General features: G+C 64.2%; 58 protein-coding genes (2 of these 58 only partly in view). 37 read left to right on the top strand and 21 right to left on the bottom strand.

Annotated features, from left to right (window positions below; translation table 11 throughout):
* The 5 genes from rfbH to BAU06_RS24790 all read right to left on the bottom strand — a co-directional run.
* A protein-coding gene (gene rfbH / locus BAU06_RS24810) for a lipopolysaccharide biosynthesis protein RfbH (RefSeq protein ID WP_066356968.1) crosses the window boundary here: on the bottom strand, positions 1-612 show its 5' end (the start). It extends 705 nt beyond the left edge of the window; the window shows 612 of its 1,317 coding nt (coding positions 1-612); the start codon lies at positions 610-612; its stop codon lies off the left edge, out of view.
* Complete coding sequence (gene rfbG, locus BAU06_RS24805; RefSeq protein ID WP_066356967.1) at positions 609-1,712, bottom strand: CDP-glucose 4,6-dehydratase; 1,104 nt, start codon at positions 1,710-1,712, stop codon at positions 609-611. The genes rfbH and rfbG overlap by 4 nt, the downstream gene beginning before the upstream one ends.
* On the bottom strand, positions 1,709-2,482 hold the full coding sequence (rfbF, locus tag BAU06_RS24800) for a glucose-1-phosphate cytidylyltransferase (protein ID WP_066356964.1): 774 nt from the start codon (positions 2,480-2,482) through the stop codon (positions 1,709-1,711). Before rfbF ends, rfbG begins: the two co-directional genes overlap by 4 nt.
* Positions 2,479-3,888 carry a hypothetical protein gene (locus BAU06_RS24795; protein ID WP_156770331.1) on the bottom strand — a complete coding sequence of 470 codons (1,410 nt, stop codon included), beginning with the start codon at positions 3,886-3,888 and terminating at the stop codon, positions 2,479-2,481. Before BAU06_RS24795 ends, rfbF begins: the two co-directional genes overlap by 4 nt.
* Before the next feature lie 82 nt (positions 3,889-3,970).
* A complete protein-coding gene (locus BAU06_RS24790) occupies positions 3,971-4,513 on the bottom strand; it encodes an acyltransferase (RefSeq protein WP_066356961.1) in 543 nt (180 codons plus the stop codon).
* 54 nt (positions 4,514-4,567) lie between these two features.
* On the opposite strand from BAU06_RS24790, the gene BAU06_RS26405 reads away from it, so the two are divergent.
* The 12 genes from BAU06_RS26405 (at position 4,568) to BAU06_RS24730 (ending at position 17,606) form a co-directional block, all read left to right on the top strand.
* Positions 4,568-6,319, top strand: a complete 1,752-nt coding sequence (locus BAU06_RS26405; RefSeq protein WP_082988465.1) for a glycosyltransferase family 61 protein — start codon at positions 4,568-4,570, stop codon at positions 6,317-6,319.
* A gap of 252 nt (positions 6,320-6,571) precedes the next feature.
* Entirely contained in the window at positions 6,572-7,126 is a 555-nt protein-coding gene (gene rfbC, locus BAU06_RS24780; RefSeq protein WP_066356958.1) for a dTDP-4-dehydrorhamnose 3,5-epimerase, read from the top strand.
* Positions 7,113-8,156, top strand: coding sequence for a glycosyltransferase family 2 protein (locus BAU06_RS24775; RefSeq protein ID WP_231933959.1), 1,044 nt, complete (start codon positions 7,113-7,115; stop codon positions 8,154-8,156). The genes rfbC and BAU06_RS24775 overlap by 14 nt, the downstream gene beginning before the upstream one ends.
* Before the next feature lie 2 nt (positions 8,157-8,158).
* Positions 8,159-9,409, top strand: coding sequence for a glycosyltransferase family 4 protein (locus tag BAU06_RS24770; protein ID WP_066356956.1), 1,251 nt, complete (start codon positions 8,159-8,161; stop codon positions 9,407-9,409).
* Between the two features lie 11 nt (positions 9,410-9,420).
* Entirely contained in the window at positions 9,421-10,380 is a 960-nt protein-coding gene (locus tag BAU06_RS24765) for an NAD-dependent epimerase/dehydratase family protein (protein WP_066356955.1), read from the top strand.
* Positions 10,373-11,443: a rhamnan synthesis F family protein gene (locus BAU06_RS24760; RefSeq protein ID WP_066356952.1), complete on the top strand. Its 1,071-nt coding sequence runs from the start codon at positions 10,373-10,375 to the stop codon at positions 11,441-11,443. Before BAU06_RS24765 ends, BAU06_RS24760 begins: the two co-directional genes overlap by 8 nt.
* A gap of 24 nt (positions 11,444-11,467) precedes the next feature.
* On the top strand, positions 11,468-12,268 hold the full coding sequence (locus BAU06_RS24755) for an ABC transporter permease (RefSeq protein WP_066356950.1): 801 nt from the start codon (positions 11,468-11,470) through the stop codon (positions 12,266-12,268).
* Between the two features lie 21 nt (positions 12,269-12,289).
* Positions 12,290-13,033: an ABC transporter ATP-binding protein gene (locus tag BAU06_RS24750; protein ID WP_066356947.1), complete on the top strand. Its 744-nt coding sequence runs from the start codon at positions 12,290-12,292 to the stop codon at positions 13,031-13,033.
* A gap of 119 nt (positions 13,034-13,152) precedes the next feature.
* On the top strand, positions 13,153-15,042 hold the full coding sequence (locus BAU06_RS26400; RefSeq protein WP_082988463.1) for a glycosyltransferase family 61 protein: 1,890 nt from the start codon (positions 13,153-13,155) through the stop codon (positions 15,040-15,042).
* Between the two features lie 23 nt (positions 15,043-15,065).
* Positions 15,066-15,506 (top strand): sugar 3,4-ketoisomerase, encoded by a 441-nt coding sequence (locus BAU06_RS24740; RefSeq protein WP_066356944.1) that lies wholly within the window; start codon positions 15,066-15,068, stop codon positions 15,504-15,506.
* Entirely contained in the window at positions 15,503-16,603 is a 1,101-nt protein-coding gene (locus tag BAU06_RS24735) for a DegT/DnrJ/EryC1/StrS family aminotransferase (RefSeq protein WP_066356942.1), read from the top strand. The genes BAU06_RS24740 and BAU06_RS24735 overlap by 4 nt, the downstream gene beginning before the upstream one ends.
* Before the next feature lie 4 nt (positions 16,604-16,607).
* A complete protein-coding gene (locus BAU06_RS24730) occupies positions 16,608-17,606 on the top strand; it encodes a glycosyltransferase family 2 protein (RefSeq protein WP_066356940.1) in 999 nt (332 codons plus the stop codon).
* Between the two features lie 27 nt (positions 17,607-17,633).
* Here BAU06_RS24730 and BAU06_RS24725 read toward each other — a convergent pair whose 3' ends face one another.
* A complete protein-coding gene (locus BAU06_RS24725) occupies positions 17,634-18,425 on the bottom strand; it encodes a class I SAM-dependent methyltransferase (RefSeq protein WP_066356936.1) in 792 nt (263 codons plus the stop codon).
* Between the two features lie 359 nt (positions 18,426-18,784).
* Here BAU06_RS24725 and BAU06_RS24720 point away from each other — a divergent pair, with 359 nt between their 5' ends.
* From BAU06_RS24720 to BAU06_RS24680, 9 genes are all read left to right on the top strand, one after another.
* The gene (locus tag BAU06_RS24720; protein ID WP_156770330.1) at positions 18,785-20,185 is read left to right on the top strand and encodes a CDP-glycerol glycerophosphotransferase family protein; all 1,401 of its coding nucleotides are present in this window, start codon (positions 18,785-18,787) and stop codon (positions 20,183-20,185) included.
* A gap of 45 nt (positions 20,186-20,230) precedes the next feature.
* Complete coding sequence (locus tag BAU06_RS24715; protein WP_066356930.1) at positions 20,231-20,749, top strand: adenylyl-sulfate kinase; 519 nt, start codon at positions 20,231-20,233, stop codon at positions 20,747-20,749.
* On the top strand, positions 20,746-21,315 hold the full coding sequence (locus BAU06_RS24710) for a hypothetical protein (RefSeq protein ID WP_066356927.1): 570 nt from the start codon (positions 20,746-20,748) through the stop codon (positions 21,313-21,315). The genes BAU06_RS24715 and BAU06_RS24710 overlap by 4 nt, the downstream gene beginning before the upstream one ends.
* Entirely contained in the window at positions 21,312-22,037 is a 726-nt protein-coding gene (locus BAU06_RS24705; protein WP_066356922.1) for a formyltransferase family protein, read from the top strand. Before BAU06_RS24710 ends, BAU06_RS24705 begins: the two co-directional genes overlap by 4 nt.
* 17 nt (positions 22,038-22,054) lie before the next feature.
* Positions 22,055-24,463 carry a PEP/pyruvate-binding domain-containing protein gene (locus tag BAU06_RS24700; RefSeq protein ID WP_066356921.1) on the top strand — a complete coding sequence of 803 codons (2,409 nt, stop codon included), beginning with the start codon at positions 22,055-22,057 and terminating at the stop codon, positions 24,461-24,463.
* A 22-nt stretch (positions 24,464-24,485) separates the two neighbouring features.
* Complete coding sequence (locus BAU06_RS24695; RefSeq protein WP_066356918.1) at positions 24,486-25,055, top strand: gamma-glutamyl-gamma-aminobutyrate hydrolase family protein; 570 nt, start codon at positions 24,486-24,488, stop codon at positions 25,053-25,055.
* A 35-nt stretch (positions 25,056-25,090) separates the two neighbouring features.
* Entirely contained in the window at positions 25,091-25,810 is a 720-nt protein-coding gene (locus BAU06_RS24690) for a phosphocholine cytidylyltransferase family protein (RefSeq protein ID WP_197509379.1), read from the top strand.
* Between the two features lie 75 nt (positions 25,811-25,885).
* Positions 25,886-26,875 carry a lipopolysaccharide heptosyltransferase I gene (waaC, locus tag BAU06_RS24685; RefSeq protein WP_066356913.1) on the top strand — a complete coding sequence of 330 codons (990 nt, stop codon included), beginning with the start codon at positions 25,886-25,888 and terminating at the stop codon, positions 26,873-26,875.
* 38 nt (positions 26,876-26,913) lie between these two features.
* Positions 26,914-28,233 carry a 3-deoxy-D-manno-octulosonic acid transferase gene (locus BAU06_RS24680; protein ID WP_066356912.1) on the top strand — a complete coding sequence of 440 codons (1,320 nt, stop codon included), beginning with the start codon at positions 26,914-26,916 and terminating at the stop codon, positions 28,231-28,233.
* A gap of 13 nt (positions 28,234-28,246) precedes the next feature.
* Here BAU06_RS24680 and BAU06_RS26950 read toward each other — a convergent pair whose 3' ends face one another.
* The 3 genes from BAU06_RS26950 to BAU06_RS24670 are packed head-to-tail and all read right to left on the bottom strand — an operon-like array spanning position 28,247 to position 30,260.
* On the bottom strand, positions 28,247-28,399 hold the full coding sequence (locus BAU06_RS26950) for a hypothetical protein (protein ID WP_197509377.1): 153 nt from the start codon (positions 28,397-28,399) through the stop codon (positions 28,247-28,249).
* Positions 28,399-29,415: a type III pantothenate kinase gene (locus BAU06_RS24675; RefSeq protein WP_066356908.1), complete on the bottom strand. Its 1,017-nt coding sequence runs from the start codon at positions 29,413-29,415 to the stop codon at positions 28,399-28,401. Before BAU06_RS24675 ends, BAU06_RS26950 begins: the two co-directional genes overlap by 1 nt.
* Complete coding sequence (locus BAU06_RS24670) at positions 29,412-30,260, bottom strand: biotin--[acetyl-CoA-carboxylase] ligase (RefSeq protein WP_066356907.1); 849 nt, start codon at positions 30,258-30,260, stop codon at positions 29,412-29,414. Before BAU06_RS24670 ends, BAU06_RS24675 begins: the two co-directional genes overlap by 4 nt.
* Positions 30,261-30,453: 193 nt before the next feature.
* Here BAU06_RS24670 and BAU06_RS24665 point away from each other — a divergent pair, with 193 nt between their 5' ends.
* The 5 genes from BAU06_RS24665 to BAU06_RS24645 are packed head-to-tail and all read left to right on the top strand — an operon-like array spanning position 30,454 to position 34,803.
* The gene (locus BAU06_RS24665; RefSeq protein WP_066356903.1) at positions 30,454-31,590 is read left to right on the top strand and encodes an MlaE family ABC transporter permease; all 1,137 of its coding nucleotides are present in this window, start codon (positions 30,454-30,456) and stop codon (positions 31,588-31,590) included.
* Complete coding sequence (locus BAU06_RS24660) at positions 31,587-32,432, top strand: ABC transporter ATP-binding protein (protein ID WP_066356902.1); 846 nt, start codon at positions 31,587-31,589, stop codon at positions 32,430-32,432. Before BAU06_RS24665 ends, BAU06_RS24660 begins: the two co-directional genes overlap by 4 nt.
* Complete coding sequence (locus tag BAU06_RS24655; RefSeq protein WP_066356901.1) at positions 32,419-33,375, top strand: MlaD family protein; 957 nt, start codon at positions 32,419-32,421, stop codon at positions 33,373-33,375. Before BAU06_RS24660 ends, BAU06_RS24655 begins: the two co-directional genes overlap by 14 nt.
* Complete coding sequence (locus BAU06_RS24650; RefSeq protein ID WP_231933958.1) at positions 33,372-34,124, top strand: ABC-type transport auxiliary lipoprotein family protein; 753 nt, start codon at positions 33,372-33,374, stop codon at positions 34,122-34,124. The genes BAU06_RS24655 and BAU06_RS24650 overlap by 4 nt, the downstream gene beginning before the upstream one ends.
* A 13-nt stretch (positions 34,125-34,137) precedes the next feature.
* Positions 34,138-34,803, top strand: coding sequence for an alpha/beta hydrolase (locus BAU06_RS24645; protein ID WP_066356900.1), 666 nt, complete (start codon positions 34,138-34,140; stop codon positions 34,801-34,803).
* 104 nt (positions 34,804-34,907) lie between these two features.
* Here the strand turns inward: BAU06_RS24645 and BAU06_RS24640 are convergent, their stop codons facing one another.
* Both BAU06_RS24640 and BAU06_RS24635 read right to left on the bottom strand, forming a co-directional pair.
* Entirely contained in the window at positions 34,908-36,287 is a 1,380-nt protein-coding gene (locus tag BAU06_RS24640; protein ID WP_066356899.1) for an aminotransferase class III-fold pyridoxal phosphate-dependent enzyme, read from the bottom strand.
* A gap of 175 nt (positions 36,288-36,462) precedes the next feature.
* Positions 36,463-37,986 (bottom strand): putative bifunctional diguanylate cyclase/phosphodiesterase, encoded by a 1,524-nt coding sequence (locus tag BAU06_RS24635; RefSeq protein WP_066356897.1) that lies wholly within the window; start codon positions 37,984-37,986, stop codon positions 36,463-36,465.
* A 335-nt stretch (positions 37,987-38,321) separates the two neighbouring features.
* On the opposite strand from BAU06_RS24635, the gene BAU06_RS24630 reads away from it, so the two are divergent.
* The 6 genes from BAU06_RS24630 to BAU06_RS24605 all read left to right on the top strand — a co-directional run bounded on the left by BAU06_RS24630 (position 38,322) and on the right by BAU06_RS24605 (position 43,621).
* Positions 38,322-39,647: a D-alanyl-D-alanine carboxypeptidase family protein gene (locus BAU06_RS24630; RefSeq protein WP_156770329.1), complete on the top strand. Its 1,326-nt coding sequence runs from the start codon at positions 38,322-38,324 to the stop codon at positions 39,645-39,647.
* 160 nt (positions 39,648-39,807) lie between these two features.
* Positions 39,808-40,701, top strand: a complete 894-nt coding sequence (locus tag BAU06_RS24625; RefSeq protein WP_066356891.1) for a D-amino acid aminotransferase — start codon at positions 39,808-39,810, stop codon at positions 40,699-40,701.
* A 5-nt stretch (positions 40,702-40,706) separates the two neighbouring features.
* Positions 40,707-40,982: a YbeD family protein gene (locus BAU06_RS24620; protein ID WP_066356890.1), complete on the top strand. Its 276-nt coding sequence runs from the start codon at positions 40,707-40,709 to the stop codon at positions 40,980-40,982.
* A gap of 39 nt (positions 40,983-41,021) precedes the next feature.
* Positions 41,022-41,651, top strand: coding sequence for a lipoyl(octanoyl) transferase LipB (gene lipB, locus BAU06_RS24615; RefSeq protein ID WP_066356888.1), 630 nt, complete (start codon positions 41,022-41,024; stop codon positions 41,649-41,651).
* A 137-nt stretch (positions 41,652-41,788) separates the two neighbouring features.
* Positions 41,789-42,826 carry a lipoyl synthase gene (lipA, locus tag BAU06_RS24610; protein ID WP_066356887.1) on the top strand — a complete coding sequence of 346 codons (1,038 nt, stop codon included), beginning with the start codon at positions 41,789-41,791 and terminating at the stop codon, positions 42,824-42,826.
* Between the two features lie 54 nt (positions 42,827-42,880).
* Positions 42,881-43,621 carry a YoaK family protein gene (locus tag BAU06_RS24605; RefSeq protein WP_082993811.1) on the top strand — a complete coding sequence of 247 codons (741 nt, stop codon included), beginning with the start codon at positions 42,881-42,883 and terminating at the stop codon, positions 43,619-43,621.
* A gap of 74 nt (positions 43,622-43,695) precedes the next feature.
* On the opposite strand, the gene BAU06_RS24600 is transcribed toward BAU06_RS24605, so the two are convergent.
* From BAU06_RS24600 to BAU06_RS24590, 3 genes are all read right to left on the bottom strand, one after another.
* Positions 43,696-44,298, bottom strand: a complete 603-nt coding sequence (locus tag BAU06_RS24600; protein ID WP_066356882.1) for a DUF4142 domain-containing protein — start codon at positions 44,296-44,298, stop codon at positions 43,696-43,698.
* Between the two features lie 75 nt (positions 44,299-44,373).
* Complete coding sequence (locus BAU06_RS24595; RefSeq protein WP_066356876.1) at positions 44,374-44,937, bottom strand: cob(I)yrinic acid a,c-diamide adenosyltransferase; 564 nt, start codon at positions 44,935-44,937, stop codon at positions 44,374-44,376.
* Positions 44,930-45,403 (bottom strand): GNAT family N-acetyltransferase, encoded by a 474-nt coding sequence (locus BAU06_RS24590; protein ID WP_156770439.1) that lies wholly within the window; start codon positions 45,401-45,403, stop codon positions 44,930-44,932. The genes BAU06_RS24595 and BAU06_RS24590 overlap by 8 nt, the downstream gene beginning before the upstream one ends.
* 136 nt (positions 45,404-45,539) lie before the next feature.
* On the opposite strand from BAU06_RS24590, the gene BAU06_RS27345 reads away from it, so the two are divergent.
* Positions 45,540-45,983 carry a copper-binding protein gene (locus BAU06_RS27345; protein WP_415834841.1) on the top strand — a complete coding sequence of 148 codons (444 nt, stop codon included), beginning with the start codon at positions 45,540-45,542 and terminating at the stop codon, positions 45,981-45,983.
* A gap of 160 nt (positions 45,984-46,143) precedes the next feature.
* Here BAU06_RS27345 and hslU read toward each other — a convergent pair whose 3' ends face one another.
* The 5 genes from hslU to BAU06_RS24560 all read right to left on the bottom strand — a co-directional run bounded on the left by hslU (position 46,144) and on the right by BAU06_RS24560 (position 50,785).
* On the bottom strand, positions 46,144-47,478 hold the full coding sequence (gene hslU / locus BAU06_RS24580) for an ATP-dependent protease ATPase subunit HslU (RefSeq protein WP_066356872.1): 1,335 nt from the start codon (positions 47,476-47,478) through the stop codon (positions 46,144-46,146).
* 25 nt (positions 47,479-47,503) lie between these two features.
* Positions 47,504-48,043, bottom strand: coding sequence for an ATP-dependent protease subunit HslV (gene hslV / locus BAU06_RS24575; protein WP_066356866.1), 540 nt, complete (start codon positions 48,041-48,043; stop codon positions 47,504-47,506).
* 172 nt (positions 48,044-48,215) lie between these two features.
* The gene (gene dksA, locus BAU06_RS24570; protein ID WP_066356861.1) at positions 48,216-48,680 is read right to left on the bottom strand and encodes an RNA polymerase-binding protein DksA; all 465 of its coding nucleotides are present in this window, start codon (positions 48,678-48,680) and stop codon (positions 48,216-48,218) included.
* Positions 48,681-48,728: 48 nt separating this feature from the next.
* Positions 48,729-49,832, bottom strand: a complete 1,104-nt coding sequence (locus BAU06_RS24565) for a CobW family GTP-binding protein (protein WP_066356855.1) — start codon at positions 49,830-49,832, stop codon at positions 48,729-48,731.
* A 410-nt stretch (positions 49,833-50,242) separates the two neighbouring features.
* Entirely contained in the window at positions 50,243-50,785 is a 543-nt protein-coding gene (locus BAU06_RS24560) for a Fur family transcriptional regulator (protein ID WP_066356853.1), read from the bottom strand.
* A 131-nt stretch (positions 50,786-50,916) separates the two neighbouring features.
* Between BAU06_RS24560 and BAU06_RS24555 the strand changes: the two genes are divergently transcribed.
* Genes BAU06_RS24555 through BAU06_RS24540 form a run of 4 tightly spaced genes read left to right on the top strand, consistent with a single transcriptional unit; the run spans position 50,917 to position 53,902 of the window.
* Positions 50,917-51,135: a hypothetical protein gene (locus BAU06_RS24555; protein WP_066356851.1), complete on the top strand. Its 219-nt coding sequence runs from the start codon at positions 50,917-50,919 to the stop codon at positions 51,133-51,135.
* A complete protein-coding gene (locus BAU06_RS24550; protein WP_066356842.1) occupies positions 51,114-51,860 on the top strand; it encodes a metal ABC transporter ATP-binding protein in 747 nt (248 codons plus the stop codon). The genes BAU06_RS24555 and BAU06_RS24550 overlap by 22 nt, the downstream gene beginning before the upstream one ends.
* Before the next feature lie 49 nt (positions 51,861-51,909).
* Positions 51,910-52,782: a metal ABC transporter permease gene (locus BAU06_RS24545; RefSeq protein WP_066356840.1), complete on the top strand. Its 873-nt coding sequence runs from the start codon at positions 51,910-51,912 to the stop codon at positions 52,780-52,782.
* Between the two features lie 19 nt (positions 52,783-52,801).
* Positions 52,802-53,902, top strand: a complete 1,101-nt coding sequence (locus tag BAU06_RS24540) for a metal ABC transporter substrate-binding protein (protein ID WP_082988457.1) — start codon at positions 52,802-52,804, stop codon at positions 53,900-53,902.
* Between the two features lie 73 nt (positions 53,903-53,975).
* Here BAU06_RS24540 and xerC read toward each other — a convergent pair whose 3' ends face one another.
* Together xerC and BAU06_RS24530 are read right to left on the bottom strand one after the other, a co-directional pair.
* The gene (xerC, locus tag BAU06_RS24535; RefSeq protein ID WP_066356839.1) at positions 53,976-54,929 is read right to left on the bottom strand and encodes a tyrosine recombinase XerC; all 954 of its coding nucleotides are present in this window, start codon (positions 54,927-54,929) and stop codon (positions 53,976-53,978) included.
* Between the two features lie 14 nt (positions 54,930-54,943).
* On the bottom strand, positions 54,944-55,101 hold the final stretch of the coding sequence (locus BAU06_RS24530; RefSeq protein ID WP_066356836.1) for a DUF484 family protein. 502 nt of this gene lie beyond the right edge of the window; only the last 158 of its 660 coding nucleotides appear in the window; the start codon falls outside the window, past its right edge — the gene reads right to left on this strand; it ends in the stop codon at positions 54,944-54,946.

Below are 55,101 nucleotides of genomic sequence, written 5' to 3'. Positions count from 1 at the left end.
AAGGCGGCCATCATAGGTGGATCCCAGGGCATCACAACAGTCTTCGATGAGCCAAAGTCCGTGCTTGCGCGCCAGCGCGGTCACCACTTCGAGGTTGTACGGATTCCCCAGGGTATGCGCCAGCATGATGGCTTTGGTTTTTCCGGTAATCGCGGCTTCAATGCGTTGGGGGTCGATGTTGTAGGTGGGGATATCGACATCGACGAATACCGGAACCGCGCCGAACTGGAGTATGGGATTGACGGTCGTCGGGAATCCCGCGGCGACGCCGATGACCTCGTCACCGGGCCGGATCGCCCGCTCTCCCAGCCGCGGGGACGTAAGCGTCGAAAAGGCGATGAGATTGGCCGAAGAGCCTGAGTTCACCGTAATGAGATGGTTGACGCCCAGGAAGCGCGCCAGGCGTTTCTCGAATTCATCATTGAAACGCCCGGTCGTCAGCCATGCGTCCAGCGAGGCCTCGACCATCAATTGCATTTCGGCCGTGCCCACCACCTTGCCCGATGCCGGGATGGGGGTGCTGCCGCCAACGAAGGGGACAGGGGCACCGGCGAGCGCGCCGTATTGAGCGACCAGCGCCGATATCTGTTGGCGAAGTTCCTGTTGGTTCACGAAATATCCTTGCTATGTTGAGTCGTGTCGTGGTCGGCGTCGTAGCGTTCGATTTGCGCCAGCGTGACGGCTCGCATGTCATGGCCCGCTCGCCATTCTCGATGCCAATCAACGATGCGGGTGAGTGCGGTGTCCAATGTCCAGCGGGGATGCCAATGGAGCCTGGTCTTCGCCTTCGCGCAATCGAGCTTCAGATAAGTCGCCTCATGGGGATGATTCGCCGTATCGCGCGTCCAGCTGGCCCCCGACCCCCACTTCCGTACCATGGCATCGGCAATCCAGGAAACCGGCCGTGCATCCGACTCATCGGGACCGAAATTCCAGGCCTCGCCGAATTCCGGGCCGCGCTCGAACAGCCGTTGTGCCAGAAGCAGATAGCCGCTGATGGGTTCGAGGACGTGTTGCCAGGGCCTTATGGATGCTGGATAGCGAATCTGTACGGGCTGGCCGCTATCGATGGCGCGCAATATGTCCGGAACCAGTCTGTCGCTAGCCCAGTCGCCCCCGCCAATGACGTTGCCCGCGCGCGCGGATGCGACGGCCACGCCGTGCTTGTCGTGGGCATGGGGGGCGAAGAAAGAATTGCGATACGCCGCCGTAATCAATTCCGCACAGCCTTTGCTGCTGCTGTACGGATCGTGGCCGCCCATGGGTTCGTTCTCGCGGTAGCCCCACACCCATTCCCGGTTCTCGTAGCATTTGTCGCTCGTGACATTGACGAACGCCCTCACGCTTGGCGTGTTGCGCACCGCTTCCAGCACATGCACCAGTCCCATTACGTTGGTGGCATAGGTTCCAACCGGATCCGCATACGACTGGCGCACCAGCGCCTGGGCTGCCATATGGATAACGATGTCAGGAGATGCCCGCTGCATCGTGGCGCTTACGTGGGCTGCGTCCGCGATATCGCCGATGACGGATTGCATTCCGTCGGCAACGTGCGCCACTTCGAACAGGCTAGGACGGGTGGCGGGCTCCAGCGCGAACCCGGTGACGATGGCGCCCGCGCGTTGCAGGCACAGGCTGGCCCAGCTTCCCTTGAACCCGGTGTGGCCGGTAAGGAAGACCCGTTTCCCTTTCCAGAATGCCGCGTCTATCATGGCCAGGTCTTCCAGGGGGCCTTATTTTCGGTCCATAGTGTTTCCAGCATGTTCCTGTCGCGGAGCGTGTCCATGGGCTGCCAGAAACCTTCGTGAAAGTAGGCCCGGAGTTGCCCGTCGGCGGCGATCCGTTCGAGCGGCTCGCGTTCCCAGATGGTAGCGTCGTCGGAAATAAGATCGATGACCTTGGGGGATAGCACGAAGAAGCCGCCATTGATCCACCCGCCGTCCCCCTGCGGCTTCTCCTTGAAGCCGGTGATGGCGTTGCCGTCCAGGCTCAATGCCCCGAAGCGTCCGGGCGGCTGTACCGCGGTCAATGTCGCGAGCTTGCCATGCTCGCGGTGATATGCGACAAGGTTGCCGATGTCGACGTCGCTCAGGCCATCTCCGTAGGTAAAGCAAAAGGCGTCTTGGTCGGCAAGAAACGACCGTACTCGTTTCAGCCGCCCCCCGGTTTGCGTGCTCTCTCCCGTATCCACCAACGTGACACGCCAGGGTTCGCCCTGCCGGCGATGGACCTCCATCGTGTTGTGCTCGATGTCGAGCGTCACGTCCGACGTGTGGAGGAAGTAGTTGGCGAAGTATTCCTTGATGATATAGCCCTTATAGCCACAGCACACGACGAAGTCGCGGATTCCATGTTCGGAATACCCCTTCATGATGTGCCACAGGATCGGTTTACCTCCGATCTCTACCATGGGCTTCGGCTTTACCGTTGTCTCTTCGCTCAGTCGCGTGCCGAGGCCGCCGGCAAGAATTACCGCTTTCATTTTGTTTCATCCAGGCTGGGGGCCGCGTTCAATGAGATCCGCCGCACGGCCGAACGCGACATTTTACACGCCACTGCCAGAAGGACCACGAACGTGACAGTGGAAAAGAATTTTATTAGATAGAAATACCGGGCCTCGAACTGAACAAAGGTCACTATACAGAAAAAGCAGGCATAAAACGCAGATTGCAGCCAGTACATTGCCGGCGCGCCATTCCAGCGGCGTATAAACACCAGCAGTGGTACTGTCAGCGCCAATATAAGCAGATTGATTCCGCTGTATATGATGTCCACCGTGGTGTTGGGATAAATTAGCCGCCCCAGGTTCTCCGGCGATGAGAACCAGTAGCGCCCAATAAGCTGCGCCTTGGCGTGATACCACGGGATAATGTTCTTGAAGAACGCTTTGTAGAAAAGCGACGGCTCGGTCTTGCCGCAATATTCCGGTTCAAAACGGCAGGCGAGGTCGCCTCCACCCTCCATAACGAACCATGCGTTCATCTTGGTCAGCTCTTCCTGCGTGGCCAGGGCATTTCGGATGACCAATTGCTGGGTGTGTACCCAGCTTGTGCTGCCGCTATCCAGGTAGTTGTGGACCCGCCACGGTGCCATTAATACGTGGGCAGCGATCAAAGAGACTGCCATTGCCTTTATTGCTGAATTCTTCCCTGGAGCATGGGCCCGGCCGTCCTGCGCGGATCTCCTTGTGCGGAGCCAATACCATATTCCGAAAGGAATGGCGGCCGCTGTCAGAAAAGAGATCAGCAGCTCGTACTGGGAACGAAAGTAGGCCGACGCGGCCAGCAACGCACCAGCCCATACCGCCTTTCTCAGCCTATAGTTCTGGCTGCACGACAACAGCAGGACCGCACCCATGACGAAGAAGGCGATTGCGAAACCCTCACCAAGGACGAGGCCCGCTGGTTCCAGGAGAAAGACCCGGGCAAAGGGAAAAGCGAACGGTATCAGCGGAAGTGCAAATGCGGCGAAGCTGTTCGTGAACTGCAGCAATAAACGTCGCGTCAGCACCAGCATCGCCGTGTAGGCGAGGCAGGCGAATACCAGCAGCACCCCGATAAAGGGTATGGAATCGCCGCCCAGCCGCAGGATCCATCCTTCTAGAAGCATAAAACCCGGCGGCCACAGGCGCACCACCCACATATTTCCGGGAGCCACCCAACCCGTGTTGGCGATATCGCGTGCCGCGATAAGGAACGAGCCGGGGTCGGTAACGCGATCGAATTCCTTCAGCGCTTGCGGAAAATCCGCTAAGCGTGTCAGAAGTGCTGGCTGCAAAGCGATATCGCGCACGAGGACACCGATCGCCAGCATCAGGGCAAAATAAAGCAGCGCCGGAAGTACTTCACTGCTCAATAGCGCCGGTCGGGCGCAGCGGTTCTCGGTCACGTCCTGGCTACCATATGCTGATCGTCACGGGAATGGAACGCGCTTTGCGCGCCGGTGTGTTCCCGGGTAATACTGAGGGAATTCAGGCCGGGGGTGCCGATCCTGTCGCGTCGGGGGTATGCATCTCCCCGCTCTCCGCATGGCCGAGGGCAAGGCGACGACGAATCGTCGCGGGGTTGCCGGCAACCAACGTATGTTCGGGTACGTCCCGAGTTACAACAGCGCCCGCGGCGACCATGGCGCCGCAGCCGATTGTTATGCCGGGAGTGAGGATGGCACCCGCACCGAGGGACGCCCCGCGCTTCACGATGGTGTGTAGAAACTGCTCGGGGTACACCTTGGAGCGTGGATATTTGTCATTAGTGAACCGTACGCCCGGCCCTACGAAAACGTCGTCCTCGAGTCGTACGCCATCCCAAAGGTATACGCCGGATTTGATCGTCACGTTGTTGCCAACTATGACATCATTTTCGATGAAACAGTGCGCGGAAACGTTACAATTCTCGCCTATCTGCGCTCCGGCTAGCACTACATTGAACTGCCAGATCGTCGTGCGAGCCCCGATTTTCGTGGATTGTACGTCAGCGAGCGGGTGTACGTAGAAGGACGTCGGATCGGCTGGCATGTGGGCAATGGCTGAGTACGTTTCCCCGCAGGGAAGTGAAAAGAGAGAGGTGGCATGAGCTCAGTGAGGCGCCGACTCGGCGGATTTTATTTTAACGGCCAGTATTATCTCGATCGTTATCCCGACGTCCGCTCGGCGGGGGTAGATGCTCTTGCCCATTATATTGAATATGGCAGGAAAGAGGGGCGCTATCCGAACCGTGTGGCAGAGCACGCCGCGAGTCTGCGCCGCCGTTTTGTCGCCGCTATTCTAGCAACATTCTTTCTGAACAAGACGTACTACCTGCGTACATACCCGGACGTCGCCCACAGCGGGTTGGACCCTCGCGTACATTTCCGGCGATACGGGTACGACGAAGGCCGCCAGTGGCGCAACCCGGGGCGGCGGTGGGCTCGATATGCATCCACGCGGCAGCTGTGGAACGCCGCGCGCCTTAGTCGTGAGACCAATGAAGAGCAACTGGCGTATGAGCGAACCGTCGTATTCGGCGCGGCAGCCCGTGGCGCCCGTTTGTGGCTGGTCATGTGGGCCTACGGATGCGAGAGGGCGCGCACCAAGTTCGGGCGCCGGGTCCTTGGCGGGATATACCGGGTAACGCCCCCACAGCATTTGAACCATCGCGACTGCCAACTGCGTCATATCTCGCCGCCACGGCCTATGAGCTTTCCTGAACCGCGCATTTCGGCGAGCAGGGAAACGCCAGTCGTGCGCACGGTGACCGTACCGGCCCAGTGGATATGTACGGCCAAGGACGCGCTGGTCATTGGCGGGTTCCAGGTGCTGCTCGGGAAGGACTTCTTGCTTTATGAGCCCGCCGCCGATCCTAACGCGGGATTCGTGGCGGGGATCTGGCAATATGTCGCCGGTGTTCGGGGCACGCGAAACCAGGTGGTGGTGAAGTTCGACTATGAGGAAAGGCAGAGCGTTGGAGAAGCAATATTATTGAGCGGCCGGTGCAGCCCGAATTATTACCACTGGCTGATCGAGTATCTCGGGAAGGCGAGGCTGATAGCGGGTGCGCCGGATCTGCAGGGCGTTCCCCTGATCGTGGACGCCGACATGCCGGCCGCGGAATTCGAATCCCTGGCGCTGGTACTGCCGGGGTGGCCGCTAATCCGCGTATCGCGGACGACTTTGTTGCAAGTGGGCAAGCTGCATATTCCGTCGGTGGGGACCCATCTTCCCGACAACCTGAAGGACGCCGGATGGAAGGGGGGAGCCCTGTGCTTCGGAATGCTTGGATTCCTGCGCGAGCGGGTGTTCTCTGCGCTCGGTATTTCCGAGGCGGACCCCTATCCCCGACGAATCGTATTCCTGGTGCGTCCATGGGGCCGCAATATCACCAACGCCGCGCAGGTGGAAGAGGTCGCAAGGCAGTTCGGCGCCGAGATCGTTGACCCTTCAGTCCTATCCTTCGCTGACCAGGTCCGCCTGTTCCACGATTCGGAGTTGGTGATAGGAGCGATGGGCGCCAGTTTTACCAATCTTATATTCTGCCGGCCTGGGACGCGGGCGCTGGCCCTTTCTTCCCCCTACACGCAGAATTTCTGCGTTCACAGCAATTTGGCTTTGTTTGCCGGTGTGCATTATTCGATTATTGTCGGCGAGCATCCGCAATATCGGGATGGCGACGAAAAGACCAACCGCGACGTCAACCTGTATCTGGACAGTTATAGCGTCGCTCCCGAAAAGCTCGGATGCGCCTTGGCGGCGTGGCGGGCGGAGTCGACTTTAGAGGTGCGCTTGCCCGACTCTCCGGGCGGGCGCGGCAGGGGCGCTTTGCCGCATGACCGTATAAGTATGTAACTTTCATCGCGGCTTGTAAGGCGGTGGCCCGCCCGGCTTCCCCCTGCGGGGGTGGGGTACAATCCCCTACCCCCAGGCGCTCCCCCGGAGCCGCGCAATGCTGCCCGTTGAAGCCTGTCGATATCCTGTCCCCCTAGCGACACCCATGTATCGACCCCGTTGGGACGACCCGTTTGCGTGCTTCGCGGGCCGGCTCCGGCGGAATTTCAAGGCGCCTTGTGTTCTTCGAATCGCCAGAGAGGTGGCACCGCAATGAACGTCATCCCCACGTCAATTCCGGACGTACTGATTATCGAGCCGAAGGTGTTCGGTGATTCGCGGGGTTTTTTCTACGAAAGCTTCAATCAGGCGGCCTTTGAGAAAGCGACTGGTACGCATGCGACGTTCGTGCAGGATAACCATTCACGGTCGAGCAAGGGGGTGCTGCGCGGTCTGCATTATCAGATCCAGCAGGCGCAAGGCAAACTCGTACGCGCAACCTCGGGCACCGTTTTCGACGTTGCCGTGGACATCCGGCGTGGCTCCCCTACGTTCGGTAAATGGGTGGGCGTGGAGCTATCCGAGGAGAATCGGCGACAGCTATGGATCCCTCCGGGTTTCGCGCATGGGTTCTGCGTAACAAGCGACAGCGCGGATTTCCTTTATAAAACGACCGATTATTACGCGCCCCAGCACGAGCGCTGCATAGCCTGGGACGATCCATATCTCGCCATTGATTGGCCGAAGGGCATCGAACCCCGCCTTTCCCAGAAAGATGCGAACGGCACTTCATGGTCCGACGCAGAGTTCTTCGATGCCGGACTGTGACGCGCCCCTTCCCATCGAAGGGGTGGAGCGGCGGCAGCAGATGAAGGTCTCGGTAGTTATCCCGACGAAGAACCCGGGCCTCATCTTCCGTTCAGTGCTACCGGCGGTCCTCGCACAGAAGACGTCGTTCCCGTTCGACGTGCTGGTGGTGGACTCGGGTTCGACCGACGGTACGGTGGAATACGTCAACGCGTGCACGAATCATCGATTGCGGCTGCATCGCATACCGCCGACTGCCTTCGGCCATGGCCGCACGCGGAATCTCGCCGTCTCGATGACCGATGGCGAGTACGTCGCGATGATCACCCATGATGCTTTGCCGGAGAATGAACACTGGTTGACCCGGCTGGTGGAAGTCGCCGACAGCGATCCCGCCATTGCCGGGGTCTTCGGGCGTCATATTGCGTATCCGGAAGCCGATCCATACACCAAACGGGATCTGGCCCGCCATTTCCAGAACTTCGCCCATGAGCCTATCGTCCATTTGGCGGACGTCGCCAGGTTCAAGGCCGACGCGGGCTATCGCCAGTATTTGCATTTTTTCTCGGACAATAATGCGTTGATCCGACGCAGCGTTTGGGCCAGCTTGCCCTATCCAGATGTGGATTTCGCCGAAGACCAGCTATGGGCCCAACGGGTCATTGAGGCGGGCTGGAAAAAAGCCTATGCGCATGATGCATGCGTTTTCCATTCCCACGACTTTCACGCCATGGAGCTCTTGAGGCGTAGCTTCGACGAGTCGCACGCGCTGTACCGCCTGTTCGGTTATGTCTTGGTGCCCTCGCTCAAACACCTGATCGGCACGTGGCTGAGATGCAGTTGGGCGGACCTTCGCTACGGCTGGCGATGTAATGTATGGAAGCAAGATATCAGAGCGATTCTCGTCCGCCCTGTCGATAATCTGCTGCGATCCTGCGGGCACTTTCTCGGGTCGCGGCCCCATCGTATCTCGCCCAAGATGCGTCTTTGGCTGTCCAGAGACAAGCGCCTGATGGGGGCGCTGAATCAATCGGATCGCACAGAGGGGTGACGATGAGCTACCAAGTTTGGGTAGGCCGCGCGAAGCGCGCGCTACGTTTTCGCAAGGAGCATGGCTTCCTCGAATTGACGCGCCGCGCGGCTCTCGTGGCGTTGAATCCCAATGTACTGAAGAAGATCCCGGTGGCGGAGTCGCTGGAATTCACCCGCCTGCGGCCGTTTGGCGCCCCGGTAACCGTCAGTGACGTTGACGCGAACACGATCAACTGGTTCATTCCGCGCCCGGGGCGAGGATCCGGCGGGCACTTGAATATATTCCGCTTCATTCGGAACCTTGAGGAACTGGGGTTTGAATGCAGGATCATTTCGTCGACCGCCAATCTGGCGTCTATCGATGCCGCCCAGATGGAAAAGGATATCGCTGAATGGTTTTTTCCGCTTCGGGCGAAAGTCTACATCGGTGCGGAGAGCGCTCCGCCAGCCGCAATTTCGGTCGCCACGGGCTGGCATACCGCATACGACGTCCGGAATTTCCGGTCTACATTGCACAAGTGTTATTTCGTGCAGGATTTCGAGCCGTTTTTTTATGCTGCCGGTACGGAGTATGCTTTGGCGGAAGAAACCTACAGGTTCGGGTTCATCGGGCTTACTGCAGGGAACTGGTTGGCCGACAAACTGCGCGCGGAATATGGCATGGAAACGCACCCGGTGGGTTTCTCCTATGATCGGGAATTCTACAAGCCCCAGCCATCGCGACCCAGGTCCGGGAAGGCGGTCTTCTTCTACGCGCGGCCATTGACGCCCCGACGCGGCTTCGAGCTCGGTGTGGCCGTCCTCGCTGAAGTCGTCCGCCGCATTCCCGATGTCTCCGTCATCATGGCTGGAGGCCGGCTTAGCGGCTTCGAGATCCCCTTTGCCTACGAAGACGTGGGCATTGTCGACCTGGATAAGCTGGCCGAGCTGTACGGGCGCTGCGATGTGAGCTTGGTGCTATCGTTTTCCAATCTTTCCCTGCTGCCGCTGGAGCTCATGGCGTGCGGCGTACCCGTCGTGAGCAATCGCGCTCCCTGCACGGAGTGGCTGCTGAATGACAGTAATTGCCGCCTGGAGGGACCGTCGATCGATGCGCTGGCAAGCGCGATTTGTGACGTGTTGGAAAATCCTGCGGAGGCGGAGCGCCTGCGCCTGGCCGGCCTGGAGACCGCACACGGAACGGATTGGGCCGTGGAAGGGCGGCGGATGGCGGCCGTGTTCAGCGCCCTGACCCAGGATACGGGGCGCAAGTTGCCCGGTGCCCAGGCGTAAGGGTCCTCATCATGCGTATTGAAGAATCACGTTGTCTGGTTTTAGGAGCTGGTGGCTTTCTGGGGACCAACCTCTGCAACTCCTTGTATGGCCGGGCCAAGGCGGTCAAAGGTTTCGGCCGTCGCGGCCTGTTTCGTTGCGATGCAGCGGTGGAATGGGTAGGAGAAGAGTTCCTCGACGGCGCGCAACTGCAGGCCGCGGTGGAGCACTGTGATGTGGTTTTCCACTTGCTGGGAACCACCACGCCGTCGAGTGCCGATGCTGATAAGCTCGCCGATCTGTCGCACAACGTCGGAGGTACGCTGCAGCTGCTGGAATTCTGCCGCCAAGCAGGTGTCCGTCGCGTCATCTTCGTTTCTTCCGGAGGTACGGTGTATGGAAGGCCGACGATCGTCCCCACGCCCGAAAGTGCGTTGCCGCAGCCCATCTCGGCCTACGGCATATCAAAACTATCCATAGAACGGTATCTGGCGCTGTACGAACATTGCTACGGGCTGGAACAGCGTGTCCTGAGGGTGGCCAACCCTTATGGACCTTACCAATGGGCGCAGCGCAACCAGGGCGCCATCGCCATGTTCATGAGACGTGCGCTGGCGCACCGCCCTGTACACATATGGGGCGACGGCTCTACCGTACGCGACTATCTATACGTTGAAGATGTCGTGTCCGCCCTTATCGCCTCCATCGCTCACGAGGGGCCGAGCCGGGTGTTCAATATCGGCAGCGGTGTTGGGCGCTCGCTGATCGAAATCGTCGCGGCGATAGAGCGGGTTTCCGGTGTGCCTCTACCCATCGAATTCGAGAATGATCGGCCCATAGATGTGCCGACCAACGTCCTGGATATTGGCCTGGCTGCTACCGAGATGGGATGGGCTCCAACAACCCCGTTCGTGGAAGGACTGCAGCGCACGTGGGATTGGTTGCGAGGTGCCCAAGCGCAATTGTCGGAGGATCTTCCGCGCCATGTTTAGCAACGTCAGTCGTGCATTGAAGACGATTGCCGGCTTTGCCTTTTTTAATGGCGGCTTGTTGGCAATTCCCGGGAAGATCGTCCGTATGTATCGCCGGGAAGGCGTGGCCGGTTTCCGGCGCCTGTACCGGGCTGCGTACTCGGGCGACGCGGTATCTCGACCCGGACCCAACCGGCCCCGTGACCGGGATGACTACGCCTTCGAGGTTCCGTTCCGCTACGTCGTCCGCCAGCCGCAGGTAAATTGCTGCGCTGTCATCCATGTCTTCTATCCCGACATGGCCGGCCTTATACGAAAGTACCTGGAAAACGTTCCCACCGGCCTCGATGTATACATATCGACAACGAGCGAAGAAAAGAAAGCCAGCATCGCTGCGCAGTTCGCGGGGTATGGCAAGGGGCGTGTCGAGTTGCGGGTGTTTCACAACCGTGGTCGGGATATCGCGCCCAAGTTGGTCGGCTTCGCCGATGTCTATGAGCGGTATGACTACGTCCTGAGCCTGCATACGAAAAAATCGCCACATGGGGGCGATATGTTGGCCCCTTGGCGCGATTACCTCTACGAGCATTTGCTGGGTTCGCCGGAAATCGTTAAATCGATATTTGAGCTCCTGCGCCACGACGGCGTCGGGATGGTGTTTCCGCAACATTTCTTCCCGCTGCGTAATCACCTGAAGTGGGGGGAGAATTACGACCGGACTCGAGCGCTACTGGCGCGTATGGGGACCGACCTGCGCGACGACGTGTTCCTGGAATTGCCTTCGGGGTCGATGTTCTGGGCGCGGACCGAGGCGCTTCGCCCTTTGCTGGACTTGCAGCTTGGTTTCGATGACTTCGACGAAGAGCAGGGCCAGATCGATGGCACGCTCGCCCACGCCGTTGAAAGGGCGTTCCTCTATGCCCTGGAGGGCGCGGGCTACACGTGGGCGAAGGTGGTGCTCCCCCACCTTTATCCCCTGCCGCAAACCATCATCCCTGTAAACAGCCCCGAGACCATACAATCCGAGTTTTCCCGCGTTCACCGCCTTATGCTGGCGAGGCCATATCGTCGGTCGGGCGCCTAACGCATCATCCCTCGCACATTCCTCATGGTTACAAAACTGATATCTGGGACGGCGTCCGACCTGGGCGGCGCGGTGCGTCGTTACCACCTCGCCGGGACGCTGGGCTGGCAAGACGTACGGCAACGCTATCGGCGCTCTTCTGTCGGCGCGTTTTGGCTGACCATCAGCATGGGCGTCGTGATTGGTACGATCGGCATCGTGTTCGGCCAGATCTTCAATTCGCCCATGGATCAGTTTCTGCCATTCTTGTCTATCGGGCTGATCATCTGGGGGTTCATTTCTACCGCCATTACGGAAGGTTGCACGGGGTTCATCGCGGCAGAAGCCGTCATCAAGCAACTCCCGATCCCACTGCCAGTGCATATTTTCCGGATGTTGTGGCGGAACATGATAATCCTGGCCCACAACATCGTCATATTCCCGCTTGTATTGGTGGTGGTCGGAAAACCATTGGGCTGGGTCGCCCTGGTCAGCGTGCCTGGGTTTCTGCTGCTTATGGTCAACTTGTTGTGGGTCTGCATCTGCCTCGCCACCATTTGCGCCAGGTATCGGGATATTCCGCAGATCGTCACGAGCGGATTGCAGATCGTTTTCTATCTGACACCGATTATGTGGCTGCCGCATCTGCTTCCAGGCCGCGCAAGTGCCTACATAATCGACGCCAACCCCTTTTTCCACCTGATCGAGATAGTCAGGGCACCTCTGCTGGGTCAACTGCCGTCTACGGAGAACTGGGTGGTTTCGCTCGTCATGGCCGTGGTGGGATGGGTGGTAACTTTGCTGTTTTATGGCAAGTTCCGTCGTCGCATCGCATACTGGCTATAAAAATTAACGGTATAACTCGCTATGGCATCTGTCGATTTCGATCAGGTCAGTGTAGATTTTCCCATTTATAACGCCAGCGCCAGGTCCTTGAAGAAGAGGCTGTTCCAGGTTGCGACCGGTGGCCAACTCGGCGCGGACGAGCATGGCCGGGTGACAGTGCGTGCGCTGGATAACCTGACGCTGCAGCTACGCGACGGCGATCGGGTGGGCCTCGTCGGGCATAACGGCGCTGGTAAAAGTACCTTGCTTCGGCTATTGAGCGGGGTGTATGAGCCGTCCAGCGGACGAGCCAGTATCAAAGGCGAGATCGGCTCCCTTATCGATATCTCATTCGGCATCGACCCCGAAGCGACCGGCCGGGAAAATATCTTCCTGCGGGGTGCGCTGCTGGGCCTGGACCGGATGGAGATCAAGGAGCGGATGGACGAGATCGCGGAATTCTCAGAGCTGGGCGATTTCATCGATATGCCGGTCCGTACGTATTCTTCCGGCATGCACCTCCGTCTTGCATTTTCCGTGTCAACGGTAATCCGCCCGGAGATTCTGCTCATGGACGAGTGGTTGTCCGTCGGGGACGAGGGTTTCCGGCATAAGGCGGAGCAGCGTCTCTCGGAATTGGTCGCGGCGACGAATATCCTCGTGATCGCGAGCCATTCTCGCGAGCTGGTCATGAACACCTGCAACCGCGTTATATGGCTGGAGCACGGGAAAATAAGGATGGAAGGGCCACCCCAGGATGTCGTGCCCGTCTATTTCGGGGTGTAGGCCGTGTGTGCTCACCTCTCGCTGCATGAACCGGAAGCTCCAATGGGTCCGCGCCGCTGCGTCGTGCGGCAGGTGAAGGCGTCATTCGGCATACTCCTCCTCACTGTACGCATAGGCCAATGACACCGATTCATCGATTTACCACTCTGGTCAAGGGCGTGAGGCGCGCGATGCGCCGCTACCGCACGGCCTGGGAACAGGGATGGCGTGCCACGCGTGTGGCGGACTTCGATGTTCTTTTCAACGCGAAGTGGTACGCGACTACCGGTGTCGGCAGACTGGGAAGATATTTTCCTTGGCTGCATTATCTTTTCGTCGGTGCATTCCGGGGGCGTAAGCCGTGTCCCTTGTTCGACGGCAACTGGTATCTCGCGAGGTATCCCGACGTTAACGCTGCGGGAATCAACCCGCTGGTTCATTACCTTACCCGCGGGGCAGGGGAGGGCCGGGACCCCAATCCGTACTTCGACTCGGCATGGTATCTGGCACGCTATCCGGACGTCGCGGCAGGCGGAATGAATCCACTGGTCCATTACCTGCGATACGGCGCCGGAGAGGGACGGGATCCCAATCCGGTATTTTCCACCGAGTGGTATGTCACGCAGCATGAAGACACTTGCCGCGAGCAGACGAATCCGCTGGAATACTTTGTAGAGTTCGGCCAACCGCGCGGTGATCTACCCGGGCCGCTGTTCGACCCGGCATGGTATGCCTTCGAGAATCCCGATGTCGTCGCCGCGGGGCAAGATCCACTGGTCCATTACCTGCAGTATGGCCGACACGAAGGACGGCGTCCGGCCGCAGGTCCGAATCATTTCGCGTCCATAGCGACACTCAATGGACGTCTGAGCGGTTTGCCGCTGAGCCTGGAAGCCGCTCCGGCGTCCGCCATACTCAGGATCGCATCGGTCGAGAAGGCCCTCAGTGACGCTGGCGCTGGTGTCCGAGGCCGGTTGATTTATCGTGCCGCAGGCACGGCCGAGGGCGTCCTGGAGTCACAACCGTACCCGCGGGAAGTATCGGTCGCAGAACTGCGGGACGTGCATGTGTTGGCCGGCACGCGTTACGTATTAGGCGGGGCGCAAACCCTAATCCACGATGAGGAAGATTTTTTCTTCGACGAGCCGGGGGCGTGGGTAAAATACGGCCGGGCTCGTCGGACGGAATCATCGAAGTTCTACATCGGGTTCGGGCTTCGGCAGCTTGCCCGGCTGACCTCCGGAATCAGCCTGATGCACGAATATTCGTCCAACTATTTTCACCTCCTTACCGAGGTGTTGCCAAGGCTCTTGCTCGTCGAACAGACGGATATACCCGCGCATGTTCCATTGTTGATCGACGAAGGGCTGCACGATAATCTGCGACGTCTACTCTTGTATGCGAATGGTGGTCGGCGGCGCATAGTCGAACTGGAGCGGTACACGCTCTACAGGACGGAGACTCTATATCAGCCTTCGGACGTTTCGGTGGTGGTAGACGCTTACGAGGGCGGTGTGGCGGCGAGGCAGACCGCGCTTGACGTCGAGCGTATCCGGGCAGTCGTGAATCGCTGCCGCCACGCCATCGGAGGCCTCGTCGGCCCCAGCAGAGGACGGAAGGTATACGCCGCCCGGCGCGGGGCGATACGCAACCTGCTCAACCAGGACGAGCTGGAGGCTGGGTTGATGGACTTGGGCTTCGAGGTGGTCCACCCCGAAAAACTGTCCATCGAGGAGCAGATAGGGGTTTTTGAGCAGGCGGACGTCGTGGTAGGCCCCACAGGCGCCCAGATGACCAATATCGCGTGGTGCAGGCCCGGTACACGCGTTATTGTGCTGGCGTCGGACCATCACAGCCACCAGTTGTATATGTGGCAATTGCTGGGGCGCGCATCCGGCGCCGAAGTCGCGATCATGCAAGGGCCACGGGCCTACCGCCGCGACGACATTTTCAGCGTGCATGACGACTATCATGTCGAGCTGCGCGATGTCGTCAATGCCGTGAGGTCGTCGGAGAGGCATACAAATTGAATCAGAGTAAGGTAGACGCGAATATGACAGAGCCGACCAAAACGTTTCTTGGAGGCGCGATCGAGTTGGTGGATCTGACCAAGATAACCGACCCGCGCGGCAACCTGACCTTCGTGGAGGGCGAGCGCCACGTACCCTTTCCGATCAGGCGGGTGTATTACCTATACGATGTCCCGAGCGGCGAGGAGCGCGCCGGGCATGCCCACCATGAATTGCAGCAACTCATTATTTCCGTTGCCGGCAGCTTTGACCTGATCGTGGATGATGGCCACGAACGCGTCAAGATAAGCTGCAACCGGCCGTGGCAGGGGGTCCTGATGAAGTCGTTCGTTTGGCGCGAACTTAATAATTTCTCTTCCGGCGCGGTTTGCCTGGTTCTGGCTTCCATGCCGTACCAGGAGTCAGATTACATCCGTGATTATCAGGACTTCCTGTCCGCGGTCGCGCAACGAGGCAACAAATGATCCCTTTCTTCGACATCAAGGCAGTACATGGACCGCTCGCGGAAGAACTGAAAGGCGCTTTCAGCCGCGTCCTCGCTAGCGGTCACGTCATTATGGGGCCGGAACTGTCCCGCTTCGAGAAGGCGTTTGCCGACTACTGCGGCGCACGCCACTGTATCGGCGTGGGCAATGGACTTGACGCCTTGGCGCTTGCAATGCGTGCCCGAGGTATCGGACCTGGTGACGAGGTCTTGGTCCCTTCACAGACGTTCATCGCAACGTGGCTGGCTGTGTCCATGACTGGTGCAACGCCGATTCCGGTGGAGGTCGACGAGAAACTCTGCACCATCGACCCTGCCAGAATCAGGGAGAAGATCAACGGCAATACCAAGGCCATTATGCCGGTGCATCTTTTCGGCTTGCCGGCCGACATGGACCCGATCATGAAGATCGCCGATGAGTTCGGCTTGTTCGTGCTTGAAGACGCGGCGCAGGCACATGGCGCCCTCTACAAGGGCAAGCGAGCCGGCGTGCTGGGGCATGCGGCGGCGTTTAGTTTTTACCCGACGAAGAACCTGGGCGGCTTGGGTGACGGCGGCGCGGTGGTGACCAATGATGATGCGCTGGCGGAAGAGCTGGGCAGGTTGCGCAATTACGGGTCGACGCAGAAGTATGTGCACCAGGTCGCCGGTGTGAACTCGCGTCTGGATGAAATCCAGGCGGCATTGCTTTCGGTAAAGCTTCCATTGCTGGACCAATGGAACGAGGCGCGCCGCGCGATAGCCGCGCGCTACACGCAAGCGCTGGCCGGTGTCCAGGGCCTTGCGCTGCCTCACGTACCCGAAGGCGCGGAACACGTGTATCACTTATACGTGGTCCGGACCGATAGAAGGGACGAACTGCAGCACTTCCTGGCCGAGAAAGGCGTAACGACGCTGATTCATTACCCGATTCCGCCTCACGCGCAGCAGGCCTATGCCGGCATGGCGCTCACGGATGATGACCTGCCTATTGCAGCTCGCGTGGCGCGGCAGTCCCTTTCGCTCCCTATCTGGCCGCAGATGTCGATGGAGGACGTCGATAGCGTTGCGGGCCTGATAAAGTCCTTCATGGCGTGACGGCATGCCGAAGCCTTCCGTATCCGTCGTTATCCCGGTCTTCAACCAATCCAGATTCATCGGCGACGCGGTCCGGAGTGTGCTCGCCGAGCAGCAGGGGCACCTCGAAGTCATCGTGGTCGATGACGGCTCGACCGACGATAGCGGCGACAAAGTGCAATCGGTATTCGGGACCTCGGTTCGCTTGATCCGTCAAGCGAACCGAGGTCCCAGCGCCGCCATCAATGCCGGAATGCTGGCCGCGGAAGGCGAGCATATCGCCCTGCTAGGTGGGGATGATGTTTGCCTGCCCGGGCGGTTTTCCAGACAACTCGCCTTCGCCAGGAGCGGCGGGCACGACATAGTGTTCTCGTGGCCCGTCCTCATCGACGGTGACGGGCGCCGGCTGCCGGACACCGCGTACCCGGTGTTCTTCGATACAGTGCCGGCGCCGGACGCGATGCTTTGCCGCTTGCTGCTCAGGGATAATTTCCTCTGCGCGCCGACAGTCTTGATGCGTGCGGAGGCAGTCCAGCGCATCGGGCTTTTCCATGAAGGTCTGATACAGCTTCAAGATTACGATTACTGGTTGCGCGCCTGCGGCGCCGGCTGTTCGCTCGGTATATCGCAAGAGCGGGATGTCCAGTACCGACGGCATGTCCGCAACTTGAGCTCGAATGACCGCGAGCTCGGCACGCTTGCCGAGATACCTGTCGTCATTGAGCGGGCGCTCGATCTGGCCGAACCGGCGGTGATCCGTGCCGCGTTTCGTCACGTGTTCGGGGTGGGCGCGGAACCGGACGAGCCCTTGTCCGCCGTGGAGAAGTCTTTGTTCCTGATGGCTCATCCCAGGAGCGAGGTACGGGCGCGCGGGATGCAACGATGGATCGGTCTCTTCGATGATTCTTCATTCCCATCGGTGTGTGAACGTTTGCGCCTGGATCCTTTTAAGATTCTCTACAACAGCGCTTCGGTGCATGCAGACCCGTGGAGGTACCAGGCCCTCGCGCGCCGCACGGCGTGAAATCCACCCGCCTATGGGTCTGGTCGCCTAGTATTCGTATCTCTGGATTGCTTTCGACAAGTCGAATTCCACAGGGCGTGGGGAGTCGGAACGCCGGGCCACGATGAATAGCTTGTCCAGGTCTTCCACTCCGTGCTTCAGAAAGCAGCGGACCATCTTATAGCGCTCGATGTCGAAAAGCCTATTCATGATCGCCACTTTCTGCTCCATGTCGCCATCGTCGCCGACCCCCCCGGCTCCTGGGGCGAAGACATTATGACTTTCAAATAGCAGATAACCGCCTGGTTTAAGCGTTCCCGCGATCTTTTCGATGTAGGCCTCGAAGCCCATGTTGAGGTTGCCGTCGATGGTATGATGGTTGGAAAAAGAAAGGACGACATCGAACTTTCTGTCGGTTTCGTATTTGGTGAAATCGCTTTCAACCACCTCGACATTATGAAGTTTGAAATGACGGGCGGTCTCCATCGCAATGCGGTTAAGGTAGGGGTTCAGCTCTACAGCAACGACAGAGCGGGCCAGCCTGGCGCAGTACACCGCCACGAACCCGCAATTGCTGCCAATATCAAGTACATCGGCGTCCTTGAGAATGGCATCCACGTCGTACTGCCTGAATCGGAAGCCGGTGGGTTTCGCTCCGGTGATCCCCAGTTCCTCCAGACCCTGATAGAAGTACCCGTGCGTGTAGCGCTGCTCGCTAGGCCATCCCTTGCTCTGGTCCCGGAGATGCCTCCGCAGTCGGCGCTGAATCAGTAGCTTGCCGCGGATCAGCCCTTTCCATAGGTCGATGTAGGGGAACTTGACGTGATAGGGAATCGCCATATTTGTTCATCTCGTAGTGTGCGAAAGCAGCCACTTCCGCCATGCATCGCCCGCTCGGCTGATACGGGCGGATCGGCGTTGGCCTCCGCGGCCGTGGTGTCGCGCGGAGGACTCGTCTGTTTTAGCATAGGGCGGTCCATCAATTAGGGCGCGCGCCCCGTTCGGTTGGCCCGCAGCGCGGCTGTTATCATCCTTCGCGACGTGTTTGGCCGTAGTCTGGTCCCGCCTCGAGGCCTGAATCGCTGCCCGGCGCTTCAGTTGCGGTGATACCGATGCGATGTGCGGAATCGCAACGTGTTCCTTGTGGATATGGCGGCAGTTCCGTAAGCATGTGACCGTATCCGTTTTTGGGTTCGACCGTGGCCACGTTAGCCACCATCAACAGGTATATAGTGAGCTGTCGAAATTTCCTTAGAAAATCCCGAGACCTGCTTACCGGCGCGGCGGCCCTGCGTCAACGTCTAGAAGCGCTGGAAGCGAGTGTATCGTCCGTAGGCAACGAAACGCGCGCAATCCGGGTCGGACTGGCGCAACTGGTTTCCCGAACTGACTTCGCGGACCTTTCCACGCGCGCAGAGCTTGCGCACGCCTCTACCCGGGAGATGTTCGACGAGGTGAAGGCAGAGCTAAGGGTGCTGGCCGCCCGGCGCGCGGCTGCTTGGTCGCCCGCGCAAGTTGTGGCTCCACGTAATAATCGACCCGCCCCGCACAACGGGCCGGTCGTGGAGCGTGTCGCGTTCCTGGTGCAGAGCTTGGAACTGCGGAATCATTTCGCCCCGGTGTGGGATGTACTGCCTGAAGGCTCCTTCGATATTGTCCTCCATGATTCGGCTGCGTCCTTGGATCGGGACGTGTTCGCAACATGGCGATGTGGCATCAAGTCGAGCGCCGAGCTTCTCGCCTCGAACACGAAATATCGGACCCTGGTGTCCAATCATCCCGTTGAGTTAGGAGACCGGCCGCTCATCACTCGACTTGCGGAGCGAAACGTGCGGTATATGTACGCGGCGGGTAAATCTGGGTGGAACCTGTCCCCGTGGAATGCTCTGTATGACGTAATCATGTGCTTCGGGCCTTACCACGCCATGAATTTCGCGCATTGCAGTGATGCTGCGATCGTACAGATAGGCTACCCGCGTTTTGACCGCTACTTCACCGATAAGCCCGACCGCCGCGCGCTGGCGGAACGCTATGGTTGCGACCCCGGGAAGGAAACAGTGGTATGGCTTCCGACATGGAAGACGCTTTCGTCCGTGGGCTGGTTCGATGAAGAAATAAGCGCCCTGATGGCCCGCTACAACGTCGTGGTCAAGCTGCATCCGTTCATGGCGGATAGCGAACCTGAGCGCGTTGAACAGCTTCGCCGGCACGCCTTCAGCTGCATACTGGCCGATGCGACGGACAATCTGCCGCTATATCAACTTGCCGACTATATGCTGTTCGATTATGGCGGGCCGCCCTTGGCAGGGATATATGCCGACAAGCGGCTCCTGTTGCTCGATGTGCCGGGGGCGCACCAGGATGAGCTTACAGGCGAGGATTCGCCAGACGTAAGCATTCGGAAATATCTTGTCCACGTGCAGCCTGGCGCCAATGCCATTGCTCGGCTGCTGAACGACGAGGTCATCTGGCAACAGCAAGAGAAATCGCGGCGCATTCTTAGAAGGCACTATTTCGCGCCATATTTCGGTTTCTCGGCTAACGTCGCGGCGCAGGCCCTAATGAGCCTGGATGAGATCGCGGGACCACGGTTGCTATGATGCAAATCGAGGCTCCGTGGCGCGACGCTTAAGGGAGAGTGGCTCATGGTGATTTGGTTTGTTGGACTGTCGGGCTCTGGAAAGACGACGCTAGGGCGTGAGGTCAAGCGGCAGTGGGCGAAAGCGCAGCCCAATACAGTGCTGCTGGACGGCGACGAGTTGCGCGCTGTCTTCCAACATGACCGGACCGCCGATGCCTATAGCGTGTCGGGCCGCAGGCTCAACGCGGAACGCATCGCTGCCCTTTGCGAAATGCTGGATCGACAAGGAATCAATGTCGTTTGCTGCATGCTTGCCATATTTCCCGACATGCTGGCGCTCAATCGGACCCGGTTCAGGAAATACTTCGAGGTATTCATGGATGCACCCCTGGAAGCATTGCAGCGGAGAGATGTAAAGGGGCTGTATGCCGCCGCTCGAGCCGGTACGACGCCGAATGTGGTCGGTATAGACATCCCATTTCCCAGGCCGGCATCTCCGGACATGATCATTGATTCCTCCGGCGAGTGTGGCGACATCGCGGCATTGGCGGCGCGGGTACTGGCGACGGCGAGGGCGCTGTGAGCAAGGACATACGTTATCAATACGCATCCGGGGATCTGCTCGAGGAGCGGAATACCTACTTTTACTCGGGCTTTCAGGGCGAGGCATTTCTCGACGCATGGCGTAGCCAACGCGATGCGTTCCTGGCCCTCGCACAGCGGCAGGGCGGTGGATCGAGAACGCCAGCCGCCATCACTCCCACCGAGACACTGCTCGATAAACTTGAACGCGCGCTCGTGGCGGGAGAGACCGACGGTGCCCGCTTGGCCGAACTGGATCGGCTCGTGCAACGCTTCGAAGTCACAAAGAGGGTGCACGCGGAATACAACGAGAATTGGCGTCCGGTCGACACGGATGACTACCGGGCGCTAGGCCCGTATGTCCGGCTGGGGGAGGTACTCGAGCTGGCCTATGGGAAGGTGCGGCGTCTTCAATATCTCAACGCTTTGCTCAAATGCCTGGACACCCTTACGGCGCTGCATGAGAAGCTGGACGATGCACAGATGGAACGGGTGAGAATACTGGTCAGAGCAGAGAGAGTGCACGCACATAACCTGGCCGCCGGGTTGCGTGGGAGTTCGCAATGACGCTTGAAGGCATAGTGCTTCTGGCTGCCGAGACGGCCCGTTCCCAGGCCTACGTGCAGGCTTTGGTCTCCAATGACCTGCTGCCGGAGAAAGTGATCCTGTTGGGGGCTTCGGGTATGGCGGCCGCCACCCGGACAGGGGTCGCGCCACGGGTTTGGCAGGGGGTGCAGTTACCCGATCTTAGCGAACCGGTCGCCGTCACGTGTGCAAGGGCGGGCATCCAGACCGTGCATTGCGCCGCGCGGGACGTCAATGCTCCCGAGGCGGCGGAAATGATCGCTGCGACGGGTGCGCGCGTGGTCATTTATTCGGGCTATGGCGGGCAAATCGTCTCGCCGCAGGTGCTGCGGCTGGGGCCGCGGTTCCTGCATATGCACTCCGGTTGGTTGCCCTCATACCGCGGAAGTACCACGGTCTACTATGCCTTGCTGAACAGGGATGCGCCGGGCGTGACGGCTTTGATACTGGATCCGTCCATAGACACGGGGCCGGTCGTGGCAAGAAGGCATTATCCCAGGCCTGCGCGCAGCCTGGATATCGATCGCGCCTACGATGCCGGTATCAGGGCGGACCTTCTCTGCCAAGTGATGCGGCATTACGCTTCGGAGGGTGAGTTGCCCGCGCCCCAGGAGCAAGGCGATGAGGACGCCAGTACGTTCTATGTCATCCACCCCGTATTGAAGCATCTGGCTATTCTGTCGTTGCCGCAGGACGTGTCGTGAACATACATGCGCCTTCCATGACGTCTCTACAAACGGATTCCGCGGACGCGCCATTCGAATTCGGGACCAAGGCCGAAACACTTGGGCGGTTGGCTCCCCTTATCGTTGGCGCGTCGATTCCCGACTTCTATTTTTTCACTCTGGAGCGGTGGCGCAACAGCAGACAGGATGTCCTGCGCTCGATCAGGGAACGATTCAAGGGTAACGTAGTTGCCGTACGCAGCAGTGCGCTGATCGAGGATGGCGAGCTTACCTCCATGGCGGGCGCCTTCCTCACCCGGCTCCACGTGAGCAGCGCGGACGAGGCGGCATTGATGGAGGCGATTGAACAGGTCGTGGCATCGATGACCGGCAACGCCAGAGACCAGGTGCTGATCCAACGTATGGTGAACGACATCGCAGTCAGCGGTGTGATCATGACCTACGACATGGTCCATGGGTCGCCCTACTACTGTATCGATTTCGACGATGAAACAGGCCGCACCGACAGTGTGACGGCCGGCGACTCGGTCAACAAAGGCTTGTTCGTCTATCGTGACGCGCGGCCCGAAATGATCCGGTCGCGCCGGGTTGCCAAGTTCCTGCAATTAGCGCGCGAGCTGGAGTCGGTGTGCGGATGCGCCGCGCTGGACATCGAATTCGGCTTGGGTCGCAACGGCGATTTGTACCTGTTCCAGGTCAGGCGCATCGCATTGTCAGGTCAGTGGCATCCTGTCACGGAGCGGCGTGTCGCGCGTCAGTTGAAGTTCATCGAGCATTTCGTGGTCGAATGTTCGGCGAGGCGAGATGGCGTGCTAGGCGACAGGACGATCCTGGCCATCATGCCGGACTGGAATCCCGCCGAATTGATCGGTACCACGCCTCGGCAACTGGCTGCGTCGCTGTACCGCGAACTCATCACCAAATCGGTATGGTGCAAGGCACGGGAGGCCATGGGGTACCGATCGCTGGGGGAGGTCGAGTTGATGATGATGATCAACAACCATCCCTATATCGACGTGCGGCATAGTTTCAATTCCTTCCTGCCGGCAGCGCTGCCGGAGGCAATCGGTAGCAAGCTGGTCAATGCCTGGCTGGATCGCCTGGAGCAAAATCCAGAGTTTCATGACAAGGTCGAGTTCGATATAGTCCATACGTGCCTCGACTTCTCATTCGCGGAGACCTTCCGCGACCGGTATGCAGAAGTGCTCGACGGGGACGAGTTCCAGGTTTACCGGAATGCGTTGCGCGAACTGACCAGGCGGTGCATAGCGCCAGGTCAGGATTCGACGCTCGACGCGGCGCTATCGTCGGCGCAGCGACTCGCGGACGAGGCGCTGGATCCGATCATCGGGGGGGGAGCGCACCAATATCTGGCCCGTGCCGATTATCTTTTGACGCAATGCCGCACATTGGGCACTTATTCCTTTGCCATCGTCGCGCGGCACGCCTTCATCGCCGAAGCGCTGTTACGGACTGCCGTCGATCGGGGCGCCCTGAGCCAGGAGCGGCTTCTGGCGTTCAAGCGAAGCGTGCGTACCGTCACGGGCAGCATGGTCGAAGAATATGCGAGTGTTTGCGCAGGCACACTGGACCGCGGCATTTTCCTGCGCAAGTTCGGTCATCTGCGGCCGGGGACCTATGAAGTGACGTCGCTGAGGTACGACGAGAGAGACGACCTGTTCCTCGACGATGCCGTGCAGGTGCTCGCACCGGAGGCCCCTGTCTTCGCGCTGCACCCCGACGAGCGTACCGGATTGGATGCGTTATTGTCGGCGGCGGGCCTCGACGTTTTCGACGCCGACGCGCTGCTGGCTTATGCAAACAAGGCCATCGCTGGACGTGAGTATGTAAAGTTCACGTTCACACGCACCCTTTCCGACGCCTTGTCGGCCCTGGTCGTTTGGGGAGAGCTGCACGGGCTTTCCCGGGATGATGTTTCCTATCTGGACTGGCCGACTATTTCGAAGAGCCTTAGCCATCCGATCATGGACTACGTCGATCGGTACTACCTGGACAAGGCGGATGCGGCGCGGCGCAGTATGACCGTGGCGCACGCTTTCCGGCTGTCTCATATCATGTATGGCGCCCGGGATGTCTATGTGGCGACGGTCAACCGCAGCGTGCCGAACTTCGTTGGCGTCGGCTCGGCGAGCGGCCAGGTCGTCGAATTGACAACGGAAACGTCGGCGAGTATCAATATTGCCGGAAAAATCGTCTGTATCGGCAATGCGGATCCCGGTTTTGACTGGATCTTCACTAAAATGCCGGCCGCTCTGGTTACCCGCTTTGGCGGGGCCAATTCTCATATGGCGATAAGGTGCGCGGAGTTCGGACTGCCTGCGGCTATCGGTTGCGGCGAACAGATCTACGAGCGGATAGTTTCCGCGGGCCGTGTCGAAATCAATTGCGCGGGCAAGATATTGAGGCCCTTATATGGAACCTAGCACCATTCGCATAGGTGTCACCATGCGCGTCACGCAGGCCGAGGGTTATAGCGAACCGCGCGACGCATTGGCGCAAGCCTGGGGAAGGTTTCTGAACCATGCCTTGCCCGATGCCGCCTGGCTGCCGGTGCCAAATCTGGGGGAAGCGGATGCGGTCGAATATTGCCAGCGTTGGGGCATCAACAGGCTCATTCTGACCGGGGGCGAGGACGTGGGGAAATCGCCTTTGCGTGACGCTACCGAAGGCGCGCTCATCCGGTGGGCCGAAGTCGCGCGGATACCCGTGCTGGGCGTGTGCAGGGGAATGCAGCTCATGTGTCTGCGAGCCGGCATCGACCTGAAGAATGTGGCGTGTCATGTGGCCACCCGGCACGCTATCTCGGGCGAGGTGACCGGGGAGGTCAATAGTTTCCATACGCTTGCGCCGGTGCAATGTCCCCCCGGTTTCGATGTGCTGGCGACAGCGGCCGACGGCGAGCTGGAAGCAGTTCGCCATGCGACTTTGAAGTGGGAAGGATGGATGTGGCATCCTGAAAGGGAGGCGCAACCGGACACGCGAGACGTTGATCGCCTGCGGAGCTTATTCGAGTGAAAGCGCTTATCCTGGCTGCCGGTAGGGGTAGCCGCATGAAGGACCTGACGAAAGACCGGCCAAAGTGCATGGTCACCTTGCGGGGACGGCCCCTTATCGAATGGCAGATGGAGGCATTGCGAGCGGCTGGCGCGACTGAAATCGGGCTGGTGACCGGTTATCGCAGAGAGGTTTTGGCCGAACTGGGCGTCGTGGAATTTCACAATCCCAGGTGGGCGGATACCAATATGGTGACGTCTTTGTCGTGCGCTCGCACGTGGCTGCGATCGGAGCCCTGCATCGTTAGCTATTCCGACATTTTCTACGAACCCTCTGCCGTTGCCTCCCTTATGGAGAGCGACGCAAGGCTCGCGTTGACATACGACCCGGGCTGGCGGTCGCAATGGGAAAGCCGATTCGGCGATCCCTTGCTCGATGCAGAGACTTTCCGTTTGTCTCCGGGCGGCTTTATTGGCGAGATCGGCAATCGCCCGAAGACGGTGGAAGAGGTCGAAGGCCAGTATATGGGTTTGCTCCGGTTCACGCCGGATGGCTGGGCTGAGGTCGAGCGTATTCGGTCGGGTATGACAGACCCGGAACGTGACAAGATGGACATGACCCGCACGCTGCAATATGTCATTGCAGCGGGGAATGTGCCGGTCATGGCCATTCCCTACCGGGGGAAGTGGGGGGAAGTCGACTCTGCAAGCGACCTGGCCCTGTACCACGAGCCCGCGGGGGACGCGGGCGTATCGAGCGACGCGGCTAGCGATTGAGACCGTACAATCGCTCAGTTTTGATTGCCGGTCCAGGCCGGACCTGTTCCCTACAGCGGGTATGCGGCCCTGCATATGTCTAATCGAATCCTGATCGTTCGCACTTCTTCCCTGGGCGACCTTGTTCATATGCTGCCCGCTATGTCCGATATCGCCGCGCATTGCCCCGGCGCGACCATCGATTGGGTCGCGGAAGAAGCCTTCGCGGAAATACCGCAGTGGCATCCTGCCATTGCTGATGTGATCAAGGTCGCACATCGAAGATGGCGCAAAGCCTGGTGGTCCGCCGATGTCAGGGCGGAGAGGATGGCCTTGCGCGAGCGCCTTCGGTCGGTTCGCTACGATGTGGTCCTGGATATGCAGGCCCTGCTGAAATCCGCTTGGCTGGTGCGCCAGGCAAGGGGTGTGCGGCACGGCCTGGACTGGCGGTCTGCGCGAGAGCCATTGGCGTCGCTGTTTTACGACGTAAGACATAAAGTGGACTTCTGGCAGCCGGCCGTTATACGCCAGCGCGCCTTGGCCGGGCTTACGTTCGGATATACCCCTGCTGGGAAACCGGACTTCGGATTGCAGCATTTTGTCCGGCAGGCACGCAGCGGGTACGTGGAAGGCGGCGGTGGCGATAGCGCATCATCCGGCTATGCCGTCATCATGCCCAGCGCCAGCCGGCCCGACAAACTGTGGCCGGACGAGGATTGGCGCGCGGTTTTCGCTCGCCTGAGGGACGCGGGATGCCGGCTGCGGCTGCTTGCGGGCAACGATGAAGAGGCCAAGCGGGCGCATGCCCTGATCGCCGGCGTGGACGGGGCCGAGGTAGTTCCCCGGATGAATCTCACTTCCATTGCCCGATTGCTGGCCGGCGCCCGCGTGATGGTCGGGTTGGACAGCGGCTTGACGCATCTTTCGGCGGCGCTCGGGCGGCCGACGATAGGGATATACCGCGCTTCGACGCCTGTGCGCACGCCCCTGGTCGGGGACTCGTATACGGCCAGCCTGGGCGACCGCGGTGCGCCGCCTTCGCGCGATGTCGTTCTCGCGGCACTCGAGCAAGCGCTGGCGGCATAGCGCTTTCCATCGACGCCGCCAGCCGGCTTCATCCGTCCATGACCAGATTCCTCTACACACTGCTGCTCCGCTTTCTGGCACCCGTCCTGTGGCTATGGATGCGCGTGCGCGCGGGCAGGCAAAGTGGAGACTGGGACATCCTGGGCCCCGGCCGCTTTGGCCGATACCCCGAGGAAGACCCGCGCCAGGACCCGACGGGGCGTATATGGGTGCACGCGGTCAGCCTGGGCGAGACGCGCGCCGCGCAGCCGCTGGTCAAGGCCCTGCTGGACCTGGGGCTGCCGCTTCTCCTGACGCATACGACCCCGACAGGGCGGGCGGAAGGAAGCCGTTTGTTCGCGGATGCCATTGCCAGCGGACAATTGCGCCAGGCGTGGCTGCCCTATGACTTTCCAGGCTCCGCACGACGCTTCATCGGCTACTTCAAGCCGCGCTGCGGCATCCTGATCGAACGCGAGGTGTGGCCCAACCTGATCCATGAAGCGGTCCGGCAAGGGGTCTCGATGCTGCTTGTCAGCGCGCGCTTATCCGAGCGCGGCCTGCGCCGGACGAGATGGGCCAGGCGCGCGCTACACAGGGCCTATGCGGCCCTGGACCTGGTGCTCGCGCAGACCGACGCGGACGCGGAACGCCTGCGCAAGGCCGGCGCGTTCGGCCCGCACGTGGTCGGCAATCTGAAGTTCGACGTCAGCCTGTCGCAGGAACAGCTGGCCGAAGGCCGGCAGTGGCGGGAAGCGCTTGCACGTCCCTGCATCGCGATCGCGAGCACGCGGGATGGCGAGGAAGCGCTATTCGCCCACGCAATACGGGCGGCCGGCGCCGATGCGGCGCCGGCGGGCACCCTCTATATGGTGATCCCGCGTCATCCCCAGCGCTTTGCCGATGCCGCCGCGGTCATGAAACAGCATGGCCTGGGTTTTTTGCGACGGTCTGCCGGCGTGCAGATTCCCCCCTCGGATACACCGGTCTTGCTGGGCGACACGCTGGGCGAGATGGCCTTTTATTATGCGGCGGCCGATGTGGCCATTATCGGCGGGGGGTTCGCGCCATTCGGCGGGCAGAACCTGATCGAAGCGTGCGCGGCGGGAACCCCGGTCATCCTGGGGCCCGATATGCATAACTTTGCGCAGGCTGCCGCCGATGCCATTGCGGCGGGAGCCGCGGTCCAGGTCGACAATGCCGACGAGGCGCTGCGGACGGCCTATGCCTTGTTGCGGGACGCGGCGCGCAGGAAAGCCATGCAGCAGGCCGCGCTGGCCTGGACTGCCGCGCACGCGGGCGCGACACGGCGGATGGTGGAAGCCTTACGGCCCTGGTTGGGCGCGGCGCGCCAGGACGAAGACAACCCGGCCCGATAGCGGTGTAGCCCCGCTACCTGCCCACCACCACCTTATCCGCATTCAGCTGCTGCTGCAGCTTGATCGGATCCCGCCCTTCGTCTTCCGGCTGCACGCCCAGCCATCCCTGGCCGATGCCATAGACGACGATATTTGCCAGCAGTATCAGGATGAACAGTATGCGCATTACGGCAGGTCCGGGAAGGCCGCGGCGGCGATGTGCGCCAGGCCGTGCAGTACGGGATTGTCGATCACGGTAATGGCGGGCGGCAAGCGCCCCATGCTGGCCGCCGTGTCGGCCAGCAGGCGACGGATCTCCGGCTCGACTTCGTCCCAGCCGCCGCCGGCGGCGTAGATGTCCGGCGCCACGCCGTAGCGCCGCAAGCCGGCCAGCCATTGCCGGAGCACGGCGCCCGCCTGCGCGGCGGCCACGCCGCTGGCAATGGCATGCTGCGTGTCCGTGGGGTAGGCGGTCGGATCGCCGTGGGCCAAGGGCAGATTGGCGGTACCCGAGGCAAGCGAGCGGCGCATCAGCGCCGGTCCGGGCAGGATCAGCCCGCCTTCGAAGACGCCGTCGCCGCCGACGGTATCCAGCGTTGTCGCCGTGCCGAAACTGGCCAGGAGGAAGGGCGCGCGGCCTGGCGTCGCGGCCGGGCTTGCTGTCCCCGCCGGGCCGACCTGTTCCTCTATCCCGGCCGTAGCCGCTGTCCCGGCCTGCCGCAGCGCAAGCACGCCCAGCATCGACGCCCAGCGATCCGCACCCAGCTGCTCGGGCCGGGTGTAGCGTGAGGTCAGCCCATAGGCGCATGCCTGGGGCACGACCCAGCGCAGCGGGCAGCCTATCCGCGCAAGCGCGGCTTCGATTGCCGCCGCCCGTGCCGGGCCCGCGACGTTGGTTCCCAGCGCGGCCGTGGGCGGCGCGGGCAGGGCGCGGAGCCAATCCTCCAGGCCCTGGATGTTGTCATTGTCCAGGGCCTGGGCAGACAGCTGGGCGGCGTGGCCGTCCCGTCTCGCGGCCTGCGTGGCGGGCCGCCGCGCGGGCCCCGGCGCGCCGTCACCGCCGATCCCGCCGGCGCTTATGCAAGGCGAGGAATCCGCCACGCAGCCGGTGGCCGGATGCCCACCGGCCATGCGCGCGTCGGCCCGCAGCACTGCCACCTTCAGCCGCGTATTCCCGGAATCGATCAGGACGATGTTGTTCATGCCGGCCTTACCGAGATTTCGCCGACGGAAACGGGCAGTTCTCCGTCCATGGTGCGCACGCGCAGGCGGCCCTGCGCGTCCACGCCGCAGCCCAGGCCGCGATGCAGCACCTGGCCCCGATCCAATACCTGGACGTCCTGTCCCTCCAGGGCATCCAGCCGCCTGAACCGCCCGATGTAGGCCGCGAATCCATCGCGCGCGATGCCGGCCAGCGCATCGCGCCACGCCAACGCGACCTCGGCCACGACATCGCTGAGCGCCGCGGCGCAGCCGACCATGCTCCAGTCGGCGACGTCGCGCTCCAGGGCGCGGGACAAGGCCGCGCCGTCGCACAGGTTCATGCCCATGCCGATCACGACGGTATGGCCGCCGGACGGCGCCCCCGCGGCGCGCGCGGTTTCCACCAGGACGCCGGCCAGCTTGGCCTGGCCCCATTGCACGTCGTTGGGCCACTTGATGCACAAGGGCGAGCCCGCCGTACCCGCGATGCCGCGCAGCGCTTCGCATGCGGCCAGCCCCGCCAGCGGCGATAAAGCCGGAAGGCTGGCAGGGGCCAGCGCGGTGTCGAAAGCGCATGAAAACATCAGGGCCGCGCCCGGACGGTTCTGCCAGGCGCGGCCCGCGCGGCCCCGGCCCGCCTGTTGCAGATGCGCGCCCAGCAGCCAGGGCTTGGGCGCGCCCACGTTTCCTTGCTCGCGCGCGCGGGACAGCAGGTCGGCATTGGTGGAGCCGGTCTGCGCCATCCAATCGACCCGCCCGAACGAGGCGGGCGAGCCATCGGCCAGCCGCGCGCGCAGCGTGGCCGCCATGTGGTCCGGCGAGGGAAGTTCTGGAAAATCCGGCATGAAAAGCGGCGGCTGGTGCGGGGACTTCGAAAACCAGGCCGGGCAAGACCGAAGCCCAGGGCCTGAAGTGGCGGTGGAACCCCGGGATTTTATCGCCGCGGGCGCGCTATCGGTCGCGCAACCCCAAGCCGCGTATCATTAGCCTGTTCGCGCCCACGAGGGCCGGCGCCAGACCGGCTCCTTCCATACGCCCATGGTCCAATCCAACCCGCATCCGCCTGCCGCCGCCGTGCCGCCGTTCCGGCTGTCCGGCGGCGTTTGCTATGTAAGCGGCGACTGGACGGTCCATGCCCTGGCGCGCCAGGGCGAGGTCCAAGCCCGCTGCCGGGCCCTGGAGCAGGCCGCGGGCGACCTGCGCTGGGACCTGAACGGCATCGATCGCCTGGACACCGTGGGCGCCAACCTGATCTGGCATGCCTGGGGCGACAAGCTGCCGGGACGCGTGCGCATGCCGGGCGGCCTGAAGGAAGTCTTCGATGCGCTGGCTGCCCATCCGCACGAGGTCGCCGCCCCGCCGCCGCCGCCCCCGGACCGCCTGGTGCCCGTGGTGAAACTGGGCGAGGCCCTGCTGACGGGCGCCCGGCACGGCTATGCCATGGTCGCCATGCTGGGCCAGCTGGTGCTGGACCTGGCCAATATGATCCGCCACCCGGCGCGCGCGCCCTGGCGCGAGATCTCCGCGCAGATCTACCGCGCGGGCGCGCAGGCGCTGGGCATCACCGCCCTGGTGGGCTTTCTGATCGGGGTGGTGATCTCCTATCTGTCCTCGCAGCAATTGCAGACCTACGGCGCGGACCGCTTCATCGTCCGCCTGCTGGGCACGTCCATCGTGCGCGAACTCGGGCCGGTGCTGGCCGCCATCCTGGTGGCGGGGCGATCGGGTTCGGCCTTCACGGCGCAGATCGGCGTGATGCGCGTCACGCAGGAACTGGACGCCATGGCGGTGATGGGTATCTCGCATAGCCAGCGCCTGATCCTGCCGCGCGTGGTGGCCCTGGCGGTGGCCATGCCGCTGCTGGTGGTGTGGACGGACGCGATGGCGCTGCTGGGCGGCATGCTGGCGGCGCGCGCGCAGCTGGGCGTGTCCCTGGGCTGGTTCCTGGATACGCTGCCGGACGCGGTGACGCTGTCCAACTACGGCATAGGGCTGGCCAAGGGCGCCACCTTCGGCGTGGTGATCGCGCTGGTTGCCTGCTATTTCGGCCTGAACATCGAGCCGAACACCGAAAGCCTGGGACGCCGCACGACGACGTCCGTGGTGACGTCGATCACCGGCGTGATCCTGGTCGACGCCTTGTACGCCATCCTGTTGAGCGGGGTGCCCCTATGAAGGACGATATCAGTCACCAAAGGCATTTGTTCACCGACAATGCGCTGACCGTCGCGCCGATCATCTCCGTGGTGGGATTGAAGACGGCCTTCGGCGATCACGTCGTGCACGAGAACCTGGACCTGGCGGTATATCCCGGCGAGATCCTCTCGCTGGTGGGCGGTTCCGGTTCCGGCAAGACGACGCTGCTGCGGCAGATCATGGGGCTGGATACGCCTGCCGCGGGGTCCGTGACGGTGCTGGGCATGCCCGTATCGGAAATGAGCGCGACCGAGTGCGGCCAGCTGGCGCGCCGGTGGGGCGTGCTGTTCCAGGCCGGCGCGCTGTTTTCCGCGTTGTCGGTGTTCGACAACGTTGCCCTCCCATTGCGGGAATTGCGCACCATCCCCGAACCGCTGGTCGAGGACGTGGTGATGTGCCGCCTGGAAATGGTGGGCTTGTCCGCGAACGATGCGCACAAGCGGCCCGCCGACCTGTCGGGCGGCATGGTCAAGCGCGTGGCGCTGGCGCGCGCGCTATCGCTGGATCCCCAGTTGCTGTTCCTGGACGAGCCCACCGCCGGGCTGGACCCGCAGCGCTCCGATGAGTTCGTCGACCTGGTGCGCAATCTGCACCGGCAATTGCACTTCACGGTGCTGATGGTCACGCACGACCTGGACACGCTGCTGGCGCTGTCCTCGCGCGTCGCGGTGCTGGCCGACAAACACGTCATCGCCTGCGATACGGTGCCGGAGATCCTCAAGGTGGACCATCCTTTTATTCACGCTTTCTTCCTGGGCGAACGCGGTCGGCGCGCGCTCGGCGAGCTGGCGCCCAAGGAGTTGATGTATGGAAAGCCGTAGCCATGCGCTGCTGGCCGGGACATTCACGCTGGTGCTGCTGGCGGCCGTGCTGTTGATCGCCTTCGCGATCAAGCGGGACCGCTCCACCCTGACGGAGTACGAGATCATTTCCCATACGGCGGTCAGTGGGCTGTCGCAGCAATCGCCGGTGCGCTATCAGGGCGTGCCGGTCGGCAAGGTGCAGAGCCTGAGTTTCGATCCCGATGTGCCGGGCCTGGTGCGTATCCGCATCGGCGTGGCGCCCAACACGCCCATTACCTCGGCCACCTGGGCGGAACTGGGCGTGCAAGGGGTGACCGGCCTGTCCAATATCGATCTGCGCGACGACGGCAGCTCGCGGGTCCGCCTGACCCGCCAGGGCGATGCCCCGCCCGTGATCCCCTTGCGCGCCGGCCTGCTGGAGCGTCTTTCGCAAGGGGGCGGCAACATCGTCGGCAATCTGGAGAAAATCTCCGGCCAGCTCGCGGCGCTGCTCAGCGACGACAACGTGCGCGCCTTGCAGTCGGCGATGCGGGATGCGGCCACGGTGTCGGCATCGCTGAAGGACGCGAGCGGCCAGTTGCGGCCGCTGGTGGCCAAGGTCGGCCCGCTGATCGACAGCCTGGGCGAATCCTCGCGGCAGGCCCAGGCCACCGCGCGCGATATCTCCGCGCTGGCGCAGCAGGCACGGACGGCGGTGGCGCGCCTGGATGCACCCGACGGCCCGCTCGCCATGGCCACGCGCAGCCTGCGCGAGATCGCCTTTGCCGCGTCGCGGCTGTCGAACGACACCCTGCCCGCGGTCAGCAGCATGGCCAACCAGGTGAATACCACCGCGCGCAATGTGTCGTCGGCCGTGCGGCGCGTGGGCGACACGCCGCAATCGATCATCTTCGGGGCGCCGCCGCCGCGGCCCGGGCCGGGAGAGGCCGGCTTTCAGGGATTCGGGAGAGCACAGCAATGAACGAGCGTATGACCGGCCGTGCGCGCCGGCGACAGGCCTGGCGCCGGCTGCCCCTGATCGCGGTGCTGGCTGCCGCATTGGGCGGATGCAGCCTGGGCCGTACCAGCCCGCCGGCGCAGCTCTTCGACCTGGGACCGGCGCCGGCCGCGTCCGCGGCCCAGGACGGCGATGGCCGGGCGCTGGCCTCGGCCGCCGCGGCGGTAACGTCGTCGACGGGCTCGCCGATGGCGGCGCCTGGCGCCGCCGCGGACACGCCGCGCCAGGCGCTGGCGGTCAGCTTTTCGGCGGCGCAGATGCTGACCGATACGGGCGTGATCTGGCGCGTGGGCGACAGCTCCAGCCCGCATTCCTATGCGACATATCGCTGGGCCGCGCCGCCATCCCAGTTGGTACAGCAGCGTGTCGTCGACCGCCTGTCCGCGGCGGGCCCCGTGGTGCAGGATGGCGTGGACCCGCGCGCGCCGCTGTTGCAGGTCACCTTGACGCGCTTCGAACAGGTCTACGCACCGGACGGCAAGTCCAGCTCCGGCCAGGTGGCGATGCAGGCCGTGCTGCTGCGCGACCACCGCGTGGTGGCCTCGGTGCAGCTCGCGCGCGGCGCGCCGGCACCGTCGCTGGATGCCCAGGGCGGCGTGCTGGCGCTGCGCGCCGCCACCGACGCGGCGGCCAGCGATCTGGCGGCCTGGGTGCAGCGCAGCCTGTCCGCGCCGTCGGCGGCCGCCGGTTTAACATCGCGGTCTTCGCCTTGACGAGTGCCTTGCAATGACTGCCCGTACCGAGATCCTGGAATTCAATGGCCTGGCCGGCCGCATCGATTGCGCGGTGGACTGGCCCGAGGGCACGCCCCGCGGCTGGGCGCTGGTCCTGCATCCGCATCCGCTGCATGAAGGCACGCGCGACAACAAGGTGGTGACGACCGTGGCCCGCGCCTGCGTGCAGCAAGGGCTGGTGGCGCTGCGCCCGGACTTTCGCGGCGTGCGGGCGTCGGCGGGCAGCTTCGACAAGGCACGCGGGGAAACGGCCGACATGCAGGAACTGGTCGGGCAATGGCTGGAGCGGCAGCCCGAGCTTGCCGCCACCCCGTGGGTACTGGCGGGCTTTTCCTTCGGTACCGCGGTTGCCGCGCAATTGGACGGCGCGCTGGCGGATGGCGGCATGCCGCGGCCCGCAGCTTTGATCCTGGCCGGCGCCGCCGTCTGGCGCTTCCAGTTCCGCGAGGTCGCGCTGCCGGAGGACACGCTGATCGTCCATGGCGAGCAGGACGAAGTGGTGCCCTTGCAGGAATTGTTCGACTGGACGCGGGAACGCTCGGCGCCGGTGGTGGTGATCCCCGGCGCCACGCATTTCTTCCATGGCAAACTGCTGTTGCTGCGGCAACTGGTGCTCACCCGTTTGGCACGGACGTTTCCCGACGCTTCGGCGACCTGAGAAACCGCGGCCCTGGCACGCCGGCGCCCGCACGCCCCGCACTCGGGACGCTCCGGGCGTGACGGGCTTTACGGGTCTTACGGGCTTCAGGGGCCTTACAGGCTTCACGGACAGCCGGACAGCCCGGACAGCTCCGCTGGCGATTCGCTACGGACAGCCACCGCCACGGCGGGGTCGAACGCCCTGGCCATGTCGCGCAGGACGGCGTCGAGAATATCCAGCCCTTCGTCCACCTGCGATTCGGTACTGACCATGGGCGGCGCCACCCGCAGCATGCGGGCCGGGACGCCGCGGGCGGCGCTCTCCAGCAGCAAACCCTTGTCGCGGCATGCCAGCACGATGTCCCGCACAAGCGTCCGCGGGTCTGCGCCATCATGCGCCGCGGCGCCGAGCTCGACGGTGTACATCGTCCCGCGGCCGTGGATCGCGCGGATCAGGGGCTTGTCGGCCGCGATCGCGCCGAGCCGGGTTTTCAGGTGTTCGCCGATCCCCAGCGCACGCGGGACCAGGTCTTCTTCCAGCACGATGTCGATGGCCGTGGCGGCCGCGGCGCAGGCCACCGGGTCGTGCCAGGTACAGTCGAGTTCCGGCAGGTGACTGGCGGATAATTGGTCCGCGATATCGGGAGTGGTGCAGACGGCATCGATGGACAATCCCGCACCGAAGCGCGCGCGGGCGATCAGGATGTCCGGGACGATATCGTCGTGCTGGTGGCCCCACATGCGTCCGGTCCGGCCATATCCCGTCGCGCTTTCGTCGACGACCAGCAGCATGCCGTGCTGGTGGCACAGCCGGCGCAGCAGCCTGGCGCAGCCCGGCCGCGCGCCGAAGGCGCCGCCACCGAAGGGCGCCATGAACAGCGCCGCCGGCCGCCGCGCGCATGCCCGCAACGCGGCATCGAATCCCGCCCACGGACAGGAGCGATCGTACCCCGTCATGCCGCAAACGCACTGCGAGGGGTCGGGGCAGGGCGCCGGACCGCGGCTCGCGGCCACGGCCGGCACGGGCGTCGCCGCACGCGCCTGCCCGGGCACACCGGCCGGCGCCCCCACGGCGAAACACAGGTCGCCGTCATGCAAGGCCGAGACACTAACGATATCGGTACCGCCCGTGACCCCGCGCGCAATGCCGGCCGCGACACGCGATGCCGCTTCGCCATGGGGCAACAGCAGCGATTTCTGCAGCGGCGGGGTCAATATCTCGCCCAGCCGGCAGTGCAGCCGCAAGGCATCGGCATCCAGGAAGGCATCGCCGCCTATCGTGTGCAGGCGCCGCTTGACGGCCTCGACGTAACGCGGATGATTGTGTCCCAGGACCGCGGCGGCCGGGCTGGCGCCGAAGTCCAGGTAGCGCCGGCCATCCGTGTCGTGCACGACCGGCCCTTGGGCGCGCGCGACAGCAGGGCGCATCCGGGTGGCGGATCGCCACGCCGCGGCGGGTATCGTCCAGCGATCGACGGCTTCTTGCCACTCATACGCGTCCATAGGCCCTCCCGGGTCCGGTCCGTCGTGCGTCATGCCATTTTGTTTGGACTATCGTACAAACAAATCCGCGTGGCGTCGTTTGCGGAGAAACCCGCAATGCGCGGCAAGCGTGGCGATGTGGCCACGCGGTGCCGCGCCTCGCCCGCGCGGGATCGTGGGCGCGGCGGCCGGCGCGTCAGGGGCAGGCGGGCAGGCTGCCGGGGACGGTCGCATCGGCGCCCGCCGCCGGCACCAGCAGGCTTTCGAGGAAATATTCAAACGCCGCCAGCGGCATCGGCCGTTTCAGCAAATAGCCCTGCATCTGGTCGCAGGCCAGGGCGCGCAAGGCGTTCAGTTGTGTCGTGGTCTCCACGCCTTCCGCCACGACTTCCATGTTCAGCGTGTGCGCCATGGCCAGGATGGCGGCCACGATGGCCCGGCCTTCTTCGCCATGCGTGTCCAGGCCTTGCGTGAAGAAGCGGTCTATCTTCAGCTGCTGCGCCCGGAATTGCTGCAGATACGCCAGGCTGGAATAGCCCGTGCCGAAGTCGTCGATGGCGATGCCGAAGCCATGGGCGCGAAACGCGCGGATGACGCGCGAACTGAGTTCGGCGTCCTGCATGGCCACCGATTCCGTGATCTCGAACACCAGCCGTGTGGGCGGCACGCCCTCTTCGTGCGCGATCGCCACCATGCGTTCGACGAAGTCGGGATGCGACAGCTGCTTGGTGGACAGGTTGATCGACACCTTCAGCGCGGGCAGGCCGCGCGCGTCCCAACGCTTCATGTGCCGGCATACCGTGCGCATGACCCAGAAGCCGATTTCGATGATCTGGCCGGAGCGCTCCGCCACGGGAATGAATTCGCCGGGCGGGACCGAGCCCAGGCGGGGATGGTGCCAGCGCAGCAGGGCTTCCGCGCCCGTCACGCGATGGCCGCCATCGGCGAACTCGGGCTGGTAGTCCAGGCTGAGCTGTTCGTGCGTCAACGCGTCGTTCAGGCCCTGCTGCATCATCAGCATGCGGCGGTAGCTTTCGCCCATGTGCGGCTCGTAGAAGCGAAAGCCGTTGCGGCCATGTTCCTTGGCGCCGTACATCGCGATGTCGGCGTTCTTCATCAGCGTTTCGACGTCTTCCCCGTCATGCGGGAACATGGCGATGCCGATGCTGGCGGTCAGGCGCAAGGTCATGCCCTGGAACATCAGGTCGTCGCGCATGGCGGTGTTGACGGCCTGCGCGACGCGGGCCGCGCCTTCGCGGCTGTTCAGGCCCTCGACCACCACGACGAATTCGTCGCCGCCCAGGCGCGCCACGGTGTCTTCGCTGCGCACGCAGGCGCGCAGCCGCCGCGCGAAGGCCTGCAGCATGCCGTCGCCGATGCTATGGCCCAGGGAATCGTTGATGTGCTTGAACCCGTCCAGGTCCATCAGCAGGACGGCGAACTCATTGCCCGTGTGGCGCGCCCGCGTAATGGCCATGTCCGTGGCGCCGGCCAGCGCGGTGCGGTTGGGCAGCTCGGTCAGCATGTCGGTGGTCGCCAGCCGCTGCAGGGCGGAGCTGACCTCGCGCAGCGAACCGTCCAGGGATCGCCGGGATGCGGCGAAGCGCATCGCCAATACCGAGGTATACCCGGCCAGGGCCACGACGATCAGGGACAGGACAACGGTCCCGACGAGATAGGTGCCGCTCATGATGGTCGACCGCAGATTAATGGACTGCACGAGGCCGGGATCGGCCGGCGGACAAAACGGCTCGCGTTACAAGCCGAGCATAGTAACAAGAATGTATCTTGCCCAATACAATTTCCGCCTCCAGGAGCTGCCACCGTTTCGCGGGTGCGACATTGCGGGTTGCCCGCACAGTGTCGCGCGATGCGCGGGAGAGTCATCGTACTGTAAGGCGTCAGCTTGTAAGCATGCATTTTGAATGTTGCATAGCGTTGCATGTTTTCCCCCGCGTGAGCCGCTCATCCGGGATGTTCCAGGCAGGCGTGCTGCCTATAATTGGGCGGTTTCACGCTTTCCTCGAAGATTCCCCCTCCCGCCCCGATTTGCCGATGACGAATTCGCGTTTGACCCGTTTTTCTTCCTTGATTCCTGGACGGCGCATGCTGGCCGCCGCGTTGACCGCGGCGCTGGCGATGGGAACGCCGGCGACATGGGCGCAGACATCGGGCAAACCGGCGGCCAAGCCCGCGGCCCCAGCGGCCGCGCCGGCCAGCAATCCCACCCAGGCGGGCACCACGCCGTCGGGTGCGTCGACCTCGCAGGTTGCGGAGACCGACGCCAATGGCATCTCGTCCGTCGTCAGCGTGTCGCCGATCCCGGCGCCCACGATCGCGGCGCGTGCCTGGATCGCGGTGGACGTGAATAGCGGCCAGGTGCTGGCGGCCTCCAGTCCGGATCAGCAGGTCGAGCCTGCTTCGCTCACCAAGATCATGACGGCCTATGTGGTCTTCAACGCGCTGGACGAAAAGCGCCTGACACTGGATCAGCAGGTGCCGGTGTCCGAGCATGCATGGCGCACCGGCGGTTCGAGGATGTTCATCGAGCCGCGCAAGCCGGTGACTGTCGACGAATTGCTGCAGGGCGTGATCGTGCAGTCCGGCAACGATGCCTCCGTGGCCCTGGCCGAAGCCGTGGGCGGCAGCGAGCCGTCGTTCGCGTCGATGATGAACCAGGAAGCCGAACGGCTGGGCATGAAGGGTTCGCACTTCGTGAACGCGACCGGCCTGCCCGACCCGCAGCACACCACCACGGTGCGCGACCTGGCCACCATCGCCACGCATCTGATCACCGATCATCCCGACTATTTCCACTACTACAAGCAGCGCAGCTTCAGCTACAACAAGATCACCCAGCCGAATCGCAACCGCCTGCTGTGGGCGGACCCGTCGGTGGACGGCATGAAGACGGGCCACACCGAGTCGGCCGGCTATTGCCTGGTGGCCACCGCGCTGCGCGGCGACCGCCGCGTGCTGACCGTGATGGTGGGCGCGGACAGCGAATCGGCGCGCGCCGAAGAAAGCCTGAAGCTGCTGAACTGGAGCTTCCAGAATTTCGACACCGTGAAGCTGTTCGACAACAACCAGCCCGCGCTGGACGCGCGCGTGTGGGAAGGCAAGACCGAAACCGTCAAGCTGGGTCCGCCCGCGCCGGTATGGATCGCGGTGCCGCGCGGCAAGGCGGCCGAGGTCAAGCCCGTCGCCGAACGCACCGACCCGCTCGTCGCACCCCTGGAAAAGGGCCAGCGCGTGGGCACCCTGCGGTTGACGCTGGATGGCAAGACGCTGCGCACCGAACCGCTGGTCGTGCGCGAGCCGGTCGAGCGCGCCGGCTTCTTCGGCCGCATGGTCGACATCGTCAAGCGCTGGATGCAGTAAGGGCGCCCGCCGGTGTAAGCTGCGAGCGGCATGGCGGGTGGGCCGCATGGAGCCACGCCTCCACGCCGACAAAAAGGGCGGACCGGGTCCGCCCTTTTTCCTTGCCGCACGACCCTGGCGCCGGCGCCGCCGGCCTGTTTTCTTGCTTGAAGGAGCACACATGATTCCGGGCGTGCCGGGCGACAGCCTGGCGTATCTGAACGGCGAATTCCTGCGGCTGCAGGACGCCAAAATCTCGGTGTTGGACCGCGGCTTCATCTTCGGCGACGGCGTATACGAAGTGGTCCCGGTCTACGAGGGCCGCCCGTTCCGCATGGCCGAGCACCTGGGCCGGCTGGAGCGCAGCCTGGCCGCCATCCGCATCGAGGCGCCGTTCGACCGCGCAGGCTGGCAGGAGGTCGTCCAGGGCTTGATCGAACGCTCGCTGACGCCGTCCTGCGTGGTGTACCTGCAGGTGACGCGCGGCGTGGCCAGGCGCGACCATGGGTTTCCCGCCGATGCGGTCACGCCCACTGTCTTCGGCATGACGTCCCCGTTCACGCGCCCCGGCGCGCAACTGCGCGAACAGGGGGTTACGCTGATCTCCATCCCCGACGAGCGTTGGCTGCACTGCGACATCAAGTCGGTGTCCCTGCTGGGCAATGTGCTGGCCAAGCAGCGCGCCGCCGACGCCGGCGCGGACGAAGTCGTGCAGTTCCGCGACGGCATGCTCAGCGAAGGCGCGACGTGCAACATCTGGGTGGCGGCCGGCGGCAAATTGCTGGCGCCGCCCAAGGACCACCTGGTGCTGGAAGGCATACGCTACGGGCTGTTGGCCGAACTGGCCGCCGAGGCCGGCATTCCGTTCGAGATGCGCCCGGTCACGCGCGCGGAAGTCGAAAACGCTGACGAACTGATGGTTTCCTCCGCCACGCGCGAGATCCTGCCGGCGCTGCGGCTGGATGGCCGGCCGGTGGGATCGGGCAAGCCCGGCCCGGTTTATGCCCGCCTGCGCCAGGGGTATGATGGCCGGATCGCCGCGCTGCTTGGAAAAGCGTCCGGCGCCCCCATGTAGTGGCCATGAAACACATTCCGCCCGAGCAATCCCTGATCGAATATCCCAGCGACTTTCCCATCAAGGTGATGGGAAAGCAGCATCCGGATTTCGCCCAGACCTTGACCGAAGTGGTGCTGCGGTTCGATCCCGGGTTCGATCCCGCCACGGTCGAAATGCGGCCCAGCAAGGGCGGCAACTATATCGGCCTGACCTTCACGGTGCGCGCGACATCCCGCGAGCAGCTGGATGCGCTGTATCGCGCGCTGCACGGCCACCCCATGGTCTCGGTCGTCCTCTAGGCATACGCGGTCCTTCGCCGTGGAACAAGGCCCCCGCGCATGATCAAGTGGTTGGACCGTCCGGCCGACTATCAGGCGGTATGGCAGGCGATGCAGGGCTTTACGGCCGCGCGCACGCCGGCCACCGCCGACGAAATCTGGCTTTGCGAACACTCGGCCGTCTATACGCTGGGACAGGCGGGCAAACCTGAACACGTGCTGAATCCCGGCGGCATCCCCGTCGTACGCTGCGACCGCGGCGGCCAGGTCACCTATCACGGCCCGGGGCAGGTGGTGGCCTACGCGCTGGTCGACCTGCGCCGCGCCGGCCTGTACGTGAAGGAATACGTGGCGTTCCTGGAGGACGCCGTCATCGACACATTGGGCGACTATGGCATCCGCGGATGCCGCAAGCCCGGCGCGCCGGGCGTGTACGTGCCCATGCCGGGCGCCGGCGGCGAACTGGCCAAGATCGCCGCGCTGGGCATCAAGATCCGCTCCGGCTGCGCCTATCACGGCGTGGCCTTGAACGTCGACATGGACCTGGCGCCTTTCCTCGGCATCAACCCCTGCGGCTACGAAAATCTCGCGACGGTGGACATGGCCCGCTGCGGCGTCGCCGCCAGCCTGGAGGACGCCGGCGGCCGGCTGGCGCGGCGCATCGCCATGCTGGGCCGGCCGGCCGCTTAGGCGCGCCGCCCGCCGCCCGCCGCCCTTGCGGCCAGGCTCGGCCGGCACCAGGGTCTTGTGCGGGATCCGCGCCGGTCGGGGAGTAAACTAGGGTTTTTCCCAAAGGCGGCGCCCGGGGCGCCGCGCGTAGCCGACTCATGTCCACGCCCGCTGATCGTTCCCACGCCGCGCCCGCCGGGGCCGACGTGTCCCACCCGCAGCCGCTGCCCGCCTCTCCGGCGGCGTCCGCCACGCCCTACGACCCCACCGCCAAGCAGAAATCGCAAGCCAAGACGGCGCGCATTCCCATCAAGGTGGTGCAGGCCGAGCGGCTGAAAAAGCCGGAATGGATACGCGTGCGCGCGGCCGCGCCCGGTTCGCGGTTCTACGACATCAAGCGCATCCTGCGCGAGCACAACCTGCACACGGTGTGCGAGGAAGCGTCGTGTCCCAATATCGGCGAGTGCTTCGGCAAGGGCACCGCCACCTTCATGATCATGGGCGACAAGTGCACGCGCCGCTGCCCCTTCTGTGACGTGGGGCATGGACGCCCCGACCCGCTGGATCCGGACGAACCGCGCAATCTGGCGCGCACCATCGCCGCGCTCAAGCTGTCGTACGTGGTCATCACCTCGGTGGACCGCGACGACCTGCGCGATGGCGGCGCGGGCCATTTCGTGGAATGCATCCGCCAGGTGCGCGAGCTTTCGCCCGCCACGCGCATCGAAGTCCTCGTGCCGGATTTTCGCGGCCGCCTGGATCGCGCGCTGGATATCCTGAACGCCGGTCCGCCCGATGTCATGAACCACAACCTGGAAACGGTGCCGCGCCTGTACAAGCAGGCGCGCCCCGGCTCCGACTACGCGCATTCGCTGAAGCTGCTGCAGGAGTTCAAGCGCCTGCACCCGGACGTGCCGACCAAATCCGGCTTGATGCTGGGCCTGGGCGAGACCGACGAGGAAATCCTGCAGGTGATGCGCGACATGCGCGCGCATGACGTGGACATGCTCACCATCGGCCAGTATCTGCAACCGTCCGAACACCACCTGCCGGTGCTGCGCTACGTCCATCCCGATACCTTCGCGATGTTCGAGCGCGAAGCCTATGAGATGGGCTTCACGCACGCCGCGGTCGGCGCCATGGTGCGTTCGTCGTACCATGCCGACCAGCAGGCGCACGCGGCGGGGGTGAACTGAGCCCGCGGCCGCGGCGCCCTGCGGGGTCGATCCGCGGCAAGCGGCGACGCGACCATGGCCGCCCATGATCCCGGTCGCCGCGACGCCGGCGCATCGCGGCGCCGGGACACCACGCGGGCCGCGGCGGAATCGCCGCACATCTTCTTCATCGCCGTCCTGTCCTGCATGGCCGGCATGACCGACGCCATCGGCTTGATCGCCGCGGGCAATTTCGTTTCCTTCATGAGCGGCAACACCACGAATCTGGGCGTGGCGCTGGCGTCTTTCGACGCCGCCGCGGCCGGCCGCCTGGCGCTGGTGCTGGTCTTGTTCGTGCTGGGCAGCGCGGCGGGCCAGGGCATCGCCGAACGCGCGCCGCGCCCGCGGGTGGCCGTGCTGGGCGTGGTGGCGCTGCTGCTGACCGCATCGGGATCGGCCCTGTTCCTGGCCGGCCATGGCCAGGGCGACACGGAAGGATGGCGCCATGCCGCGCGCCTGGTGGCGGTGGCCGCGATGGGGGTACTCAACGCCGCCTTCGAGAAAAGCGAAGGCCAGCCCATGGGACTGACCTACGTGACCGGCGCGCTGGCGCGGCTGGGGCAGGCCCTGGGCCGCTATGCCGCGACCCGCCAGCCCCAGCGGCCGCTGCCGCATCTGGCCACGTTCTGCGGCCTGCTGGCGGGCGCGGTGGCAGGCGCCGTCCTGCAGCATCGCTGGCCCGATCTCGCGGCACTGGTGCCTGCGGGGCTGGCTTGGCTGCTTTGCCTGGCGGCATGGTCGGTGTCGCGGCGCGTCCACCCTTCACCGCTGGGCTAGGGGAGCCCGCCCCGGCCACGCGCGATATCCGGGCGTGGCGAGGATGCCGCGTGCCGCCGCATGCGCGACGGACCTTACTTGCTGGCCTTGTCCTGGTTCCTGGCCTTGTCCTCGGCGCCTACTTTCTGCTGCAGGGCCTGCGCCATTTCCAGGTGGTGCTGCAAGGTCGGCAGCGTCTTCGAGGCCCAGGCCTTGATGTCCGCATCCTTGGCTTCGGAGGCGGCCTTCTGGAACAGCTTCACGGTGTCTTCATGCGCCGAAACGCCGATACGGCTGACATACATCTTGTCGAAGGTGGTGCCGTCGGTGACGCTCAAGGCCTTGATCTCGGTGCGCTGCATCATCGAGGGCTTGTCCGGCGGCGTGTAGCCCTTCTGCTTGGCCAGGGCCATGAGCTCTTCGTTGGCCTTGCCGTGGTCCTTGATCATCTGGTCGGCGAACTGCTTCACGTCCGCATTGCTGCTCTTGGTCTGGGCCAGCTTGCTGCCTTCGATCTCGGCAAGTCCGCCCTGGGCGGCGTTCTCCAGAAAGTCCTTGTCGGCACCCGCCAGGGTGCTGCGCTGTTCGGTGCTTTTCTGTTGGGCAGGCGAGCTCGGCGCGGGCTGCGCCCATGCGCCGGTGCTCAGGGCCAGGGCGCCGGCGGCCAGCAGTCCACGGGTGATAAAGCGTGCGGTCATGGAATTCTCCTTGGAAGTTGCGCCATTTGGCGTCATCCCAGGATTCGCAAGTTTCGCGCCCGCGATGAGCAAAGCCTACTTGCCCGGCGCCTTGGCGGAATTGCGCCAGTAGACGTCGCCGGCGCCCAAGCCGCGATTGGCGATGCGCGCCATAACGAAGAGCAGGTCGGACAGGCGGTTCAGGTACTGCAGGACCGGGCGATTGACGGGCTCCATGCGCTGCAGCGCGACCACCGCCCGCTCCGCGCGCCGGCATATGGTGCGCGCCATGTGCAGCAGGGCCGCGGGACGCGATCCGCCCGGCAGGATGAACTCGCTCAGGGCCGGCAGGGTGCCGTTGTAGTGCGCCAGCCGGCCATCCAGCTGGCTGACGTGATTGCCGTCCAGCTTGGCGTAGCCCGGTATGCACAGTTCGGCGCCCATATCGAACAACGCATGCTGGACGTCGCGCAGGTCCGCCGCGACTTCCGCGTCCAGTTCCGCTTCGGCCAGCGCCACGCCCAGCGCGCTGTTCAGCTCGTCGATATCGCCCAATGCCGCGATGCGCGCGCTGTCCTTGGCGACGCGGCTGCCGTCGCCCAGGCCGGTCGTGCCGTCGTCGCCCGCGCGCGTGGCGATCACCGTCAGGCGCTTAGCCATGCTGGCCGGCCTCCGCGCGCGCGGGCGAGGGCGTGCGGCCCATCTTGTCCAGGGCGGCGCCGGTGACGCGCACGATGCGCCATTCGGGCAGGATCTCGGCGCCCAGGCTCTCATAGAAATCGATGGCGGGCTGGTTCCAATCCAGCACGGTCCATTCGAAGCGTCCGCAGCCGCGTTCCACCGCGATGGCGGCGAGCTTGCGCAGCAGCGCGCCCCCTATGCCCTGGCCGCGCCGGTCCGCGCGGACGTAGACGTCTTCCAGGTACAGGCCGCGCCGGCACAGGAAGGTGGAGTAGTTGTGGAACCAGACGGCGTAGGCCAGCAGCGCGGGTCCGTCTTCGATGTCGGTGCGCTGTGCCACCAGGCATTCGGCCGCGGGCGTGCGGCCGAACAGTGAGGCCCGCAGGCTGTCCTCGGTGGCGGCGAAGATATCCGTGAGTTTTTCGTATTCGGCCAGTTCGCGCATCAGCGCCAGGATGCCCGGCACATCGTTCGGCGTCGCCGGCCGGATGAGATAGGGGATGGTAGCGGACAAGGTGGTGATTCCCTGGAAAGACTGGCGCTATGCTAGTTGCAGGCCGGAATGGCCGCAAGGAGCAGCAGTGCCGAAGGGAACAGGTATCGCGATGTCGTTGGCGTCATGCGGGCGGATGCCGCGGGGCGGAAGCGGGCAGGGACTGGCGTGGATCGGGTACGCGGGTGGCTTGCTTGCCGGGGTGGCGGCCTGGGCCTGCGGCGCGCGCCGCGTAGCGGCACGGGCCGGCCTGGCCTGCCTGATGGCCCTGGCCGCCGCGATGCCCGTGCACGCCAAGGACGCCAGCGCGACGGCCACCGGAGAGGTGCGCCGTATCAACGTGGAGCAAGGCACGGTCGCGCTGCGCCACGGCGAGATCAAGGAGCTGGGCTTGCCCGCCGCGACGCTGGTGTATCGGATATCGCCGTCGCTGCTGCGCGGCATCCAGCCCGGCGATAAGGTGCGGTTCACCGCCACGCGCCAGGACGGCAAATACGTCGTGACGGCGATCGGCAAGAGCCTGATGCCCTAGCCAGGGGCGGGGTGGCCTGCCCTGCGCACGATCGGCCTTGCCGCCCTTGGGCAGGACAGGCGCTGCCACTTCGGGCGGGATAAGCGCGGCCACCTTGGGCAGGGGTAGGCGTTGCCGCCTTCGGCACCAAAGGAACGCCGCCCGGGCGGCCGCCTGACCGCTACAGGACGTACCGCGCCAGGTCCTGGCTGCCTGCCGCTTCCGCCAGCTTGTCGTCCACATAGGCGGCGTCGATGCGCACCACGCCGCCGGAGCTGGCGCTGGCGTCGAAGGACAGGTCTTCCAGCAGCTTTTCCATCACGGTGTACAGCCGCCGCGCGCCGATGTTCTCGGTTTTTTCATTCACCGAGAACGCCAGTTCGGCCAGCCGCTGGATACCTTCGTCGGTGAACTCCAGCTGCACGTTTTCCGTCGCCATCAAGGCGGTGTATTGCTTGGTCAGCGAGGCGTCGGTGTCCGAGAGAATGCGCACGAAGTCGGCCGCCGACAGCGAGTCGAGCTCCACGCGGATGGGAAAGCGGCCCTGCAGTTCCGGGATCAGGTCGGACGGCTTGGCCAGATGGAAGGCGCCCGATGCGATGAACAGGATGTGGTCGGTGCGCACCATGCCGTAGCGCGTATTGACCGTGGTGCCTTCCACCAGCGGCAGCAGGTCGCGCTGCACGCCCTGGCGCGAGACCTCCGCGCCGCCGGTTTCCTGGCGCGCGGCGATCTTGTCGATCTCGTCCAGGAAGACGATGCCGTTCTGTTCGACATTGGCGATCGCCGCGCTGCGCAGGTCGTCTTCGTTGACGCGCTTGGCGGCTTCTTCTTCCACCAGCAGCTTGAAGGCTTCCTTCACCTTGAGCTTGCGCGATTTTTTCTTGTCGCGGGCCAGGCCGGCGAACATGCCGCGCAACTGCTCGGTCATTTCCTCCATGCCGGGCGGGCCCATGATGTCCATCTGCGGCACGGGCTGGGCGACCTCGATTTCCACTTCCAGGTCATCGATCTTGCCTTCGCGCAGGCGCTTGCGGAAGGTCTGGCGGGCGCTGCTTTCCTCGTTGCGGTCCGGGTCGCCGCTGGCCGTGCGCGGCGGCGGCACCAGCGCATCCAGGATGCGGTCTTCCGCGGCGTCCTCGGCCTGCGAACGCACCCGGCGCATTTCGAGTTCGCGCGTCTGCTTGATCGAGTATTCGGTCAGGTCGCGGATGATGGTGTCGACGTCGCGGCCCACGTAGCCGACCTCGGTGAACTTGGTCGCCTCGATCTTGATGAAGGGCGCATTGGCCAGCTTGGCCAGGCGGCGCGCGATCTCGGTCTTGCCCACGCCGGTGGGGCCGATCATCAGGATGTTCTTGGGGTGAATCTCGTTGCGCAGCGGCTCCGCCACCTGCTGGCGGCGCCAGCGGTTGCGCAGCGCGACCGCGACGGAGCGCTTGGCGCGGTTCTGCCCGACGATGTATTTGTCGAGCTCGGAGACGATTTCCCCGGGGGTCATGTTGGATGCGGACATGCTTGGATCCTTGGGCGCGGATGGCTTATTCGCCCAGCGTTTCGATCAGGTGGTTCTGGTTGGTGTAGATGCACAGCTCGCCGGCGATCTCCAGCGACTTCTTGACGATGTCCTCCGGGGACAGGTCGGTGTGGTCGAGCAGGGCACGCGCCGCGGATTGGGCATACGCGCCGCCGGAGCCGATGGCGGCCAGGCCATGTTCCGGCTCCAGTACGTCGCCATTGCCGGTAAGTACCAGCGTGTGTTCGCGGTCGGCGACGATGAGCATGGCTTCCAGGCGGCGCAGCACGCGGTCGGTGCGCCAGTCGCGGGTGAGTTCCACCGCGGCCCGCATCAGGTGCCCCTGGTGCTTTTCCAGCTTGGCCTCGAAGCGCTCCTGCAGCGTGAAGGCATCGGCGGTGGCGCCGGCAAAGCCTGCCAGGATCCGGTCGTGGTAAAGGCGGCGGATCTTGCGCGCCGTACCCTTGATGACGATGTTGCCCAGGGTGACCTGACCGTCGCCCCCCAGCGCGACGCGGTTGCCGCGCCGCACGCTGACGATGGTAGTGCCGTGATATTGATCCATGATTTCTTTCCTTCGCGCCGACACGGAAGGCCCCGCGCCCAAGGGCGGGGACCTGTAACAACGCTACATGAGGGCGCCGCGGCCGGAATTCAAGGCGCGGCGCGGCGCCGGAAAGAAAAAGGGCCGGACCCTTGCGGTTCCGACCCGATATGCATGGGGGCGTTCGAAGCGTTCAGTCGCCGTAGAGCTTCTGGCGCATTTCGCGGCGTTCCTGCGCTTCCAGCGACAGGGTGGCCGTGGGCCGCGCCAGCAGGCGCGGAATGCCGATGGGCTCGCCCGTTTCCTCGCACCAGCCGTATTCGCCGCTGTCGATGCGGGCGATGGACTGCTGTACCTTCTTCAGCAGCTTGCGCTCGCGGTCGCGCGTGCGCAGTTCGAGCGCGTGCTCTTCTTCGATCGTGGCGCGATCGGCGGGGTCGGGGACGAACTGCGTTTCGCGCAGGTGTTCCGTCGTCTCTCCCGCATTGTTCAGGATGTCCTGCTCCAGCTGCTTCAACCGATCCTTGAAGAACGCCAGCTGGCGCTCGTTCATGTAGTCGGATTCGGGCATGGCCAGCAATTCTTCTTCGCTGGGCAGATCAACCGGCGTCTCGTTCGTCGACTTGCTTGATTTTTTCGTTGCTGCCTTGGTAGCCATGAAAGTACTCCACACTATGAATCGGACCTGCCGGATCGCGGCCTGAAATCAGGACGCGCCCACCAGGCACTGCTCCAGTCCCCGGGTAAATATTTCCTGGGGCAGTTTGCGGCCGATGAATACCATTTTGGTGGCCGGCTTTTCGCTGGCCGTCCATGGTTTGCCCGGCTCGGCTCCCATCATCATGTGCACGCCCTGGAAGAGCATGCGCCGGTTGACCCCTTTCATATAAAGGATGCCTTTATAGCGCAGCAGGTCGGGGCCATACACCTGGACCACGCCGCCCAGGAATTCTTCCAGGCGGACGGGATCGAAGGGCTTGTTGGACCGGAACACGAAGGCACCGATCTCGTCGTTATGGTGCGCATGATGATGGTGGTGATGTCCATGGCCGCATTCCGGCCCGCAGTCGCCTTCGTGGTCATGATCGTGGTCGTGATCATGGTCGTGGTCGTGGCGGGCATCGGGATGTTCGGCGGCCAGGAATTCCGGATCGATGTCCAGAATGGAATTCAGGTTGAAGCCGCTGATGTCGATGATGGACTTCAGGTCGACTTCGCCGAAATTGACCGGCGTGATGGGCGCCCGGGGATTGATGCGGACGATGCGGGCGCGCAGCGCTTCGTAGTCGGCTTCGTTCACCAGGTCGCGCTTGGAGATCAGGATGCGGTCCGCGAAGCCGATCTGCTTCTGCGATTCTTCCTGGGCGTCCAGCGTGGCCATGCCATGCTTGGCGTCGACGACCGTGACCACGGCATCCAGCCGGTAGTACTCGGCGATGTCGTCGTCCATGAAAAACGTCTGGCACACCGGGCCGGGGTTGGCCATGCCGGTGGTTTCCAGGATGACGCGTTCGAACTTCAGCTCGCCCGCCTGGCGCTTGGCCTTGAGCTCGCCCAGGGTGCGCATCAGGTCGCCGCGCACCGTGCAGCAGACGCAGCCGTTGCTGAGTTCGACGATTTCTTCCTCGCTATCCTGCACCAGGAGATCGTTGTCGATGCTCTCGGGCCCGAATTCGTTCTCGATGACCGCCACGCGGCGGCCATGGTATTCGGAGAGGATGCGTTTGAGCAGTGTAGTCTTGCCCGCACCGAGAAAGCCGGTGAGGATAGTGACGGGGACCATTTCGTCCAGACTGCGCAAGGTATTCATAATGACTGCCGAATAGATGCCTCGGCGGAAAGCCCCGGCGTGTTGCCTGGGCGTTGCGCGAAGCGCGGTGGGCAAGGGGTGTGGTGGCCGCCGTCGCAAGGGCCGCATTCCCGCCCGGACGCAGGATTACAGCACAGTCGGCGACGCCGGGCAAACCCCGGGCCTACCCTGGTTTAAAGGGAAGATTGGCGTCAAATGGGGGCAGATGCAGGGAATTCAAGAGCCGGATCGGAAACTTTCCGTAAGCCTGCCTCCATCGAAAGAAGGATGGCGCGGGCTGCGGTCGGGATGCGCTGCCGGGGCGCGATCCCGGGGCGCTTGCCTTGATCCCCGATGCAGGGTGTCTTAATCCCTAATGCATATGAGCGACGGCCTATGCGTATCCGGATGGCCGACGCGTATCCCGGCGGTCAATGGGTATGGGGATGGCCATGCGCGTGCGGGTGGCCGTGATCGCCGTCCGCGCTCGCCGTGCCGGCGGCGGCGCGCTTTTGCTGGCAGGCGGGACACAGGGCGCGGATTTCGGTCTCGTGCGAGTTCAGCGCGAAACCCGTGCGGGCGACGCGTTCCGCCAGCTGGCGGCTCATGGCCGGGTCGCTGACTTCCGCCACCGCGCCACACCCGGTGCACACGACCAGCAGGTCGTGCGGCGCGCCGCCCGCGTCGTGGCAGGCGATCCAGGCATTGACCGCGTCCAGCCGATGGACCAGGCCTTCGTCCATCAGGAAATCCAGGGCCCGGTACACCGTGGGCGGCGCGGCGCCGGGATGGACCGCGCGCATCGCTTCCAGCAGGTCGTAGGCCTTCAGGCTGCGGCCGTGCCGCAGCAGCAGTTCCAGCACCTTGCGCCGGATCGGCGTCAGCCGGCGGCCGCGCTGGGCGCAGAGGGCTTCGGCGACATCCAGTTGGGCGCCGACGCGATCGGGACGAGGCTGGCGGGTTGATGTGGGCATGACGGGGAAAGGAAGACGGCGGGCATCCAGCCGGGTAATGAAGGATACCCGACAAGCCGCGGCGGCCGGCCGCACGGCATAAGCGGTTTGCCAGTTTTGTTATGATATAACAATACAAACCGCAGCTCTCCATGACCTCCGATCCCATGCATGCCTCTTCGTCCGAGCAGGGTGGCGCGTCCGCGCCGCCGGCCGCGATACGCCCGTCCGCCCGGCCCGCCCGTGCCGGCCGGCGCGCTGCGGGCAGCGGATCCTGGCTGATGGCGTCGGCCGCGCAACGCATGGCGGCGGCCGCGCTGGTGTGCGCGGCGCTCTGGGGCCTGACCGCATGGGCGATGGGATGGTGGTAGACCGGCAACCCGCTCCCGCGCGCATCTCGCTGGAAAACGTCTCGTTCGGCTGGCGCGGTCGCCGCGCGGTCAGCGATGTCAGCGGCGTGTTCGAGCCGGGCTCGATGACGGCCATCGTCGGTCCGAACGGCGCCGGCAAGTCCACCCTGATCAAGGGGGTGATGGGCGTGCTCAGGCCCATGGCGGGCCGCGTGGTGCTGGACGGCGCCGGCCGGCGCGACCTGGCCTGGCTGCCGCAGGCCGCGGAACTCGACAAGGGCTTTCCCATCACGGTGCACGAGCTGGTGGCGATGGGTGCCTGGCGCCGGGTAGGGGCGTGGCGCCGCTTCGGCGCGGCGGAACGCGAGCGCGTGCAGCAGGCGCTCGCCGCCGTGGGCCTGCCCGGCGCCGGCGATCGCATCGTCGGCACCTTGTCCGGCGGCCAGTTGCAGCGCGCGCTGTTCGCGCGCCTGCTGCTGCAGGATGCCGACGCGCTGCTCCTGGACGAGCCCTTCGCCGCGGTGGATACGCACACCGTGGACGACCTGATGCGCCTGCTTGCCGACTGCCATGCGCAAGGGCGCACGGTGGTCGCCGTGCTGCACGACCTGGACCTGGTGCGCGCGCATTTCCCCCGGACCTTGCTGCTGTCGGGCCACGTCGTGGCCTGGGGCGACACCGCGGAAGTGCTGAGCGATGCCAACCTGCGCGCCGCGCGCCAGCTGCGCGACCGGGAGCTGGCATGACACGCGGCTCGCGGATGCCGGCGCGCGCCGCCATGGGAGGCTGCCGTCCATGAGCTTGATGGATTGGGCGGTGTCGCCTTTTCTCGATTACGGATTCATGCGGCGCGCCCTGGCGGGCGCCTGCGCGCTGTCGTTCGGCGCCGCGCCGCTGGGCGTGTTCCTGGTCCTGCGGCGCATGAGCCTGATGGGCGACGCGATGTCGCACGCCATCCTGCCTGGCGTGGCCGCCGGCTTCCTGCTGTCGGGGCTGTCGCTGACCGCGATGCTGCTGGGCGGCATCATCACCGGGCTGGCGGTGGCCTTGCTGGCCGGCCTGGTGTCGCGCCTGACGCCGTTGCGCGAGGACGCCAGCTTCGCCGCCTTCTACCTGATATCGCTGGGGCTGGGCGTGCTGCTGGTATCCCTGCGCGGGTCCAATATGGATTTGCTGCACGTGCTGTTCGGCACGGTGCTGGGCCTGGATGACGACGCGCTGCTGCTCGTGACGGCCTGCGCCACGATCACGCTGCTGTCGCTGGCCGCGCTCTACCGCCTGCTGGTGGCGGAATGCCTGGATCCCGGCTTCCTGCGCGCCAGCGGCGGCCGCGGCTCTTTGGTGCACATGGCCTTCCTGATGCTGGTGGTGTTCAACCTGGTATCCGGTTTCCAGGTGCTGGGCACGCTGATGGTCGTGGGCATCATGATGCTGCCCGCCGCCTCGGCGCGGTTCTGGACGCGCACCGCCGCCGGACAGATCCCGCTGGCCGCCATCCTGGGCGCGGCGGCGTCGCTGGCCGGATTGCTGGTTTCCTATCACTACAGCCTGCCCGCTTCGCCGGCCATCATCCTGAGCGCGGGCGTGGTCTATCTGTTTTCCGTGGCATGCGGCCCGCAGGGCGGGCTGCTCGATCTATCGCGTCGCGCGCGCGGCGCCGCGCGGTAAGCATTCTGGAGGTTCCGATATGGCGATCCCGCAAACACCACGCGGCTGGCAAGCCGGCTCGCGCGGCTCCCGCTCGTCCGGCTGGCCGGCTTTCCTGGGCCTGCTGCTTTCGCTGTTCCTGTGCCTGCCTGTCGCTCGCGCGGCGGATGGAGCGGACGCCGGTGCGTCGGGCGCCGCTGCGTCGGGCGCCGTCGCGCCGGGGGCGGGGCCGGCCCATCCGCTGCGCGTGGTCGCCAGTTTTTCCATCCTGGGCGATATGGTCAGGCAGATCGGCGGCGCCGATGTGCAGGTCGATGCCCTGGTCGGACCGGATGGCGATGCGCACGAATATGAACCGACGCCGGCCGATGCCCGCGCCCTGGGCGCGGCGCAGGTGCTGGTGGTCAATGGCCTGAACTTCGAAACCTGGATGAACCGGCTGGTGAAGGCATCCAACTTCAAGGGCATCACCGTGGTGGCCGCCGAAGGCGTGCAGCCGCGCGACTTCGACGAAGACGATATCGCCGGGCACGCGGACGGCGATGCCGACCACGCGCCGGGCGGGGGCAGTGCCGCGCCGGGCGGCAAGTCCGGCCACGGCCATCACGACCCGCACGTGGATCCCCACGCCTGGCAGGACCTGTCCAATGGCGTGGTGTACGCGCGCAATATCGGCGCGGCGCTCGCCAAGGCCGATCCCTCGCATGCCGATGCCTATCGCCAGCGCACCGAGGCCTATGTCGCCCGGATGCAGGCGCTGGACCAGCGTGTGCGCCAGTCCTTCGCCGCGCTGCCCCCCGAGCGGCGGCGCGTGGTGACATCGCACGATGCCTTCGGCTATTTCGGCCGGGCCTATGGCGTGACCTTTATTTCGACGATGGGTATTTCCACCGACGCCGAGCCGTCGGCCGGCGACGTGGCCCGCATCATCGACCAGGTCAAGCAGGAAAAAGTCCCCGCGGTATTCCTGGAAAACGTCAGCAACCCGCGCCTGGGGCAGCGCATCGCGCATGAGACGGGCGCCAAGCTGGGCGGAACCCTGTATTCCGACGCGTTGGCCAAGCCGGGATTGCCGGCCTCGACCTATCTGGGCATGTTCGAATGGAACCTGGCCGCGTTCATGGCGGCGCTCAAGCCCTGAGGCCTGCACTGGGCGCGCGGGCATGGCGCGGCGGCACCGTGGGCCGTCGCCGTCTTGCCCGCCGGCATCCGCCTCAGGATTTACGGCCGGCGCGGGGATGGGCCTTGTCGTACACCTGGGCCAGGTGCTGGAAGTCCAGGCGCGTATAGACCTGAGTCGTGGAGATGTTGGCGTGGCCCAGCATTTCCTGCACGGCGCGCAGGTCCTGCGCGGATTGCAGCACGTGGCTGGCGAAGCTATGCCGCAGCACGTGCGGGTGCACGTGCACCGGAAGCCCGGCGGTGCGCGCCATCCTGGCCAGTTGGGCCTGCACGACACGCGGCGAAATGCGATGTCCCCGCGCGCCCAGGAAAAGCGCCGCCGCATCGGCCGGCGTGGAGCGCGGCCCCAGCAAGGCCGGACGCGCGGGCAACCATGCCTGCAGGGCGAGTATCGCGGCGGCGCCCACCGGTACGGTGCGCTGCTTGCCGCCCTTGCCCAGCACGATGACTTCGCGTTCGTTCAGGTTCAGCCAGCTTGCCGACGTATGGTCGGGACCGCGCTCATAGCGCCAGTCCAGGCTGGTCAGTTCGGACAAGCGCAGGCCGCTGGAATAGAGCAGCTCCACCATGGCCTGGTCGCGCAACGCCACGGGGTCGTGGCCGCCGCCGGCGGCGGGGCGGTCCAGCAGCGCCTGGGCTTGCTCCACCGATAGCGCCTTGGGCAGCGGACGCGGCGCCTTGGGCGCGCGCACGCCGGCGACCGGATTGCCCGGCAGTCCGGCCTGCGGCGCCCACCATTGATAGAAGCCGCGCCACGCCGCCAGGGCCCGCGCCAGGCTGCGTGGGCCGAGGTCGCGCGCATGCAGGCGCGCGACGAACTGGCGGATATGCCCGTGGGCCAGGCGCTCCAGCGGAATATCGCCGGCAAGCTCGGTCAGGTGGCGCAGATCGCGGCCGTAGCCGTCCAGCGTATGCGCGGAATAGCGGCGGTTCGCGGCCAGGTGCGCCAGCCACGCTTGCATCGGGGCAGGCAGGGGGCGTTCCATGGCGTGGGGATGCGTCAGGCCAGGCGGCGCAAGGCGGCCGACGCCAGTTTGCCGACCGTGTCCAGGAAGGTGGTGGACATGTCGGGCGCGAAGCGTTCGGGATCGTTGGATCCCAGTACCAGCAGGCCCATCGTGAGCGCATCGGCGCCCGGACGCAAGGGGATCAGGGCCA

Origin of the sequence: Bordetella bronchialis (genome assembly GCF_001676705.1) — a bacterium.
Lineage (GTDB): Bacteria > Pseudomonadota > Gammaproteobacteria > Burkholderiales > Burkholderiaceae_B > Bordetella_C > Bordetella_C bronchialis.
Note: the sequence above shows the minus strand (reverse complement) of the source record. Positions and strands in the feature narration are given on the sequence as shown.

What these genes read in the sequence shown, in the direction of transcription:
- rfbG (WP_066356967.1), bottom strand. Translation starts at nt 1,712, where the DNA reads ATGATAGACGCGGCATTCTGGAAAGGGAAACGGGTCTTCCTTACCGGC.
- rfbF (WP_066356964.1), bottom strand. Translation starts at nt 2,482, where the DNA reads ATGAAAGCGGTAATTCTTGCCGGCGGCCTCGGCACGCGACTGAGCGAA.
- BAU06_RS24790 (WP_066356961.1), bottom strand. Translation starts at nt 4,513, where the DNA reads ATGCCAGCCGATCCGACGTCCTTCTACGTACACCCGCTCGCTGACGTA.
- BAU06_RS26405 (WP_082988465.1), top strand. Translation starts at nt 4,568, where the DNA reads ATGAGCTCAGTGAGGCGCCGACTCGGCGGATTTTATTTTAACGGCCAG.
- rfbC (WP_066356958.1), top strand. Translation starts at nt 6,572, where the DNA reads ATGAACGTCATCCCCACGTCAATTCCGGACGTACTGATTATCGAGCCG.
- BAU06_RS24775 (WP_231933959.1), top strand. Translation starts at nt 7,113, where the DNA reads ATGCCGGACTGTGACGCGCCCCTTCCCATCGAAGGGGTGGAGCGGCGG.
- BAU06_RS24770 (WP_066356956.1), top strand. Translation starts at nt 8,159, where the DNA reads ATGAGCTACCAAGTTTGGGTAGGCCGCGCGAAGCGCGCGCTACGTTTT.
- BAU06_RS24765 (WP_066356955.1), top strand. Translation starts at nt 9,421, where the DNA reads ATGCGTATTGAAGAATCACGTTGTCTGGTTTTAGGAGCTGGTGGCTTT.
- BAU06_RS24760 (WP_066356952.1), top strand. Translation starts at nt 10,373, where the DNA reads ATGTTTAGCAACGTCAGTCGTGCATTGAAGACGATTGCCGGCTTTGCC.
- BAU06_RS24755 (WP_066356950.1), top strand. Translation starts at nt 11,468, where the DNA reads ATGGTTACAAAACTGATATCTGGGACGGCGTCCGACCTGGGCGGCGCG.
- BAU06_RS24750 (WP_066356947.1), top strand. Translation starts at nt 12,290, where the DNA reads ATGGCATCTGTCGATTTCGATCAGGTCAGTGTAGATTTTCCCATTTAT.
- BAU06_RS26400 (WP_082988463.1), top strand. Translation starts at nt 13,153, where the DNA reads ATGACACCGATTCATCGATTTACCACTCTGGTCAAGGGCGTGAGGCGC.
- BAU06_RS24740 (WP_066356944.1), top strand. Translation starts at nt 15,066, where the DNA reads ATGACAGAGCCGACCAAAACGTTTCTTGGAGGCGCGATCGAGTTGGTG.
- BAU06_RS24735 (WP_066356942.1), top strand. Translation starts at nt 15,503, where the DNA reads ATGATCCCTTTCTTCGACATCAAGGCAGTACATGGACCGCTCGCGGAA.
- BAU06_RS24730 (WP_066356940.1), top strand. Translation starts at nt 16,608, where the DNA reads ATGCCGAAGCCTTCCGTATCCGTCGTTATCCCGGTCTTCAACCAATCC.
- BAU06_RS24725 (WP_066356936.1), bottom strand. Translation starts at nt 18,425, where the DNA reads ATGGCGATTCCCTATCACGTCAAGTTCCCCTACATCGACCTATGGAAA.
- BAU06_RS24715 (WP_066356930.1), top strand. Translation starts at nt 20,231, where the DNA reads ATGGTGATTTGGTTTGTTGGACTGTCGGGCTCTGGAAAGACGACGCTA.
- BAU06_RS24705 (WP_066356922.1), top strand. Translation starts at nt 21,312, where the DNA reads ATGACGCTTGAAGGCATAGTGCTTCTGGCTGCCGAGACGGCCCGTTCC.
- BAU06_RS24700 (WP_066356921.1), top strand. Translation starts at nt 22,055, where the DNA reads ATGACGTCTCTACAAACGGATTCCGCGGACGCGCCATTCGAATTCGGG.
- BAU06_RS24695 (WP_066356918.1), top strand. Translation starts at nt 24,486, where the DNA reads ATGCGCGTCACGCAGGCCGAGGGTTATAGCGAACCGCGCGACGCATTG.
- BAU06_RS24690 (WP_197509379.1), top strand. Translation starts at nt 25,091, where the DNA reads ATGAAGGACCTGACGAAAGACCGGCCAAAGTGCATGGTCACCTTGCGG.
- waaC (WP_066356913.1), top strand. Translation starts at nt 25,886, where the DNA reads ATGTCTAATCGAATCCTGATCGTTCGCACTTCTTCCCTGGGCGACCTT.
- BAU06_RS24680 (WP_066356912.1), top strand. Translation starts at nt 26,914, where the DNA reads ATGACCAGATTCCTCTACACACTGCTGCTCCGCTTTCTGGCACCCGTC.
- BAU06_RS26950 (WP_197509377.1), bottom strand. Translation starts at nt 28,399, where the DNA reads ATGCGCATACTGTTCATCCTGATACTGCTGGCAAATATCGTCGTCTAT.
- BAU06_RS24675 (WP_066356908.1), bottom strand. Translation starts at nt 29,415, where the DNA reads ATGAACAACATCGTCCTGATCGATTCCGGGAATACGCGGCTGAAGGTG.
- BAU06_RS24670 (WP_066356907.1), bottom strand. Translation starts at nt 30,260, where the DNA reads ATGCCGGATTTTCCAGAACTTCCCTCGCCGGACCACATGGCGGCCACG.
- BAU06_RS24665 (WP_066356903.1), top strand. Translation starts at nt 30,454, where the DNA reads ATGGTCCAATCCAACCCGCATCCGCCTGCCGCCGCCGTGCCGCCGTTC.
- BAU06_RS24660 (WP_066356902.1), top strand. Translation starts at nt 31,587, where the DNA reads ATGAAGGACGATATCAGTCACCAAAGGCATTTGTTCACCGACAATGCG.
- BAU06_RS24655 (WP_066356901.1), top strand. Translation starts at nt 32,419, where the DNA reads ATGGAAAGCCGTAGCCATGCGCTGCTGGCCGGGACATTCACGCTGGTG.
- BAU06_RS24650 (WP_231933958.1), top strand. Translation starts at nt 33,372, where the DNA reads ATGAACGAGCGTATGACCGGCCGTGCGCGCCGGCGACAGGCCTGGCGC.
- BAU06_RS24645 (WP_066356900.1), top strand. Translation starts at nt 34,138, where the DNA reads ATGACTGCCCGTACCGAGATCCTGGAATTCAATGGCCTGGCCGGCCGC.
- BAU06_RS24640 (WP_066356899.1), bottom strand. Translation starts at nt 36,287, where the DNA reads ATGGACGCGTATGAGTGGCAAGAAGCCGTCGATCGCTGGACGATACCC.
- BAU06_RS24630 (WP_156770329.1), top strand. Translation starts at nt 38,322, where the DNA reads ATGACGAATTCGCGTTTGACCCGTTTTTCTTCCTTGATTCCTGGACGG.
- BAU06_RS24625 (WP_066356891.1), top strand. Translation starts at nt 39,808, where the DNA reads ATGATTCCGGGCGTGCCGGGCGACAGCCTGGCGTATCTGAACGGCGAA.
- BAU06_RS24620 (WP_066356890.1), top strand. Translation starts at nt 40,707, where the DNA reads ATGAAACACATTCCGCCCGAGCAATCCCTGATCGAATATCCCAGCGAC.
- lipB (WP_066356888.1), top strand. Translation starts at nt 41,022, where the DNA reads ATGATCAAGTGGTTGGACCGTCCGGCCGACTATCAGGCGGTATGGCAG.
- lipA (WP_066356887.1), top strand. Translation starts at nt 41,789, where the DNA reads ATGTCCACGCCCGCTGATCGTTCCCACGCCGCGCCCGCCGGGGCCGAC.
- BAU06_RS24605 (WP_082993811.1), top strand. Translation starts at nt 42,881, where the DNA reads ATGGCCGCCCATGATCCCGGTCGCCGCGACGCCGGCGCATCGCGGCGC.
- BAU06_RS24600 (WP_066356882.1), bottom strand. Translation starts at nt 44,298, where the DNA reads ATGACCGCACGCTTTATCACCCGTGGACTGCTGGCCGCCGGCGCCCTG.
- BAU06_RS24595 (WP_066356876.1), bottom strand. Translation starts at nt 44,937, where the DNA reads ATGGCTAAGCGCCTGACGGTGATCGCCACGCGCGCGGGCGACGACGGC.
- BAU06_RS24590 (WP_156770439.1), bottom strand. Translation starts at nt 45,403, where the DNA reads ATGCGCGAACTGGCCGAATACGAAAAACTCACGGATATCTTCGCCGCC.
- hslU (WP_066356872.1), bottom strand. Translation starts at nt 47,478, where the DNA reads ATGTCCGCATCCAACATGACCCCCGGGGAAATCGTCTCCGAGCTCGAC.
- hslV (WP_066356866.1), bottom strand. Translation starts at nt 48,043, where the DNA reads ATGGATCAATATCACGGCACTACCATCGTCAGCGTGCGGCGCGGCAAC.
- dksA (WP_066356861.1), bottom strand. Translation starts at nt 48,680, where the DNA reads ATGGCTACCAAGGCAGCAACGAAAAAATCAAGCAAGTCGACGAACGAG.
- BAU06_RS24565 (WP_066356855.1), bottom strand. Translation starts at nt 49,832, where the DNA reads ATGAATACCTTGCGCAGTCTGGACGAAATGGTCCCCGTCACTATCCTC.
- BAU06_RS24560 (WP_066356853.1), bottom strand. Translation starts at nt 50,785, where the DNA reads ATGCCCACATCAACCCGCCAGCCTCGTCCCGATCGCGTCGGCGCCCAA.
- BAU06_RS24555 (WP_066356851.1), top strand. Translation starts at nt 50,917, where the DNA reads ATGACCTCCGATCCCATGCATGCCTCTTCGTCCGAGCAGGGTGGCGCG.
- BAU06_RS24550 (WP_066356842.1), top strand. Translation starts at nt 51,114, where the DNA reads ATGGGCGATGGGATGGTGGTAGACCGGCAACCCGCTCCCGCGCGCATC.
- BAU06_RS24545 (WP_066356840.1), top strand. Translation starts at nt 51,910, where the DNA reads ATGAGCTTGATGGATTGGGCGGTGTCGCCTTTTCTCGATTACGGATTC.
- BAU06_RS24540 (WP_082988457.1), top strand. Translation starts at nt 52,802, where the DNA reads ATGGCGATCCCGCAAACACCACGCGGCTGGCAAGCCGGCTCGCGCGGC.
- xerC (WP_066356839.1), bottom strand. Translation starts at nt 54,929, where the DNA reads ATGGAACGCCCCCTGCCTGCCCCGATGCAAGCGTGGCTGGCGCACCTG.